Annotated in this window: 53 protein-coding genes, 1 pseudogene and 1 riboswitch (1 of these 55 running past the window's edge); of the genes and pseudogenes, 23 read left to right on the forward strand and 31 right to left on the reverse strand. The window is 36.8% G+C overall.

Annotated features, from left to right (window positions below; translation table 11 throughout):
* Positions 1-155 precede the first annotated feature (155 nt).
* Both cshA and KS419_RS17815 read right to left on the reverse strand, forming a co-directional pair.
* Positions 156-1,661 (reverse strand): degradosome RNA helicase CshA, encoded by a 1,506-nt coding sequence (gene cshA, locus KS419_RS17810; RefSeq protein ID WP_217067740.1) that lies wholly within the window; start codon positions 1,659-1,661, stop codon positions 156-158.
* A gap of 330 nt (positions 1,662-1,991) precedes the next feature.
* A complete protein-coding gene (locus tag KS419_RS17815; protein ID WP_217067741.1) occupies positions 1,992-5,300 on the reverse strand; it encodes a DEAD/DEAH box helicase in 3,309 nt (1,102 codons plus the stop codon).
* A 304-nt stretch (positions 5,301-5,604) separates the two neighbouring features.
* On the opposite strand from KS419_RS17815, the gene KS419_RS17820 reads away from it, so the two are divergent.
* The 4 genes from KS419_RS17820 to KS419_RS17835 all read left to right on the forward strand — a co-directional run bounded on the left by KS419_RS17820 (position 5,605) and on the right by KS419_RS17835 (position 10,431).
* The gene (locus KS419_RS17820; protein WP_217067742.1) at positions 5,605-6,873 is read left to right on the forward strand and encodes a TraB/GumN family protein; all 1,269 of its coding nucleotides are present in this window, start codon (positions 5,605-5,607) and stop codon (positions 6,871-6,873) included.
* Between the two features lie 204 nt (positions 6,874-7,077).
* Positions 7,078-8,034 carry an AAA family ATPase gene (locus tag KS419_RS17825; RefSeq protein WP_217067743.1) on the forward strand — a complete coding sequence of 319 codons (957 nt, stop codon included), beginning with the start codon at positions 7,078-7,080 and terminating at the stop codon, positions 8,032-8,034.
* On the forward strand, positions 8,031-9,248 hold the full coding sequence (locus KS419_RS17830; protein WP_217067744.1) for a DUF58 domain-containing protein: 1,218 nt from the start codon (positions 8,031-8,033) through the stop codon (positions 9,246-9,248). The genes KS419_RS17825 and KS419_RS17830 overlap by 4 nt, the downstream gene beginning before the upstream one ends.
* The gene (locus KS419_RS17835; protein WP_217067745.1) at positions 9,229-10,431 is read left to right on the forward strand and encodes a hypothetical protein; all 1,203 of its coding nucleotides are present in this window, start codon (positions 9,229-9,231) and stop codon (positions 10,429-10,431) included. The genes KS419_RS17830 and KS419_RS17835 overlap by 20 nt, the downstream gene beginning before the upstream one ends.
* A 15-nt stretch (positions 10,432-10,446) precedes the next feature.
* Here the strand turns inward: KS419_RS17835 and KS419_RS17840 are convergent, their stop codons facing one another.
* Positions 10,447-11,274: a hypothetical protein gene (locus tag KS419_RS17840; protein ID WP_217067746.1), complete on the reverse strand. Its 828-nt coding sequence runs from the start codon at positions 11,272-11,274 to the stop codon at positions 10,447-10,449.
* A gap of 34 nt (positions 11,275-11,308) precedes the next feature.
* Positions 11,309-12,439: a DEAD/DEAH box helicase gene (locus KS419_RS17845; protein ID WP_217067747.1), complete on the reverse strand. Its 1,131-nt coding sequence runs from the start codon at positions 12,437-12,439 to the stop codon at positions 11,309-11,311.
* 151 nt (positions 12,440-12,590) lie between these two features.
* Between KS419_RS17845 and KS419_RS17850 the strand changes: the two genes are divergently transcribed.
* Positions 12,591-14,147 carry an ABC-F family ATP-binding cassette domain-containing protein gene (locus tag KS419_RS17850; protein WP_217067748.1) on the forward strand — a complete coding sequence of 519 codons (1,557 nt, stop codon included), beginning with the start codon at positions 12,591-12,593 and terminating at the stop codon, positions 14,145-14,147.
* A gap of 222 nt (positions 14,148-14,369) precedes the next feature.
* On the opposite strand, the gene KS419_RS17855 is transcribed toward KS419_RS17850, so the two are convergent.
* The 3 genes from KS419_RS17855 to KS419_RS17865 form a co-directional block, all read right to left on the reverse strand.
* The gene (locus tag KS419_RS17855; RefSeq protein WP_217067749.1) at positions 14,370-14,978 is read right to left on the reverse strand and encodes a flavin reductase family protein; all 609 of its coding nucleotides are present in this window, start codon (positions 14,976-14,978) and stop codon (positions 14,370-14,372) included.
* Between the two features lie 7 nt (positions 14,979-14,985).
* A complete protein-coding gene (locus KS419_RS17860; RefSeq protein ID WP_217067791.1) occupies positions 14,986-15,594 on the reverse strand; it encodes an alpha/beta hydrolase in 609 nt (202 codons plus the stop codon).
* Positions 15,595-15,858: 264 nt separating this feature from the next.
* Positions 15,859-16,014: an anti-repressor SinI family protein gene (locus KS419_RS17865; RefSeq protein WP_217067750.1), complete on the reverse strand. Its 156-nt coding sequence runs from the start codon at positions 16,012-16,014 to the stop codon at positions 15,859-15,861.
* An 11-nt stretch (positions 16,015-16,025) separates the two neighbouring features.
* Positions 16,026-16,134: riboswitch (cyclic di-GMP riboswitch) on the reverse strand.
* A gap of 293 nt (positions 16,135-16,427) precedes the next feature.
* On the opposite strand from KS419_RS17865, the gene KS419_RS17870 reads away from it, so the two are divergent.
* Positions 16,428-16,823, forward strand: coding sequence for a DUF4870 domain-containing protein (locus KS419_RS17870; RefSeq protein ID WP_217067751.1), 396 nt, complete (start codon positions 16,428-16,430; stop codon positions 16,821-16,823).
* Positions 16,824-16,866: 43 nt separating this feature from the next.
* Here KS419_RS17870 and KS419_RS17875 read toward each other — a convergent pair whose 3' ends face one another.
* The 4 genes from KS419_RS17875 to KS419_RS17890 all read right to left on the reverse strand — a co-directional run bounded on the left by KS419_RS17875 (position 16,867) and on the right by KS419_RS17890 (position 22,147).
* Positions 16,867-17,121, reverse strand: coding sequence for a response regulator transcription factor (locus KS419_RS17875; protein ID WP_217067752.1), 255 nt, complete (start codon positions 17,119-17,121; stop codon positions 16,867-16,869).
* Positions 17,122-17,322: 201 nt separating this feature from the next.
* On the reverse strand, positions 17,323-18,018 hold the full coding sequence (locus KS419_RS17880; RefSeq protein WP_217067753.1) for a response regulator transcription factor: 696 nt from the start codon (positions 18,016-18,018) through the stop codon (positions 17,323-17,325).
* A gap of 23 nt (positions 18,019-18,041) precedes the next feature.
* The gene (locus KS419_RS17885) at positions 18,042-21,398 is read right to left on the reverse strand and encodes an ATP-binding protein (RefSeq protein WP_217067754.1); all 3,357 of its coding nucleotides are present in this window, start codon (positions 21,396-21,398) and stop codon (positions 18,042-18,044) included.
* Positions 21,399-21,586: 188 nt separating this feature from the next.
* Entirely contained in the window at positions 21,587-22,147 is a 561-nt protein-coding gene (locus KS419_RS17890; RefSeq protein WP_217067755.1) for a hypothetical protein, read from the reverse strand.
* A gap of 161 nt (positions 22,148-22,308) precedes the next feature.
* Here KS419_RS17890 and recQ point away from each other — a divergent pair, with 161 nt between their 5' ends.
* Entirely contained in the window at positions 22,309-24,465 is a 2,157-nt protein-coding gene (gene recQ, locus KS419_RS17895; RefSeq protein ID WP_217067756.1) for a DNA helicase RecQ, read from the forward strand.
* Between the two features lie 56 nt (positions 24,466-24,521).
* Here the strand turns inward: recQ and KS419_RS17900 are convergent, their stop codons facing one another.
* A complete protein-coding gene (locus KS419_RS17900) occupies positions 24,522-25,406 on the reverse strand; it encodes an SMP-30/gluconolactonase/LRE family protein (RefSeq protein ID WP_343215086.1) in 885 nt (294 codons plus the stop codon).
* Between the two features lie 146 nt (positions 25,407-25,552).
* On the opposite strand from KS419_RS17900, the gene desB reads away from it, so the two are divergent.
* Positions 25,553-26,668, forward strand: a complete 1,116-nt coding sequence (gene desB, locus KS419_RS17905; protein ID WP_217067757.1) for a Delta(10) desaturase DesB — start codon at positions 25,553-25,555, stop codon at positions 26,666-26,668.
* Between the two features lie 115 nt (positions 26,669-26,783).
* On the opposite strand, the gene KS419_RS17910 is transcribed toward desB, so the two are convergent.
* The 3 genes from KS419_RS17910 to KS419_RS17920 form a co-directional block, all read right to left on the reverse strand.
* A complete protein-coding gene (locus KS419_RS17910) occupies positions 26,784-28,097 on the reverse strand; it encodes an anaerobic C4-dicarboxylate transporter family protein (protein WP_217067758.1) in 1,314 nt (437 codons plus the stop codon).
* A gap of 137 nt (positions 28,098-28,234) precedes the next feature.
* On the reverse strand, positions 28,235-29,311 hold the full coding sequence (locus tag KS419_RS17915) for a nitric oxide synthase oxygenase (protein WP_217067759.1): 1,077 nt from the start codon (positions 29,309-29,311) through the stop codon (positions 28,235-28,237).
* Positions 29,312-29,652: 341 nt separating this feature from the next.
* Positions 29,653-30,597, reverse strand: coding sequence for a lysophospholipid acyltransferase family protein (locus KS419_RS17920; RefSeq protein WP_217067760.1), 945 nt, complete (start codon positions 30,595-30,597; stop codon positions 29,653-29,655).
* 374 nt (positions 30,598-30,971) lie between these two features.
* Between KS419_RS17920 and KS419_RS17925 the strand changes: the two genes are divergently transcribed.
* The 3 genes from KS419_RS17925 (at position 30,972) to KS419_RS17930 (ending at position 33,823) form a co-directional block, all read left to right on the forward strand.
* Complete coding sequence (locus KS419_RS17925; protein ID WP_217067761.1) at positions 30,972-32,249, forward strand: helix-turn-helix transcriptional regulator; 1,278 nt, start codon at positions 30,972-30,974, stop codon at positions 32,247-32,249.
* A complete protein-coding gene (locus tag KS419_RS25330; protein WP_281419843.1) occupies positions 32,246-32,380 on the forward strand; it encodes a hypothetical protein in 135 nt (44 codons plus the stop codon). Before KS419_RS17925 ends, KS419_RS25330 begins: the two co-directional genes overlap by 4 nt.
* Before the next feature lie 156 nt (positions 32,381-32,536).
* On the forward strand, positions 32,537-33,823 hold the full coding sequence (locus KS419_RS17930; protein WP_217067762.1) for a tetratricopeptide repeat protein: 1,287 nt from the start codon (positions 32,537-32,539) through the stop codon (positions 33,821-33,823).
* Positions 33,824-33,896: 73 nt separating this feature from the next.
* On the opposite strand, the gene KS419_RS17935 is transcribed toward KS419_RS17930, so the two are convergent.
* Entirely contained in the window at positions 33,897-34,361 is a 465-nt protein-coding gene (locus tag KS419_RS17935) for a cupredoxin domain-containing protein (protein ID WP_217067763.1), read from the reverse strand.
* A 202-nt stretch (positions 34,362-34,563) separates the two neighbouring features.
* On the opposite strand from KS419_RS17935, the gene KS419_RS17940 reads away from it, so the two are divergent.
* Entirely contained in the window at positions 34,564-35,694 is a 1,131-nt protein-coding gene (locus tag KS419_RS17940; protein ID WP_217067764.1) for a trypsin-like peptidase domain-containing protein, read from the forward strand.
* 245 nt (positions 35,695-35,939) lie between these two features.
* Here KS419_RS17940 and KS419_RS17945 read toward each other — a convergent pair whose 3' ends face one another.
* The 5 genes from KS419_RS17945 to KS419_RS17965 form a co-directional block, all read right to left on the reverse strand.
* A complete protein-coding gene (locus tag KS419_RS17945; RefSeq protein WP_217067765.1) occupies positions 35,940-37,793 on the reverse strand; it encodes an ABC transporter ATP-binding protein in 1,854 nt (617 codons plus the stop codon).
* Positions 37,790-39,514 carry an ABC transporter ATP-binding protein gene (locus KS419_RS17950; protein ID WP_217067766.1) on the reverse strand — a complete coding sequence of 575 codons (1,725 nt, stop codon included), beginning with the start codon at positions 39,512-39,514 and terminating at the stop codon, positions 37,790-37,792. The genes KS419_RS17945 and KS419_RS17950 overlap by 4 nt, the downstream gene beginning before the upstream one ends.
* 411 nt (positions 39,515-39,925) lie before the next feature.
* Positions 39,926-40,081, reverse strand: coding sequence for a hypothetical protein (locus KS419_RS17955; RefSeq protein ID WP_217067767.1), 156 nt, complete (start codon positions 40,079-40,081; stop codon positions 39,926-39,928).
* Positions 40,068-40,541 (reverse strand): YncE family protein, encoded by a 474-nt coding sequence (locus KS419_RS17960; protein ID WP_217067768.1) that lies wholly within the window; start codon positions 40,539-40,541, stop codon positions 40,068-40,070. The genes KS419_RS17955 and KS419_RS17960 overlap by 14 nt, the downstream gene beginning before the upstream one ends.
* Before the next feature lie 23 nt (positions 40,542-40,564).
* Positions 40,565-41,116: a YncE family protein gene (locus KS419_RS17965; protein ID WP_217067769.1), complete on the reverse strand. Its 552-nt coding sequence runs from the start codon at positions 41,114-41,116 to the stop codon at positions 40,565-40,567.
* 398 nt (positions 41,117-41,514) lie between these two features.
* On the opposite strand from KS419_RS17965, the gene KS419_RS17970 reads away from it, so the two are divergent.
* The 3 genes from KS419_RS17970 to KS419_RS17980 are packed head-to-tail and all read left to right on the forward strand — an operon-like array spanning position 41,515 to position 43,547.
* Positions 41,515-42,207 carry a futalosine hydrolase gene (locus KS419_RS17970; RefSeq protein WP_217067770.1) on the forward strand — a complete coding sequence of 231 codons (693 nt, stop codon included), beginning with the start codon at positions 41,515-41,517 and terminating at the stop codon, positions 42,205-42,207.
* Positions 42,204-43,046 carry a 1,4-dihydroxy-6-naphtoate synthase gene (locus tag KS419_RS17975; protein ID WP_217067771.1) on the forward strand — a complete coding sequence of 281 codons (843 nt, stop codon included), beginning with the start codon at positions 42,204-42,206 and terminating at the stop codon, positions 43,044-43,046. Before KS419_RS17970 ends, KS419_RS17975 begins: the two co-directional genes overlap by 4 nt.
* 24 nt (positions 43,047-43,070) lie before the next feature.
* Positions 43,071-43,547: a glutathione peroxidase gene (locus KS419_RS17980; protein WP_217067772.1), complete on the forward strand. Its 477-nt coding sequence runs from the start codon at positions 43,071-43,073 to the stop codon at positions 43,545-43,547.
* Between the two features lie 48 nt (positions 43,548-43,595).
* On the opposite strand, the gene KS419_RS17985 is transcribed toward KS419_RS17980, so the two are convergent.
* The gene (locus KS419_RS17985) at positions 43,596-44,576 is read right to left on the reverse strand and encodes a ring-cleaving dioxygenase (protein WP_217067773.1); all 981 of its coding nucleotides are present in this window, start codon (positions 44,574-44,576) and stop codon (positions 43,596-43,598) included.
* A gap of 175 nt (positions 44,577-44,751) precedes the next feature.
* On the opposite strand from KS419_RS17985, the gene KS419_RS17990 reads away from it, so the two are divergent.
* Complete coding sequence (locus tag KS419_RS17990; protein ID WP_217067774.1) at positions 44,752-45,600, forward strand: hypothetical protein; 849 nt, start codon at positions 44,752-44,754, stop codon at positions 45,598-45,600.
* Between the two features lie 99 nt (positions 45,601-45,699).
* The gene (locus KS419_RS17995; protein WP_217067775.1) at positions 45,700-45,996 is read left to right on the forward strand and encodes a hypothetical protein; all 297 of its coding nucleotides are present in this window, start codon (positions 45,700-45,702) and stop codon (positions 45,994-45,996) included.
* 56 nt (positions 45,997-46,052) lie between these two features.
* Here KS419_RS17995 and KS419_RS18000 read toward each other — a convergent pair.
* From KS419_RS18000 to rlmD, 8 genes and pseudogenes are all read right to left on the reverse strand, one after another.
* A pseudogene (locus KS419_RS18000) lies at positions 46,053-46,418 on the reverse strand (NAD(P)H-dependent oxidoreductase); the annotation flags it as partial.
* A 155-nt stretch (positions 46,419-46,573) separates the two neighbouring features.
* On the reverse strand, positions 46,574-47,863 hold the full coding sequence (locus tag KS419_RS18005; protein WP_217067776.1) for a glycosyltransferase: 1,290 nt from the start codon (positions 47,861-47,863) through the stop codon (positions 46,574-46,576).
* A 287-nt stretch (positions 47,864-48,150) separates the two neighbouring features.
* Entirely contained in the window at positions 48,151-48,555 is a 405-nt protein-coding gene (locus tag KS419_RS18010) for a DUF6069 family protein (protein ID WP_217067777.1), read from the reverse strand.
* Between the two features lie 18 nt (positions 48,556-48,573).
* On the reverse strand, positions 48,574-48,705 hold the full coding sequence (locus KS419_RS25335) for a hypothetical protein (protein ID WP_281419844.1): 132 nt from the start codon (positions 48,703-48,705) through the stop codon (positions 48,574-48,576).
* Positions 48,706-48,739: 34 nt separating this feature from the next.
* The gene (locus KS419_RS18015; protein ID WP_217067778.1) at positions 48,740-49,132 is read right to left on the reverse strand and encodes an NmrA family NAD(P)-binding protein; all 393 of its coding nucleotides are present in this window, start codon (positions 49,130-49,132) and stop codon (positions 48,740-48,742) included.
* 392 nt (positions 49,133-49,524) lie between these two features.
* Positions 49,525-49,845 (reverse strand): type II toxin-antitoxin system RelE/ParE family toxin, encoded by a 321-nt coding sequence (locus tag KS419_RS18020; RefSeq protein WP_217067779.1) that lies wholly within the window; start codon positions 49,843-49,845, stop codon positions 49,525-49,527.
* A 5-nt stretch (positions 49,846-49,850) separates the two neighbouring features.
* Entirely contained in the window at positions 49,851-50,099 is a 249-nt protein-coding gene (locus KS419_RS18025; RefSeq protein ID WP_217067780.1) for a type II toxin-antitoxin system prevent-host-death family antitoxin, read from the reverse strand.
* A 213-nt stretch (positions 50,100-50,312) separates the two neighbouring features.
* Positions 50,313-51,680: a 23S rRNA (uracil(1939)-C(5))-methyltransferase RlmD gene (gene rlmD / locus KS419_RS18030; RefSeq protein ID WP_217067781.1), complete on the reverse strand. Its 1,368-nt coding sequence runs from the start codon at positions 51,678-51,680 to the stop codon at positions 50,313-50,315.
* A 119-nt stretch (positions 51,681-51,799) separates the two neighbouring features.
* Between rlmD and KS419_RS18035 the strand changes: the two genes are divergently transcribed.
* The 4 genes from KS419_RS18035 (at position 51,800) to KS419_RS18050 (ending at position 55,167) form a co-directional block, all read left to right on the forward strand.
* Positions 51,800-52,852, forward strand: coding sequence for a YecA family protein (locus KS419_RS18035; RefSeq protein WP_217067782.1), 1,053 nt, complete (start codon positions 51,800-51,802; stop codon positions 52,850-52,852).
* A gap of 367 nt (positions 52,853-53,219) precedes the next feature.
* Positions 53,220-53,567 carry a DUF5665 domain-containing protein gene (locus KS419_RS25560; protein WP_217067783.1) on the forward strand — a complete coding sequence of 116 codons (348 nt, stop codon included), beginning with the start codon at positions 53,220-53,222 and terminating at the stop codon, positions 53,565-53,567.
* Positions 53,568-53,640: 73 nt separating this feature from the next.
* Positions 53,641-54,078 carry a DUF948 domain-containing protein gene (locus tag KS419_RS18045; RefSeq protein ID WP_217067784.1) on the forward strand — a complete coding sequence of 146 codons (438 nt, stop codon included), beginning with the start codon at positions 53,641-53,643 and terminating at the stop codon, positions 54,076-54,078.
* A gap of 180 nt (positions 54,079-54,258) precedes the next feature.
* Entirely contained in the window at positions 54,259-55,167 is a 909-nt protein-coding gene (locus KS419_RS18050) for a hypothetical protein (RefSeq protein ID WP_217067785.1), read from the forward strand.
* 92 nt (positions 55,168-55,259) lie between these two features.
* Here the strand turns inward: KS419_RS18050 and KS419_RS18055 are convergent, their stop codons facing one another.
* On the reverse strand, positions 55,260-56,198 hold the full coding sequence (locus KS419_RS18055) for a diacylglycerol kinase (protein ID WP_217067786.1): 939 nt from the start codon (positions 56,196-56,198) through the stop codon (positions 55,260-55,262).
* A 207-nt stretch (positions 56,199-56,405) separates the two neighbouring features.
* Here KS419_RS18055 and KS419_RS18060 point away from each other — a divergent pair, with 207 nt between their 5' ends.
* Both KS419_RS18060 and KS419_RS18065 read left to right on the forward strand, forming a co-directional pair.
* Entirely contained in the window at positions 56,406-56,885 is a 480-nt protein-coding gene (locus KS419_RS18060) for a hypothetical protein (RefSeq protein WP_217067787.1), read from the forward strand.
* A 196-nt stretch (positions 56,886-57,081) separates the two neighbouring features.
* Positions 57,082-57,671, forward strand: partial view of a dimethylarginine dimethylaminohydrolase family protein gene (locus KS419_RS18065; protein WP_217067788.1) — the 5' portion only. 271 nt of this gene lie beyond the right edge of the window; only the first 590 of its 861 coding nucleotides appear in the window; its start codon is at positions 57,082-57,084; its stop codon lies off the right edge, out of view.

Consider the following 57,671-nt stretch of genomic DNA (forward strand, 5'->3'; position numbering starts at 1 on the left):
GCTTAGGGACTGTAAAAGTGGAAAAGCACCACTTTTTCAGTTCCCATGCGAGTAGGCGCTGGAGCTAGACAACTTGCCCGAAGGTGCAAAAACTTTCTTACCTTTTAAAAAAAGCTTTTGCAGTATGATTACCACAAAAGCCTTCCAAACGTAAATTAACTTTTTTTCCGTCCATCACGATCTTTTTTCTTAAATCCATCTCTATCGTTCTTTGTACGCTTCTTCGCTTTGATTTTATAGCCGCCGCCTTCTCCAGTACGTTCTTTTCGGCGCCGTTGACCACCGCCACCTCTGCCACCACGGGGTCCTCCACCACCGTCTCGTTTCGGTTTATTCTTGGATCGAACTGGTGCTTCTCCGGTAATTTTCACGGCTTTCTTACTAGGTTCCTTTGTCACCATCTGTAAAGCTGCCGAAACAAGCATAACAGGATCGTACGTTTGTAAAAGCTGCTTCGCTGCTTTTTCCAGTTCTGTATTCTTCTCCCCTTCTACTGCAGTAGTTAAATTCTCCACTGCTTCTTGATGTCTGCCCGTTAAAGCATCATCATACGTAGGCCGGGGTACTTGTTTCATTTTTTGCTTAGTGCTTTGTTCAATATAATTTAAATGATCTTTTTCCTTAGGTGTTGAAAAACTGTAAGAAATTCCCTTTTTCCCGGCTCGCCCAGTTCGACCTATACGATGGACATAACTTTCCGCATCTTGAGGGAGGTCAAAATTAATGACGTGAGTCACATTATTGACATCCAAGCCACGGGCAGCTACATCTGTTGCCACCATAACATCTATCGCTCCACGTTTGAATTTACGTATAACCTGATCACGTCGTTCTTGTTTCAAGTCTCCGTGTAATCCATCTACAGCAAATCCTCTAATACTCAACGATTCCGTTAATTCATCCACCCGTCGTTTCGTACGTCCAAATATAATAGCAAGCTCAGGTGTCTCCATGTCGAGTAAATTACAAAGTGTATCAAACTTCTCTTTTTCCGGGAGGATAATATACCGTTGTTCGATGTTTTCTACTGTCAGTTGCTTCGCCTTTACCGTCACAGAAACTGGACTTCGCATAAAACGATCGGCAATAGTTTTTAATTTAGGAGGCATAGTAGCTGAAAACATCAGCATTCTTCGTTCCTTCGGTACTTCCTGAAGAATCGTTTCAATATCCTCAATAAATCCCATACTTAACATTTCATCCGCTTCGTCCAAAACCACGATATTTAAATATTCAGGACGTATTGTTTTTCTTCTCATGTGATCCATATAACGTCCCGGTGTTGCCACAATGATTTGTGGATGCCTTTTCAAAGCAGAAATTTGCCTAGAAATATCTTGTCCACCATAAATCGGCAGTGCACGGACCCCTTTGAATTTCCCTAGCTTATTCAGTTCCTCCGCTACTTGAATTGCAAGTTCACGGGTAGGGGTTAATACAAGTGCTTGAGGATGCTTTTCATCCAATGTAACCTGTTCTATACATGGAATTCCAAATGCTACGGTCTTCCCCGTTCCAGTTTGTGCCTGACCGATTATGTCCTGCCCATCTTTACTTAATGGGATAACCTGTTCTTGTATCGGGGTTGCTTCCTCAAATCCCATTGAATCAATAGCACGGAGTATCGATTGTTCAATATTTAACTCATTAAATAGTGCCAATGTACTTTCTCCTTTACATAAATAATTATTTATATTGAATTGATTGATTTAAAACTGTCTTTCCTTAGTATTTATCCAATAAAAAGAACCTATTCTCTATAACACGGAATAAGCTCAGCTCTTGATGTCCTATTTCGTAACAGATTATATCTGTCAGGTGAAAAACCTGTTTTAAACCAACTAACATACTGTACCACATTTTTCCTCTTAGTGCGAATCAATTTATATTATATCGGTAACAAACACGAAGTAAAAGGACAACAGAGATAACCTCCATTGTCCTTTTACCAGTTTTAATCAACCACTTATGTTGTTAATAACGTCATTTGTTTATATATCGAGCAATTCCTCAATATCTTCTTTTGTTAATGACGATATCATTTTTTCCCCTGGCTGAATCACGCGATCTAACAGCTCCCGTTTTTGTTCTTGAAGCTTATGAATTTTTTCCTCAATTGTTCCCGTAGTGATTAACTTCGTTACTTGAACAACATTTTTTTGGCCAAAACGATAAACACGGTCTGCTGCCTGTTCTTCTACTGCAGGGTTCCACCAAGAGTCAAATAGGATAACGGTGTCTCCCCCTGTTAAATTCAATCCGGTTCCACCTGCCTTTAATGAGATGAGAAACAATTCCTTCTCCCCATTATTAAAGCGATCGGCCAATTCAATCCGCTCCTTTGAAGGTGTTGAACCATCCAAATAGTGATACTTCCAGCTATAATTTTCCAACTGATTTCGAATTAAGCTGAGCATCTGTGTAAATTGGCTAAAAAGTACCACTCTTCTTCCAGATGCAATAGCCTCCTCCAAATATTCAAACAATCGGTCCATTTTTCCAGAACCACCTTCATAATCTTTCATAAATAAACGTGGGTGACAGCAAATTTGACGAAGTCTTGTCAAGCCTGCAAGTATTTTCATCCGATTCTCCTGGAAAGCGTCTCCATTAATTGCTGCCTTCGCATCATCTTGAATTAATCTTAATTGCGCTAAATAAGTTCGCTTTTGTTGATCCGTTAACTCCGTATATTGGACAGATTCCATTTTCTCAGGAAGTTCTGTTAGAACATCCTTCTTTAGTCGCCTTAATACAAATGGTCTAATCCGTTTAGCTACTTTTTCTTGATCCAACTCCTTAAAAGAAGATTTGTTCTTGAATAACCCCGGTAAAACAAGATCAAAGATGGAGTAGAGCTCATTCAATGAATTCTCAATTGGAGTTCCGCTGAGGGCAAAAGACTGTTTCGCCCTAATACCTTTCACTGCTTTGGATGTCTTCGTCCAATCATTCTTCACATATTGTGCTTCATCAAGGATCAAAGTGGAGAATTCACGTTCCACATACATCTCTAAATCTCGCCGTAATAATGGATAAGATGTGATCCAGATTTCCTTAGATTCTGCCTCCCCAAATGCCAGTTGACGTTCCTGGACAGAACCACTAATTACAACAGAAGAGAGGTCTGGTGCAAAACGTTCGATTTCCTTTTGCCAATTGTATACTAAACTGGATGGACAAATGATTAACGTTTTTCCAAAATCCTTCCCTTCCTTAGACAGTATTGATTTTTTTGCCACTAAATACGTGATCATCTGAAGGGTCTTCCCTAAACCCATATCATCGGCAAGTACTCCCCCAAAACCATAGTGGGATAGTGACATGAGCCACTGAAATCCAATTTTCTGATAATCACGGAGGATTGGATCTAATGTTTGGGGGATTTGTGCCTCTACTTCTTCAGGATGTAAAATTCGCTCCACAAGTTCTCGAAAAGCCTTCCCTTTTTTAATCGACATCCCATTGTCTTCTGCTAAATGAAATGCTTTCAGTAGGGGGATATTGACATGATGTTGTGCTGATGCTTCCATCTCCAGATCTTCGAGTATCCCTTTCATTTCCTGAAATTCGGTGTCCTGTAAGTTAACAAAGGAACCTGTTTCAAGACGATAATATTTTTTATTTTCCAAGAGAGCCTTAAGAACCTCATCAATTTCAGTTTCATCGATCCCTTCCATTTTAAATGCCACATCTAAAAGGTTTAAACGTTCATTGGTATCCACTTGAATCGTTGGTCGTTCCGTTGGTTCGTATAACAACCCTTTTACTTGAGACGTGGCAAAAACATCGATCCATTGGGAAAGTTGAGGAAGGACATCCATTACAAAATCAAGAATGTCATCAAACTCTTCCAAATATAATTCCTTTCCATTGTACTTAAAAGGGACTTTTTCCACATGGGAAAGTAAAAATAATTCTTTTTCCACGTCCCTTACTGTTACCTTTCCGTTATATGGCTGAGAAGTTTCAAAGGGGGAGTATTGTTCCTCACCATATTGAAACAGAAGTTCAGCAGTGAGGCGCTCTCCTTGATAATCTACATAGAGCTTACCTTTTAAAGGGGCAATATGGATTTTTTCCCGGATACTTTCCTTCACATCCACTTCCCCTATATTCTTTAACTGAGGTAAAACAAGGGACGAAAAGTTCTCCAATTGGTCCTGTGTAATCGTAACTTCTGCAGGATGATAATCGGTTAAATGTGTCATTAATAAGTTTATGGATTCCCCTTGATCGCGCTCTAATTCATAAAAAGTTCCCCTGTGAAAAATAACTTGATAATCCGTGCCAAAAAAAGATATTTCCTCTTCGTTGTCCCATTTAAAATGGAATTGCCCCTTATGACGTACAGAATCTTCCATTGTAAATTTTAGCGGCAATTTCCCATGAACAAAATCAAATCCAATATATTCAAACCCATGGACTTCCACTATAACTTTTCGGTCTCGAAGTTCTTCCAGCAGTTCTAAAACTGTAGGAGCGGGTATATCTACTGAGCGACTATCTTCACTATAGTTTTTTCTGGTAAAAAACGGATCTTTCCGATGTTCGTCCTTTAAATGATAGAGACGCCACAGCCAGGATAAAATAGCTTTATCTTCTTCGGAAAACACATAATCAGATGGATCATACGTGAATAGTTTTGCAAACTTCAATGTGCGTTCCTCGTGATAACAGCGGAGAAATTCCTTTAAATCCCGTACCACATAGAGACGTTTCGGGCCTACTTTCAGTTCCAGTTCAATAGACCCTGTAAGATGCCTATAAATCTTAGGAAAAAGTTTGATCCTATATTCAATCTGAAGTACTTCCCTTTCCTGGTAGGTCTCTTGTTTTTTCATATAGATTTGCTGAAAAGAAGAGATCAATTCCGTCGTTTTACGCTCTTCTATAAAGCCCACATTATGAATCTGACGCTCTCTCTTTCCTTCTATTCTAACTTCGGCTTGTTTTTCCTGTAGAGAAAAATGAGATTTGCCACTTTCCTCCCTTTCTTCCTCTTGTTGAATACGCTGCTTTAACTCAAATAATGTAGCAACCACATGCTTACAAATCCCTGGGTATTTGCCAAATGCGGGACATGTACAAGAAAAGCCATCTAATTGTTTATCTTTCCCCACCTGCAACTTCACATTATATGGCTCCGAACCATCCACTCGAGCCTGATAAATGTCCTCTTCTACATTCCAATGAATATCTTTTACATCTCCCCTGTAGAAATAATTTTTTCCACGACGGAGAATCATTTCACTACAAAGATTTTTTATTTCAAATTCGGAAATTTGATTTATTTTCATGCAGATCACCCTACTCCCAAAAGTGCCTTAAATTCATTTCATTATCGATAATCGATATATTTTTGCTTATCCACCAAATATCAGAGAATTCCCTTCCACTAACAGGCAGATTATTAATCCATTCTTCCATTGTAACAAGATTTGTATTCGATATTGAAAGAATTCACCTTCTTTTTTATGTTTTTATTCTGAAACTTATTAATCAATAACACGTATTTATGTTTAATGGCATTTTCAGCATAAAAATGAAACAAACCACTTTTTTAATTTGTCAGTAAATAAGCATTGATGAGAGGAGATTATAATGGCTAAGACCGTTCAGATAGTTATATATTCATTTATTCTATTTAGTATGATCGGTTGTTCTCAAGAAACTAGTAAGGAGTTACTAGAATTTGAAGATCCAAACTTAGAGGCAGTGATTGAAGAAGCGGTTAACAGGGAAGGAGAGGGAGTTTACGAGAAAAATGTGGACTCTATTACAGAACTAAATGCTTCCAACCGTTCCATCAGTAGCCTAGAAGGGATTCACTACCTCCATTCTTTGCAAGAACTTGACCTTGAAGGAAACGATATCATTGACTTAGCTCCATTACTGTCTTTAGAAGAATTATTAAAATTAAATATTAAAAATAATCCTATTTCAACCGCAACGGCAAGTACCTCCGAAATAATCAATGGTCTTATTGAAAAAGGTGTGCAAGTGTCTTATGATGATCCATCTTCTGCTGCCGCAAGATCAATCCCTCCACCCAAAGGGATCTTCTACAAAGTAGAAAATGACTCTAATACGGTTTACCTATTTGGGTCCATTCACGTGGGCTTTAAGGACCTCTATCCACTTCACGATTCCATTGAGACGGCATTTGAGAATGCAGATTTTTTAGCCGTAGAGTTGGATATAACGGATATTGATGAGATGGAAGTAGCTCAACATATGTTGGAATATGGGATGTATCGCGATGGGCAAACTCTTCAAGATGTTATTGGGGAGAATTCTTTCGATACACTGTTGGGTCTAGTCACTAATTTCGGAATTAATGATGAGATTCTGAATATGTTAAGACCTTGGGCCGCAATGGATCTGTTGACTTCCATCGTTGTGGAAGAAGCGGGATATTCAGCAGAATACGGGGTAGATATGTACTTTATTGAAAGGGCCAGTGGAAAAATGGACGTGATCCCACTGGAAACATTGGAAGACCAATTGGCAACTTATCTTATCCTTTCAGATGAAACACAGGCAGAAGAACTTATCTATACCCTTGAACATTTCGATGACCAGATTCAAGAATTACAGAATTTAATGAGCATTTGGCAGGATGGAGATGCGGATGCTATTTTGGAACTTCGTTATTTAGATGAAGATGCCAGTGAGGAATACCAAGAGTATATGAGTGCGTTGGGAGACAACCGGGACGAAAAGATGACGGAGAAAATTGAGGAGTTTCTCCTCAAGGATTCCAATGAAACTTTATTCGTCGTCGTTGGTGCGATGCACCTCGTTGGAGAGAAAAGTATTGTAGGCCTTTTGCTGGACCTTGGATATGAAGTGGAAGCAGGTATCCAATAAGAAAAGCGCAAGCGCCTATGGTCACGGACGTAGGGCAGTGGAGGAATGACAACCTGAAGTCCGCTCTTTGACTTCAGTTGTCACTTCCGAAGTGCCCCGTAGTGTTTTGAAAATTACGAAAATATCCAATTTACAAATATTGAAGCTATCCTTACCGGAAATCTGTATAATTATTCTTATATAAAATTTAAGGGTGTGTTGATTATGGGAAAACCTGAGCAACTATTAAAAGACATGAAAGAATCAATAGCTAAAGTGTTGGTGGGAAAAGAAGAAGTTACAGAATTGGTTATGATCTCCTTACTCAGTCGTGGAAATATCTTATTAGAAGACGTTCCAGGAACAGGAAAAACCATGTTGGCAAAGTCTATTGCAAGGTCAATTGATGCAACATTCCGAAGAATTCAATTCACACCAGATGTTTTACCTAGTGATGTAACTGGAATTCAGTTTTTTAACCCAAAGGAAAAGTCCTTTGAAATGCGGCCAGGACCAGTAATGACAAACATTCTGCTTGCTGATGAAATTAATCGCGCTACCCCAAGAACACAATCGAGTTTATTAGAAGTTATGGAAGAAGGTCAAGTTACCATCGATGGGGAAACCCTCCCATTACCAAAACCGTTTATCGTCATTGCCACACAAAATCCAGTGGAGTCACAGCAGGGGACTTTCTCCCTCCCGGAAGCTCAGATGGACCGTTTCTTAATGCAAATTAAAGTTGGGTATCCAACGTTAGAAGAAGAGCAAATGATGATACACATGTATAAGCAGGAACACCCATTCGAAACGTTAAGTCCTATTGTATCTTTAAAAGAAATAGAAGAGATGCAAGGGGAAATTGGTAGTATTCAGTTATCCAGTGACGTACAGACTTACTTATTATCTCTCATTCGGGAAACAAGGGAATCAAAGCAAATAGAAGTTGGTGTGAGTCCTAGGGGAACTATTGCTTTTATGAGAAGTGTCCAAGCAAGAGCCTATTTACATGGGAGGGACTTTGTTACTCCAGAAGATGTAAAACAATTAGCTCCATATGTACTATGCCACCGACTTGTTTTAAGTATTGATTCTTCCCTTAAATATACTAAGGAAGAAGTGTTACAAACTATTTTGCAAGAACTGGAAGTCCCAGTGGAAGCAGGGGCTGTTGAAAAATGATTCAGTGGAGAAAAGAAGTAAAGTTTACAAAAAGGTACTATGTATTAACATACCTTATTCCTCTTTTTATTTTCCTTTCGCTAATCACCAATGAAGTTCTTTTGTTTAGTTTAACAGTCTTGTTTATCCTTGTAGTTAGCTTAAATACGTTGTATCTATCCTATGTGTCCAAACGGGTAGCAATCCCTGGAGAAATGATTACGAAACGGTTATTCACTAATGATCAGGCAGTTTTAAAAGTGCCATTTGAGAACAGAGGACGAATACCCATATTCCGAATAAAAGCGTCCCTATTTCTTTACGATACAGATCATTCTATCGAGGTAATTGAATCAGAGAACTTCGACCGGTATTATGCCAATTATGAACATCCATTTTCCATTCCTCCATTTACAAAAAGAAATGTGGTAATGAATATGAAAGCTACAAAAAGGGGGACTGCGGAACTCCGGACAATCGAAGTGGATATCTATGACTTGTTTTTATTTGGCCATATAAAATTGACATATGAGGGACCTTATCGGGGAGAGGCAGTAGTATATCCTACACCTCAGCCCATCAAAGGGCTTGAAAAAGTTATTCAACATGAAAAGGGAAATCATTCACAACCCTATTCATTGTATGAAGATGTCATGATGACACGTGGGAACAGGGAGTATGGACCTGGTGATCCTTTTAATAGAATTAATTGGAAAGCGTCCGCCCGGACAGATTATTTACAAACAAAAGTTTATGAAAAAGTAACTGTATCCAAGTGGACGATCGTTCTGAATATAAAAAGCGAGAACCCCATGAATCCAACTATTGAAAATTTAGAATCAGTGTTAAGTCAAGTAGCTTATGCCTGCCATTTTGCAACAACACAGCATATCTCCTATGAATTATATGTCAATCTAAGGATTCCTGGTTCTTCGGTAGGAATACACCTCCCTTTAGGGGAAGGGAAAAATCATCTGGGAAAAACATTAGAACTGCTGGCAAGAATAAGAAAGTCAAATATTACAATTCCTGTAGAGAATATGCTCCATCATGTTACTAAAAATCAGATCCACCAACCATATATCATTCATTTTGGGGCAAACGGCACTACCATTGAACAGGAATATGCCAAAGTAAAAAGTGCTGGAGGGACGGTATATTTTGTTACAAGTGAGGACGACACTGCTTACCTCAGTAAAATAGGGGGGCATACTCATGAAAAAATGGCAAATTGAAGGGATACGCTGGACGCAGTTTAGCATGGAGATGATGTTATTATATATCCTTTTATTTCCTATTTATGTTACAGAAGAACGGTTTCCACCTTCGTACCCTTTTATAACCATCGTCTTACTTGGGGCAATAATATTTAGCGTCATTTTTAAACGAGTACAAAAGAAATGGATTAGTGCTATTGTTATTCCCATTCTTGTATTAATCGGTACTTTTTTAGAATTTCCTATTCTCCTCGCTTCCTTTTTATCGATTATTATTTTTTGGCGTGTAGCGGTAAACTTGGAACAGGGGGATCGGACAAGTGAGATCTCTATCTTCTTTTTCACTTTAGGGTTAGGACTAGTCTATTACTTTTGGTTACATTCCTTTGATGGGAGATATTTACTGATTGTTTTTATTTTCCTCCAGTTTCTATTAACTTTATCTTTAAAAACCATTTCCGTGGCATTGCAGTCCTCTTTAAATGATGAGCAAAAGTACTCTCAACTTAAATGGATGTTGGGCGGGATTGTAACAGTAAGTTTTGCTTCTGTTTTAATCGGTTTCGCATACCCGTTTCTAAAGAGTACCTTTTTATTAGGTTTACAAGGCATAGCGTATGTTCTGAACTTTATCGCGGCTCCAATATTAATCTTTTTCGATAATCTTGACCTATCATTATCCTCCGAGGAGGGAATGGTACTTGAGGTAGATAGTACGTTCTACGACCAGGATTTAGTAGAAGGTTATTCTTTTACAGACTCTACTGTAGCAGGTTATATTTTCGCTGTGATTCTACTCGTTGTCATGGCATATATGATTTATCGGAGAACACACAAGTATAAGAAAACAGAACATACACAAACCATTATCGAAGATTATTCTCTTGAGACAGTTAGGAAATCCACTCCTTTCACCAATTTGAGGAAACGATTTGCATCAAAAAATGAGGTCCGCCATTTATTTTATGATATGGAAATAAAACTGGCCAAAATGGGAATGGGAAGAGGCTACAACGAAACGGTGGATGATTGGTTATTAAGATTACCTGTAGAAGATTCTTTAAAGGATACGATCCAATCTACTTATGAAAAAATAAGATATGGTAATGGGCGTCTAGAAAACAATGAGCTTGCAGTTTATAAAAAAGCCATAAAACAAGTAAAAAAACAACTAAGAGAGCTAAAAGCTAGCGGATCATAGTATCCGCCAGCTTTTTTATTGTTCCCCTATACCCTCATAAAGGTTTCTCACACTTTTACCAATATATAATAGACTAAGGTGCATCGGTATAATACTCATAACCCATGTAATGGAATTCGCCTTAACCAATCTCCAATGATAAAAGAGTACATCCACCAGTAATAAGCATCCAGCTATCAACCAAGATTGCTTCCTCTTATTTGCCATTGCATTCAGACTGTACATTATTGAGACACCAATACTGTAGAGTGGTGCAATAATAAAATGCTCCTGCCAGTTATTTTGCTTCACACCAAAGCGTAGAATTCTAAAGACTGCGAATACAAATAAACTAGTGGAATGAATCGTAATAAAAGTGAAAAATACCGAGAGTGTTCGATGAAATTTTTTCCCTTCTTTCAACCCTCTATACCAATAATCACTAATGAAAAAGTAGATAAAAGTCAATATCCCTGTATATATAGTCTTCCACCAACGATTATGATGAACTCTAAGATGTAAAAATAGCTTTTCAATACTAACAAAATAGGTTGAAAAAAAACTTTTCCAAAAGGTTCCGAGCTTAAATAGAGAGATAAATGTTGCAGTTATGGGAACATAAATGGCCTGAGAGAAAATAGCACCTGCAAGTTTATCAATAAATGGATCCTTAATGAACTTAGGAGAATAAATGTACGCATTAAAAAGATTTAGAACTACATATTCAAAGAGATAAGCTAATCCTATATTTGGAATAAGGGAAGCCATTGTACGATTTAAACCTCTTTTATAAAGAATCACAGTTAACATTAAAGAATGTATGGTTAACAAAATTAAAAATGGAGTTGACTTCCTTTTTCTCATAGCAAACAACCTCAAAAAGTAAAATTATCACTGGTTATCGTATAAGTTGCCCTTTATATAACCGTTTTTTTTCAAATGTGATACTTAATTTTTCCCCAATCTTAAGCAGTCTATCCACTTCAAACTCCGTGACAATTGAAACAACAGTCCCTTCTGCTCCTGCCCTTCCTGTTCTCCCGGCGCGATGAATGTACTGCTCCTCATCCTTCGGCACTTCCAGTTGAACGACATGCGTCAGTCCTTTTACATCTAATCCTCTAGAAGCCACATCCGTCGCTAACAACAATGAAGTTTTACCGTCGCGAAATTGTTGTATTGCTGTTTCTCGCTCTTGTTTTGTCGTATCTCGGTGAAGAACTCCTACGTTAACGCCGTCGTATTCTAGTTTTGCAGCTAACGAAGATAATTCATTAATGTTATTAGAAAACGTTAACAGACGATAAGGACCCGTGTTCATTAACTTTTTTAAGGTGGTGATCTTATCCCTTTCCTCACAAACAATATATACATGGTCGATTGATGCTGGCAGCTTTTCGTCCACTTGTGCTTTAATGACCTCTGGATCATTCATCCTCGCCTTCGCTTTTTCTTCCACTTCTTCGCCAACGGTGGCGGAAAAAACAAGTACCTGCTTGTCCCTCATGGTTGCTTTAAGAATTTGATCGACAGCTTTCACATGCTCATTAGAAAACAATTGATCCCCTTCGTCAAAAACAACCGTTTTCACTTCATGAATCTTCAATTTTTTCATATTAATAAGTTCCACTATTCTTCCTGGAGTCCCTACAATCACTTGTGGCTTCTTCTTCAGTTTGTCTAACTGCCTTTTAACATTTGCTCCCCCTATTAGGGCTGCACGCTCAATTCCACTTCCTTCTGACCAAATACGAACTTCCTCCAAAATTTGCATGACAAGTTCACGAGAAGACGCTAAAATAAGAGTTTGGGCTTCCTTTCGATTAGGATCGATTTTAGTTAAGATAGGCAGCAAATAAGCGAGGGTTTTTCCAGTACCTGTTGGGGACTGGGCAATCACATCTTTACCCTCGAAAATAAGAGGAACAGCCTTTTCTTGTATCTCTGTGGGATTGGAAAAATTTGATTTTTGCCAACCCTCTTGTAAAAAGCCCTGAAAACTTTGTATGATAGACCATGTACTGTTCATTTTATGTATTTCTCCTTTTTTATTTAATTTATGGATTATAAAGGCTTTGCACTCCAAATTGTAGCCTACATGGGCAGGAAGAAGCAAAGGGAAGAAGCATGGGGATGGTTCCGGTGCTTCCTTGTAAATCTAAGTAAAGGATGTTGATCCTATGAGTATATTAACCGTTAAAAACTTAAGTCACGGTTTTGGTGACCGCGCCATCTTCAATAACGTCTCCTTCCGCCTCTTAAAGGGAGAACATATCGGTTTGATTGGTGCTAACGGAGAAGGTAAATCCACCTTCATGAATATTATTACCCGTCAATTAGATCCTGATGACGGGAAAATTGAATGGGCAAAAACTGTTCGTGTAGGTTTCCTTGATCAGCACACCGTATTAGCTAAAGGACAAACCATGCGTGACGTGCTTAAAAGCGCATTTCAATATTTATATGATTTAGAAGCAAATATGAATGAAATGTATGAAAAAATGGGCGATGTCACCCCAGAAGAAATGGAAAAACTTTTAGAAGAAGTAGGCGTTATTCAAGACATGCTTTCCAACAATGATTTTTACACCATCGATGCGAAAGTGGAAGAAGTGGCCCGTGGTCTAGGTTTAGATGAAATTGGTCTCGATAGGGATGTGAACGATCTAAGTGGAGGGCAACGGACGAAAATCCTCCTTGCCAAACTTCTTCTTGAAAAGCCTGATATTCTTTTGTTGGACGAGCCTACGAACTATTTAGACGAGCAACACATCGAATGGTTAAAGCGTTATTTACAAGAATATGAGAATGCCTTTATCCTAATTTCGCACGATATTCCTTTCCTTAACAGCGTGATTAACTTAATTTATCACATGGAAAATCAGGAACTTAACCGTTATGTAGGGGACTATGACCACTTCAAGCATGTTCATGAAGTAAAGAAATCACAGTTAGAAGCAGCATTCAAGAAGCAACAACAGGAAATTTCCGAGTTAAAAGACTTTGTAGCGAGAAACAAAGCCCGTGTTGCAACCCGAAACATGGCTATGTCCCGTCAGAAGAAACTAGACAAAATGGACGTCATTGAGCTAGCCAAAGAAAAACCTAAGCCAGAGTTCCATTTTAAAATGGCGCGTACGCCAAGTAAAACCGTCTTTGAAACACGTGACTTAGTTATTGGGTACAGTGAGCCATTATCACAACCGCTAAATTTACGTATGGAGCGGGGACAAAAAATTGCCCTCGTTGGTGCTAATGGTATTGGTAAGACGACATTACTACGGAGTTTACTTGGAGAAATTCCACCAATTAGTGGGAAGGTGGAGCGGGGAGAGTTCCTTGAAATTGGGTACTTCGAACAAGAAATTAAAGTAGAGAATCAAAATACGTGTATTGAAGAAGTGTGGAGTGAGTTCCCTAGCTACAACCAAGCTGAAGTTCGCGCGGCCTTAGCTAAGTGTGGACTTACGACAAAGCATATTGAAAGTAAAGTAGCCGTCTTGAGTGGTGGAGAAAAGGCAAAGGTACGTCTCTGTAAATTAATGAATAACGAAACGAATATTCTCGTATTGGACGAGCCTACGAACCACTTAGATGTAGATGCGAAAGACGAGCTAAAGCGTGCATTAAAAGCCTACACTGGAAGTATTCTGTTAATCAGCCATGAGCCAGAATTTTATAAAGAAGTAGTAACGGATATATGGAACGGTGAAAACTGGACGACGAAGATATTCTAGTTATATGTATATAGGTCTTTAAAATGGAGGCCACTGAAGAAGTTTTTTTAAACTTTTTCAGTGGCCTCCTTTAATCCAGCAGTCTTTTTCCGACGAGTAACCGCAGGCGCAACGATCGTTTACTTTCTTTATATATTATATATTTCCTTCACTATCGTTGTGTATGGTTCTGATTTTGAATTTCACACTTTAATTATTTCCCAGCCTCTTGATGTTTTATTTTCATTTTGGCCTTTCCAATTCAAAAACTTCCCCTTGCTTGGCATACTCTTTACCACCAAGTCGCGCAATCGGTCTTAACAAGCCCGAGTCTACTTTTCCATCGGTTCCAAACACATAATCATTAACATGATACTTAACCACTCGACCGATAATAAAATCCGTAATCGTGTCCCCTTCTTGGAAAGTTAAATGTTTTTCCAACGTACATTCAAAGCGCACTGGTGATTCCTTTAAACCAGGAACCTTCACCACATCACTTGCTACTTGAGTCATACCTACCTTCTCAATTTCACTTTCGTGAGGAGGTAAGTTTGCTGCCGTTTCGTTCACTGCAGCAACATTATTTTCATCCGTCAAATGTACGACGAATTCCCCTTGCTCAAGAATATTTCTTGCCGTATCCTTGTGCACCCCTGCTTTTCGACCAACGGAGATGGATAGGAGTGGCGGCTCTGCCGACACAATGTTAAAAAAACTAAATGGTGCCCCATTTAAAGTACCATCTTTCCCAAGGGATGTGACAAACGCAATAGGACGAGGCATCACTGTTGATGACAGTAATACGTAATTCTCTTTCTTTGACAATGCTTTAGGATTTATAGATTTCATGAAGTTATTACTCTCCCTTCATGTGTTTTTGATACCAAGCAGATGCATGATCCACTTCGTCTCTCGTTAACTGATGGCCCATATTTGCCCAGAATACTTCTACTTCAGCACCTGCTTTTGTTAAATCGCTCTCTAAATCCTTTGTTTCTTGCGCCGGACAAATAGGATCATTCACACCTGCTCCGATAAATACAGGCAACCCAGTTAAATCAGGGATTTCGATTCCCCTACGTGGCACCATCGGATGTAACAACACGGCCCCTTTCAGGACTTTTCCATCATGATATAAAAGACTTCCAGCGATGTTCGCACCATTGGAGTAACCCACTGCTATCACATGACCTCGATCAAATCCGTAATTTGCAGCAGCCTGGCCTATAAAGTCATTTAATTCTTTTGTGCGAAAAATTAAATCTTCCTCGTCAAATACACCTTCTGCTAGCCTGCGAAAAAATCGATTCATTCCATTTTCATCCACATTTCCTCTGACACTCAACACTGACGCATCTCCATCAATCATGCCCGCAATGGGAAGGAGATCATTTTCGTCTCCTCCAGTCCCATGAAGGAGTAATAATGTATTCCCGTTCTTTCCTTGATTAAAAATATGATTCATTTTCAAGAATAATCACCTCGTGCCTTTCTGGAATTTTTATTCCACTTTCAAAAAGTAAGTATCTATATCTTATCTCTAATTTTTTATTAGTTCAATAAATATGTCTTCTGACATACTAATGACAAGTTTTTCAGCCACCCTACTTTTACCATTTTAGAATTCGTTATCATTCAACAAAATATGTAATTTCCTTACCACAATTCGACAATTCCAAACTAAAAAAATTGCAAAAACCTTATTAGGTTCATGCAATTACCGTTTCCATTAGCTAGATAAATTTAGTTTCTTTTGCTTAAAAAAGTTCCTGATTTCTGTAGGTGTGATGCCAAGCTCCCTTGCTTCCTTTAGCAGTTTCTCCCATTCCTTCTCTTGAACTTGCATATTGGCATGCTGCATCTCTACCCAAGATCCCCCTTCCAACTCTTTACCTTCTAGGGAACCCGGCTATCATAGACAAATATATATTGCTCTTTATGTACGTTTGTCCTTAGACCCGTGGTTTTGCGCCACTATTTTTCAATAGTTTTGCCTTTTTCTAGGAGGAACTTTGTGTACACCCCTTAACACCAACTTACAAAACCTCAAAAAATGACTACATAAACCCAATTTCAACAACATTTATGGGTTATTACCTCAATCTTGAAACTATTATATGTTTCAAAGGTTAAAAATAGGTAAAATAAGTAAGGAATATGAAAAAAATTCAAAATATTTGTTAAACAACCTGAAAAATTTTTATCTTTTCCCTTAGCTATTATACTTTTGTATAATAGGCACTCGCTCTGAAGTCTGATACGATTCTGTTATTAAGTAAAATTCAGGAGGGAAGAAGAATGAGTCCAGAAACAGAAAGCAATGAAAAAGTGACAGATGCAAAAAGTGATGACACAGGTTCTCCGAAAGCAAAATCCTCATTAGGTTTAGAGGAAAATGTAGGTGGGCTATTATGCTATTTAGTAACATTTATTACTGGAATTGTATTTTACATTATGGAAAAAGAAAATGATTTTATCCGGTTCCATGCTCTTCAATCCATTATAACCTTTGGAGCAATTATGGTGTTTTTCCTAGTCCTTTCTATCATACCATTTATCGGAATTATTCTTAGTCTTCTGATATCACCGGTCTCATTAGTATTATGGATTTTCCTGATGTATAAGGCTTATAATGGCGAAAGATACAAACTACCTATCGTTGGGGATATGGTTGAGAACCAATTGAACAAATAAGGAAGATTTGTCCTCAACCATTTTGGGATCATGGGGCTGTTCCCTAGCCCCTCTCCCCTTTTGAGGATAACAGGTTATTTTTATTTGCTAAAATGATGGCTTGGGATCGATTCCTTACACCTAATTTCTCATAAATGTGCTTCAAATGAACCTTAACGGTAATGACACTAATAAAAAGATTGTTTGATATTTCACGATTTGAATTCCCTGTACATAACTCCTCAAGAACTTCTATCTCTCTTTTTGTCAATTCCTTCTTGTTCTTCATATCCCCCTGACTAATTTGGGCATTTTCCATTTTTGATTCCTCCTTGAAAATAAAATAACCGTATTGTTATCCCCAACTAATATAAATGGTTAAGGTTAAAATACGGTTAAAAAGGATATCGAATTTTCTAAATATTTGTTATACCCATATTTCAGGAGTAGTAAAACACTATTTCTAAAAATTTCTCCAGTGATTAAAAAGCATGCTGCATTAACGTTTCAGCTTTTCTTTTTATGCATTAAACTTATATCCGAAACCACGAACAGTTTGTATAAGTACTGGTTTAGATGGATTCACTTCTATCTTTCTACGGAGTTTACTAATATGTACCAATACCGTTTTTAGATCCCCATAACTGTCAATGCCCCAAATTTGATCGTATAATTGGTCTGCACTAAACACTTGGTTCGGATTATTTACAAGAAGTAACAATAATTGAAGTTCTTTTGCATAAAGGGATACTAACTTCCCATCAACAAATACTTCGTAACTATCCAAATCAATAGATAGATGCCCATAGGTCAGGACTCGCTTCTTCTTATGCTCATTAGATGCCATTAATCTGTTTCGTCTTAAATTAGCTCTAACCCTAGCTTCCAGTTCAGCAAAGTCGAAAGGCTTCGTAATATAATCGTCTCCCCCCACTTCTAACCCCTTAATTTTGTCTATGGAATCTCTCTTACTACTTAAGAACAATATTGGTACATCCGTTAATTCACGGATTTTTTCACACAGCTCAAATCCTTTCATTCCTGGTAGGACAATATCCAACAAAATCAAATGTGGCTTTTCTTTATTAACTATTTCTAAAGCCTGTAAACCATTCTCTGCAATAAACACTTCATAACCCTTTTTCCCCAAGTATAAGGAGGTTAGTTCTCGAATATCTGGATCATCCTCGACAATTAAAATTATATTTTGAACCATTGTGTTCCCCCCTATTTGAACTGCTAACAAATATCTTCTAATCTCTCCACCGTATTCATAATAAATGGTAATGTAAAATAAAATGTCGTACCTTTATTCAATTGGCTTTCTACCCAAATTCGCCCTTTATGGTATTGGACAATTTCCTTTGTGATGGCTAATCCTAACCCAGATCCACTGTCCTTAGCATATTTGGATGTAGATCCTTTGTAAAACCTTTCGAAAATATATGGTAATACATCGGGTTCGATCCCTTGACCTGTATCTTTTACTGCAATAATTACTTCCCCTTCAAAATCCCCGTCCATTTCTCTAAATTCAGGATCTAATGATTTGACGTCAATGACAATAGAAATGTTTCCACCTATAGGGGTGTATTTCAATGAATTATATATAATATTACTAAATACCTGGTCCATACGCTTGTAATCAATTAATATATCAATATCCTTAATGTTTTCCATTTTGCTATTTATTTTAGGATAATTTAACTCAATTCCCTTTTCTTCCACGTCTAATTCAAACTTCCGATATACTTGTTCAATCCATTCTGTTAGGTTTTCAGTTTTAATATTAAGTCTCATTTTCCCAGATTCAAATTTTGCTAAATCAAATAAATCTTGAGTTAGACGATCTAACATATGGATTTTATTTTCTACCAATTGTAAGTATCTTGTGTCCGATGCCTCAATTAATCCTTCCTTTATGGACTGTACATAGGAATGAAGAAATGTAATGGGCGTTCCAAGCTCATGGGATATGTTTGAAAGTAAATGTCGCCTAGACTGCTCTGTTTTGGTTAAATTAATGTTCAATTCTTTTAATTTTTCATTTATTTTCTGCAATTCCATTGTTCGTTCCTGGACTTTATCTTCCAGTGAATCGTTCAAATTTTGTAATTCTATATTCATTCGATCAAGTTCTTTTGCATGATCCCGGACACCTGTCATAGCCTTTTTTAAGTCAATTAAAGTCTTCACCCTGGAAGTTAATTCCTTTTTTTCGAATGGTTTGGTTAAATAATCATTAGCCCCTAATTCAAAGGCAGTAATTCTGTCTTCCAGTTGATTTTTGGCAGTCAACATAAGTATTGGAAGATCCGTTAATAAAAACTTTTCCCTGATTTTACGGCATACCTCATACCCCGACATTTTCGGCATCATAATATCTAGAATAAGTAAATCAAATGGGATTAAAGCTTCGATTTGATCTAGTGCATCTGCACCATTATTAACAGTTTCAACCTCATAGCCTTCTAAAGATAAATGATTAATTAATACTTGCAAATTCACGGGTTCATCATCTGCAATCAATATTCGGCCACTCCTAGTAGGCTCTTTTTTTTCCTGTATATTTTCAATAATAGAGTATTGTATTGGCAAGTCCGGATAGACACTCGCCACTTCCACTTTAGTGTTCTGACTATCTTGAAAAATAGGCAATGTAAATGTAAAGGTAGAGCCTTCTCCTTCTCTGGATGTGACGTCAATTGTACCTTCATGCAATTCTATTAATCTTTTAGTAATATTTAATCCAATTCCAGTTCCCCCATATCCTCCTGAAATGGTATGCTCACCTTGCTTAAATGGATGAAAAATGGATTCCAATTGATCTGGTGGAATGCCAATACCCGTATCTGTAACGGTTAATTTTATATAATCCTCTTCTTCCTTTGCTGAAATAGAAACATTACCCTTTTCGGTATACTTAATTCCATTTCCGATTAAATTATAGAGTATTTGCTGCAATCTATTTTCATCGGCCTTCACAGGGGGGAGCGTCGATGGGATTCGATTGTGTAGGCTTACATCCTTACCATTAGCTAAAGATTGTGACATCGTTAATACAACTTCCGCCATTTCATGCAAATAGACCTGCTTTATATTTAATTCTAAGACATCATTTTTTAATTTAGAAAAATCTAATATATCATCAAGTAAATGAGAGAGTCGTTTTCCACTCATAATGATCATGGAAAGGTTTTTCTTCATCGTCTCTGTCAGCTGACCTGCAACCCCGTCATTCATTGTTTCTGCAATTCCAATTATTCCGTTCAGGGGAGTTCTTATTTCATGGGACGTTACAGCTAAAAACTCGTCTTTCAATTTATTCGTTCTCTTTAAACTGTGGAGTGCCATCTCCTTACTTTCAATTGCCTCTTTTTCCGCTTGTGCCTTTTCAATTCGCATCGTATTAATTCTGTCTGCTAAGGCGAAGGAAAATAGTACTATTTCTACCGTTGATGATATTTGCCATGCATATTTGGTGAAAGGGTTAAGGGCAATTAAACCAGCATCACTCAAACTGGTTATAACAATCCCAACCACTAATAAGAACCATCCTAAAAGGAAAAATCGGGCAGGACGATAGCCCTGACGATAACAAAGGAAAGCAGTTATAATTACTAATGCAACAAAAAATAACAAACTTACCATGACAATGTAAAGGGCAAGTGGGTAAGAAAAGTATAATAAAACAATTAACAATAAATTAAATATAATAATTGGTGCCATCAATTTGTCTATTCTGGGAGTAAACCTTTTCATATCTAGAAAAACTTTTGCAAAAACAAGTCCAGAAATATTGGCCAAACACATGAAAAATACAATAGAACGATTATTCCACCAAACAGCGTCCGGCCAGAGGTACTGATAACTTAATCCAAGAAAGGACAACTGTGTAAGCACATTAACTAAAATGAAAATTACATAATAGATATAACTTCTGTGACGAAGGGAGAAATATAAAAATAGATTATAAATGGCCATAACTGCTGCAATCCCAAATAACAATCCCAGTAATGTATATTCCATTTGTGATTTGGCCGTAAAAGCATCTCCGTTCCATAACGTTAGAGGTAGTTGCATTGCCCCTTCTGTTTCGAACCTGAGATAGATAGTTTTTGTCTCAAACGAATCAGTACTTACTTTAAATACAAAGTTACGATGTTCCAATTCCCGTTGATGAAATGGAAAAAGATCTCCTGACTTTTTTTCAGTGAAACTTCCCTCAGTTGGTAAATAAATCGAAACATAATCCATTGTTGGATTGTCCAGTTCTAGAAGCCAGTTTTTTTCTTCAGCTGATAGATTTTTTATTTGTAACCTTCCCCAATAAACTGAAGAGGTATATCCATAGTTCGGTAAGGTTTCTTCATTGCTTATAAATTGATCAGAGAAGTTTTCCGAACTAATTTCATCAATTGTCCATTTTTTTTCTTCATCTTCAAATAAATCCATGTACATGTTTAAATCCACATTTTCAGTTTCATCCGAAACCTCCACTGTTTGTCCATGAAAGGCCGTAACTGAAAACGGACTACAAAATAGTATCAATATAATAAAGAAAGAAATGGGGATAAATATATGTACTATTCTCAAGGTAGAACACCTCTTTTAAGACAATTTCCAACCTTTGAAAATCACCTTATTAATAGTTAGATAATCCCATTATCTCTATTATTAATTTATTTTTCAATAATATCTGAATATTTCAACAAACATTAAGGAATTGGTAACGAAAGGACTACTCTATGAGAAGAAGCCTCCCAAGGAATAGTCCTTTAACACTATTTTTCTTCCCCAACAGTCATCATTACAACCTTCCCATCCTCTGTACCTGATACATACATTGAAAACTTTTTTTGTCCCTTTTCTGCGTCCACTCCGTATTCAAAATCATTCTCGTGTTCTTCGACGATGTCATAATTATTCGAGGATAAAAAGTTCTTATATAAATTGACGATTTCATCTATGCTATCTGCTTCAACAGCATAGGATAGTGTGTATCCAGAGACAGTATCATCTTCGAATTGTGTTACGAGATTTCCCACTGGAGTAAAATCCTCTGGAAGTGGAACTTCTGATGGGAATCCATCTGGGATTTCCTGATAAACTCTAAAGCTTCCTTCATCACCCTCAAAATTGAATGATTCTCCATCACTTGAGAAACTAAATGCCCCATCTTCCCCCTCAAGAGATATACTAAAGCCTCCCTCTTCAGAACCGCCAATCGTTACCGACTCACCGTCCCCCAATGGAATTTTTATTCCTTGACTGAAATTGAAGCACCCTGTTAGAAGGAGCATAGTTACGATTAAACCAAACGATACGCTAATCCATTTTCTCACTCTTTCATCACTACCTTCCCTTTAATCGGTTAATTAGCTATTAAAAATTTTATCGTTTTCAGAAAAAAATAACTATTATCCTTTCGTATAATTTATTATGCTTCTTAATGGTATAATTGAGTTTGCACCTTTCCACTCTCGAATGATCGGAGGTATTAATCATGATTACTAAAGCAAGATCCCTTTTACAACAACACTACGGATATGATTCTTTTCGCCCTGGCCAGGAAGAGATCATAAAATATATATGGGACGGGAAACGTACAATGGGGATTATGCCTACAGGAGGGGGAAAATCATTATGCTATCAAATACCTGCCTTGCTTTTTCCCGGATTAACAATCGTCATTTCCCCATTAATTTCCCTCATGAAAGATCAAGTGGATGAACTGAAATCAGTTGGAATCCCAGCGACATATATTAATAGTTCTTTGTCCATCAAAGAGGTTAATGAAAGCCTTACATCGATGAGATCAGGTAAATATAAGCTCGTTTATGTTGCACCAGAGCGTTTAGAAGCGCCATCTTTTTTAGGAGCATTAACAGGAGTTAATATCTCTTTAATCGCAGTGGATGAAGCCCATTGTCTCTCACAGTGGGGACACGACTTTCGTCCAAGCTATTTACGGATCCCTGACCTTTTGGATCAGTTGTCAAATGACCCAGCTGTGCTAGCTTTAACTGCCACTGCAACACCCTCTGTGACAAGTGACATCTGTAAGGCTTTAAACATCCATGATGAGCAAGTCGTGCAGACGGGATTTGAGAGGGAAAACTTATCATTCCATGTCATAAAAGGAATTGATCGAGATAATTATTTGAAAGATTATATACTTAGGCATCAAGAACAATCGGGAATTATCTATGCTGCAACCAGAAAAGAAGTGGACCGACTTCATTCTTTTTTTTCCACGTTGGGAGTTTCTGCAGGGAAGTACCACGGTGGCATGTCAACAGAGGACAGAAAAACAATTCAGGAACTTTTTGTTTACGATGAAATAAAAGTTATGGTCGCTACTAATGCTTTTGGTATGGGGATTAACAAATCAAATGTGAGGTTCGTCATTCATTATCAAATGCCAAGAAACATAGAAAGTTATTATCAAGAAGCGGGACGGGCAGGTCGAGACGGGGAATCTAGCGAATGTATTCTCCTCTTTTCTCCACAGGATATTCGGATACAACAATTTCTCATTGAGCAAACAGGAATGAATGAAGAGCGGAAAGAGAACGAATTCCGGAAACTACAGGCTATGACTAACTATTGTCATACTGAAAATTGTTTACAGTCATTTATATTAGACTACTTTGGTGATACACACTCAGCAAAGAAAACATGTGGAAAGTGTCATCACTGTGTGGATGAACGGGAGTCTATAGATGTTACTAGGGAAGCGCAAATGGTTTTCTCCTGCATTAAAAGAATGAGGGAAAGCTATGGCAAAACAATGGTAGCCCAAGTCCTTGTTGGGTCATCTAACAAAAAGGTGAAACAATTTTCGTTCGACCAACTAAGCACTTACGGTTTAATGAAAGAACGGACTCAAAAGGAAATTAGCCAATTTATTGATTATTTAGTAGCAAGCCAATTCCTTTCCATGAGTGACAGTGGGTATCCTGTTTTGAAGCTTACAGAAAAAGCAGCTGAGGTACTAAGGGGAGAAACACGTGTCACACGTAAAGTAGAAAAAGTGGTCGTGAAGGTTTCTAATAAACATCCGTTCTTTGGAACATTAAAAGAAGTTCGTACTAAATTAGCCAAGGAGGTTAATCTGCCACCATATATGATCTTTTCTGATAAAACATTAAATGAAATCTGCTTACATCTTCCGGATTCGAAATCTGATTTACTAAAAATAAAAGGAATCGGTGAACAAAAGGTGGAAAAGTTTGGGCAATTACTTTTGGATGCTATTTCGGAGTTTAAGGAGCAACACCCTGAATTTTTAAATACACCGAATTCTGTTTCTACTTCTAATAAAACCATTCCTGATTCCACTGGAAAAAAGGATACAAATAAAACCCCAAGTCATCTTGAATCCTTTAATCTGTTTAAGCAAGGGATGAGCATCCGAGAAATAGCCAATTCAAGAGGTATAGCAGATTCTACTGTTGAAAGTCACCTCCTTAGGGCACTTGAGGATAATTTGTCCATTGAACGTGAACGAATTATTACAGAGGAAGAGATCCAGTTGATTCGCGATACAATAACGAGTATCGGATTGGAGAATGGTTTAAAACCCCTAAAAGAAGCACTTCCTGAGGAAATAAGTTATTTTCAATTACGTTTTCTCTTAAAAACAGTGGAATTCTCCTAATTCCTAGAAAATCAGAAAAAACTCATACTTTATGAAAGGGAATGAAGTAAAAAGTATCACTTCATTCCCTCTTTAAATTTATAAGACGGAACTCCTTTTACTCCAGGTGTTATTCGAAAAAGCCCCCCAGCATATGGCTCATTTTCTAATTCCTCGGCACTTAATCCAACCCTGGCAGTCGTGATATATAATTCTTCAAGTCTACTCCCCCCAAAAGTACAGGAGGTGACATTTGTTACAGGTAAGCTTATCTCTCTTAAAATACTTCCACTGTTCGGGTCACACCTTATTACCTTTCCCCCGCCCCATAAGGCAATCCATAGCATCCCTTCTTCATCTATAGTCATTCCATCTGGAAAACCCAGTTCTTGTGATACATGCATTGCTATTTCTTTATTATCAATATCTCCTGTTTCAAGATTAAAAGTATACTTATAGACGTTTCTTGTGGGGGTATCGATAAAGTACATTACTTCCCTTTTCACATCCCATGCAAGTCCATTGGAAATGGTAACACCTTCTATCTTTTTATTAACTTCATAGTTGTTGTCAACACAATAAAGGGCACCAGATGGATTAGTTCCATCCATATCCATCGTTCCCACCCAAAACCGGCCTTTTGGATCACACTTCCCATCATTAAATCTATTATTGACCTTGGTTTCTTCCGGTTTAGCAATTAGTGTTAATTGCTGCCCCGTATCCATTGAATATATTCCGCTTTGTAATGCCACAAGAAAGCCTCCACTTTCTTTCGGAACAACTGCACCAACATACTCCCTTACCTGGATTGATTCACTACTCCGTTTTTCTGGTGAAAAAATATGTATTTCCTTTTTTACTATATCAACCCAATAAAGAACTCCCTCCTTTTCGTCCCAACATGGACCTTCCCCTAAAAGCCCTTTCCTGTCATCCATTAACACTAGATCATCCAACACAGACACCCCTTTTATAAAAGTTTTTAACAACCTTCCAAAAATTTTATATAAATTATTTTAGCATGTATAATTTACCTTTTTTTTCTCATCCTACTCTATTGTACAACGTTTCCCACTAATTTCACTTTATAAAAGGAGTTTTAACCATGAATGACAAAGACCTTCATACATTTGGCTGGTATGCCAAACGCATATCAAAGTCCTTACCGCCGGAGTCATTTGATCCCGTCCCTTTACGGCTCCTCGGAGGTTTAGCCTATGTTTCTGTAAGTCTCATCTGTTTCTTCCTTATAGGATTAAACTTACATTTCACGATAAACCTCTTTCTTTCTGTCATACTCGGCTTTTCCTTTGCAGGTCTTGGCTTTCTTGGCCATGAAATTCTTCATGGAACAGTAGTAAGAAGGCCTTGGTTAAGGGATTTTCTTGGTGCTCTCGCATTTTGGCCATTGAGTACAGGACCTCAATTATGGCGCAAATGGCACAATATGAATCACCATGTTCATACACAGCATGACGAAAAAGATCCTGATGCTTGGCCTACATTGGAAAAGCTAGCCAAGTCGAAGTACTTCCGATGGGTATACCTATTGCCCTTTCCAATAAGAGCAACTTTCTCTTTTGTCTCCCTTTCGGTACAGTTCACACTACACTCTATCAAATGTTTGTTTCTTTACATAGGAGAATTCAAAGTAAAAAATAAAGTGAAAGTAATAATTCAGGCCATCCTACCATGGACAACATGGATCGTTTTACTTTTCATTATCGGGTTAGAAAAGTGGTTATTCGTTTATCTCATTCCTTTATTAATTGCAAACTTTATTGTGATGGCCTACATTTCAACAAACCATCGATTAAACCCTATCACTCCAGTGAATGATCCATTGGCAAATAGTTTAACGGTAACCGTTCCTAGGTGGTTGGATATCATCCATTTTAACTTTTCATATCATACAGAACACCACCTTTTTCCAACCATGAGTTCCAAGTATTACCCTCTCGTGAAAAAGAAGGTAAAGGAATTTTGGCCAGAACGGTATCACGAAATGCCCATGGGAAAGGCTTTATATGCATTATGGAAAACACCTAGGGTTTACTTTGATCATAATGACCTAGTCGATCCTTATGGTAAAAAAATATTTGGATCACTTGGTCATGGGTTAAACCCAGAAAATGTTACAAAAAAAGATTTAACCCTCCATATCAACGGAAAACCTCAGTCTATTGAAAAAGATAACACTCCCCCTTCACCACCCCTTTAACTAGTGAAAAGCACCTCCAATGTCGTAAACGACTTAGGGGTGCTTTTTTCCTTTGTCTCATTTAGTTATATCTCTCCACCTCTATAGTATAATAAAGAGATGCTTTAGGAGGGGCTTATAGGAATAAGAATACGAATAGGAATCCTAGTCCGATTGAAATGACACTAGTGATTAATCCAGGGATCATAAAGCTGTGATTAAAAACAAATTTCCCTATTTTCGTTGTACCTGTTCTGTCGAAACCTATAGCAGCAATGATAGGACCGTAGTTTGGAATAAAAAAGTATCCATTTACTGCTGGGAACATCGCAATAAGAAACAGAGGTGATATCCCTAAACTTAACCCTAGAGGAACTAATGCCCTGACTGTAGCTGCCTGACTATTTAATAAAATAGACATTACAAACAGGGACAATGCAAAGACCCAAGGGGCTGCCGTTACCATGCCTTGTATTCCCTCTTGAATTACCCCCATGTTAGCCTGAATAAATGTGTCCCCCATCCAGGCGATACCAAAGATTGCCACTACTGCTACAATTCCTGCCCTAAACACACTTCCAGTTGCAAGTTTGTGTACATCTCCTTTACAAAAAACAATAATGATAGCAGCAATGGATAACATAATAATCTGTATTGCATATGCCATTGATAGTTGTGTTGATTCCCCATCAATAATATAAGTGGGGCGCAATTCTGGAAAGCTTCCTAATAAAACAACAAGTACTGCCCCAAAAAGAAAAAATCCAACAGCTATCTTTGATCTGGTTGTGACTTTAGCTAATTTACGCTCGTTCTTAATAGGTTCTAAACCTTTTTCTAAACGAGCTTTGTATTCTGGATCATCCTCTAATTCTAATCCTTTTCTGCGGATCACAAAGGCTGTTACCATTATGGCAATAAATGTTGCGGGTATGGTTATCCCTAATATTTGAAGTAAGGTGATTCCAAAAGGATCTAAGATCGCTAACAATGCTACCGTTGCTGCAGAAATTGGACTTGCTGTGATTGCTTGCTGTGAAGCAATTACGGCAATAGATAGAGGCCTTTCTGGGCGAACTTTAGATTCCTGTGCCACTTCTGATATCACTGGTAAAAGTGTATAAGCCACATGACCTGTACCTGCAAAGAAAGTAAATAAATAAGTAATAGCCGGAGCCATAAACGTAATCCGTTCAGGATTCTTTCGCAGGGCTTTCTCAGCTATTGTGACAAGGTAATCCATCCCCCCTGCAGCCTGTAAGGCACCTGCTGCTGTAATTACGGCAACAATCATTAACATTACATCCATTGGAGGAGAAGTTGGCGGTAATTGAAAGCCAAATGCTAAAATCGCAAGCCCTACTCCACCAAGAACTCCGAGACCGATTCCACCAATCCTTGCACCTATAAATATACAAATTAGAACGATAGCAAATTGTACCCAAAACATCTCTTCACCTTCTCTTATGAGTTTTTCTAATAAAGTTAAAGTATAATTCTTAACAAACTCATTTTAACCTTTACGTATCATTAAAGTAATATGTTTGTTCAATAATTCACAAATTATACAAGGAAAAGAAAACATTTTTAAAAAGGACTCATCTGATAAGTAAAATTAGGGGTTTCCCACTCGTCATTATAATGTTCATGGAAGATATGTGTAGTTGCCGGAGAAACAGGCGGAATCAACCAGTTCCATTTTCCAGTTACTTTTCTTCCGCTGGACTTCTCGTTTTTTTCAAACTTCCTGAATTGTTCTGATGCCGTATGGTGATCTACAATGCTTACTCCTGATTTTTGATAGGAATACAATACTGCCCGATTTAACTCTACTAATGCTCGGTCTTTCCACAAATTTGAATTCTTTGAAGTATCCAAATTCAACAAAGACGCTATCTTAGGTAACATATTGTACCTGTCCTTATCTGCAAAGTTTCTGGCCCCAATTTCGGTACCCATGTACCAACCGTTAAATGGTGCAGCAGTATATTCTATTCCACCAATTTCAAGCTTCATATCAGCAATTGCTGGAACCGCATACCATTTAAGTCCAAGATCTTTGACAGAAGGATAGTCAGGATGTTCAATATCCACTTCCAAAATATATTTTTCTGGTATCGTAAACCAATGGATCCCATATTCTTTTGTTTCAATAACAAGGGGTAAAATATCAAAATTCGTTCTATTCCCTCTCCACCCTAATTTTTCACATTCTTTTGTGAAAGGAATAGACAATGGGTCCCCTATGATCCCCTCACTCGTTTCATATCCTGCATATCGAATGAGTTGATGATTCCATATCCTTATTTGTTCCTCCCCTGATTTCTTTGGTTGAAAGACTGTTAGCGTAGGCTTAATTCTTCCGTTATTTGTTGCGGACTCTAAATGGTAAAAAAGGGAGTTTGCAATGTCACTTGGTTTAGAGTTCGTTCTTGCATCGATAACATGAAGGGTATCCCAAAAAAGGCGTCCTATGCATTTATTACTATTCCTCCAAGCCATTTTGGCTCCGTGAGAAATCTCTTCATATGTATGTTCATAATATCCAAAGGAAGTAATCTGTTGAGTAATTTCTTTCATTCGTTTCTCTATACATTCCCCTTTCCCAAGTTCTTTATAACATTTACTTATAAACAATACTGCTTCTTCTTCCAAAGAGTTCACGTTTGTCCTCCTCCCTCCAGTTCTCCTTATTGTAGTATACACTTGTGGTACTCACAAATTCAGCAGAATGATATCTCGCTTGTAGGGATTTAGAAAAGCGCAATCGCCTAAGCTCACGAGCGTAGGGCAGTGCAGGAATGACAACTTGAAGTCCGCTCTTTGACTTCGGTTGTCACTTCCGAAGTGCCCCGCAGCGAGTAGGCGATGGAGCTAGACAATGCCGAAGGTACAAAAACTTATAAAATCTTACCTTTTAAGAAAGAGAACCTATGCATATTAACAATATGCATAGGTTCTCTCAAAACATAAGAGGTTATTATCTTTTGATTCGAAATGGAATTTTATGAGGAAGCTATATCATACATTTCCCTTGACTGAAAACTAAAACCTCTTGTCCCCCAACGGTTATAAACGTCAATTTGAGAATCCATTTTTTTCTTTCGCAAACTTTTCACTTCATCATCATTTGGCTTATCCCAATTTTTCCAGTGCTCTGGTTTCTCCAATAAAAGTGTTTCAAATTGATGGTAAAGTAACTGAGCATCATCTTCCATCGTATTATCATGCATCCACATGAGATCATGGGCAATTAATTGCGCTTCCCCCTTATCGTTTGTAGTTGCAAGCACGAGGCAAATAGGTTTATGGAACTTAACTGCCAACCTAAATATGGAGGTCGGGATTTTAGTCATAGAAGATAAAAATTCTACGTGTACAGGTTTAAATGCGTCATCATATCCTACCCTTCCATCCAGATAAAAGAATAGGCTCTCCTTCTTAGTTATTAATTGAGGGATTTTCAAATCTGAACCTAACCTATCACTAATCAACTCATCTACTAGATTTAATTGATGAATGTCATCCCACTTGGGATACTTCCTCTCTAAATGAAACGTAGCAGAGTCCATTATACGATTTAAAAACTTCTTCTCTCCTTTCAGCTTATTGGCTATAGTAATTGGAATAAAACGATCATGTCCATATTGAAAAGTTACAAAAAATCCACCTAACGCCAGTGTTTTTTCTATCCTCTCCTGGCCAATAATCCTTTTAAATCCTGCAAATAGATTAGGCTGAGTTCTATAAAGTTTCTGAATTTGTTGTTGAACTCGGTAGTTCACCCAAACATTTATTAAATCTTTTTCCTTCAGGAAACTCAGATGTGAGGACATATTCCATAGCGTTAATAGGTGATCGTCAAAAAGACCGTCACTAAAATCATTCTTCACTTGTTTCAACATGATCCCATATAAATCATCCTGAAGCATCTTTTCATCTATCACCATCTCTATCTCCTCCTATTTTTTCCTCAAGTGTTATACTATTAAAGTTGAAATATTCAAAATTGCATAATATATTATTTTCATAGGTTTAATCACGCATTAGATAGTTTTTTGTGTGTTACAATGACTATTACAAAAGTTTTATTATTTTCTGTATATTAATCATAGCATGTATCACATTGTTTTGAATCTTTTGTAAAGAGACAAAAGAATCATGAAAATGTCCTACTAAAGTACAAATTCAGTACACTGTTTGCATAAACGGAAAAACAATCTATCATTTGGTTCATTATTCACAACTCCATACTCAAGAACCTTTACAAAGTTTAAAACTTTTTTTAAAAGTACTATCTAAATGGAGAAAGTAGGGAGAAGTTTTGCATATTGGCAATAGATTAAAGAAAATCAGAAATTTAAAAGGGGTTTCTCAGTCAAAAGTTTGTAAGGGGATTGTCTCACCCTCCCATTACAGTAATATTGAGAGTGGACGTTATGAGGCATCTGAAGATATACTTGAATTAATCGCAAAGAGACTTCAAATTCCATCAAATTACCTAATACATATACATGAAGAATCTCTTGAGATTGCAGAACTATTAACGGTTTATAACAAATATATTGAAACAGATCTAAGTAAAGCAAATTACTTTCTTGAGCAAAAACAAAAGCAGTTAGAATATATTCAATCTATAAATCAAGAGGTGAAATTTCTACTACTTAATTGCTTGCACCAGTTGAAAAATCTCAAAATACAAGAAGCGAAAAAAATTCACGATGAGGTAAGTTACTACATTCAAGACGAAAACATTGGTGCTCTTTCAAGTAATACTCAATTTAAGTTTTATTATGTATCTGGGTTGCTAATGTTTTATAAAAGGAAATATTTAGAGAGTTATGAATTATATAATAAAGCTCTACAATTCTCTAGCTTTGATATCGAAAAAGCCAAAATTTTGTTTAATCTAGCACTAATATGTTATCAAATAAATGATATTCAAAAGGCTTTAATATTTGCACAAGATGCAAAAACTTGCTTTATGGATCATCATAAATGGGTTGAAACTGTCGAATCTTATAATTTATTAGGAATACTATATTCTGAGATTAAAGAGTTTGAAAAAGGTCTTGAAGTTATGAATAAAGGCCTGAGCTTAGCTTCAGATAATAAAATGTATCTTCAAGAAGCAAAAATTTTACATAATTTTGGATCGTATTACTTAAAAATCAAAGAATTTGATAACAGTATAGATTACTATAAGAAAAGTCTAGATATAAAACATGTATATGATCCAAATAACGTGTTTGTAACTTATTTGGCAATTTTAAACATCCTCTTAGAAAAACAAGATTTTCGACAATTAAAATTAACCCTATCAGAAGCCTATGAATACGTTAATACTACTCGTGAAAAATATCAATTGATAGAAATAGAAGCTGAAATGGAGTTTTTATTATTTAATTATGATAAGTACGAAACACAAATGGAGGAATGTATTGAATATTATTTCTCTAACGACTTATGGAAAGATCTTGAAGGTAATGCTAAACACTTTAGTGATTATCATTTAGAACAAAGAAGATATAAAAAAGCTCACTATTATTTGAACATAGGTTACTTAGCAATGAAAAAAATATATAAGGAGAGATTACAATGAAGAAACTTGTCGTAAAAGTGTTGATCATCTCTGCATTAGGTTTTATATTCCTTGCTCAGTCTCCAACTGACGACTCTGCAGGAAGAATACCTTGGGATGAGCCACGACCTATGAGTACACTTCTCTTTTAGAGATGATTAAGAAAGGTGATGTTTAATACATCATCTTTTTTAATTTATTTCTTCCAGTTATTGTCACCAAAGTATTTTCATATTATTTTTGTTTTGTGTTACTATAGTCACATAAACCACTATATTATTATTTGCAGTTACTGGGAGGATAGAAGTATGCACATAGGAACTAGGCTTAAAAAAATTAGAAAAATAAAGAAATTAGGCCAAAGTAAAATTTGTCATAATATCATTTCCACGTCCCATTATAGTAACGTTGAAAGTGGTAGATACGAGGCATCGGAAGAATTATTAATTGCATTAGCAGTTAGGATGGAAGTACCGGAAAACTATCTACTTAGATCGGATGAATTTTCTGAAGAACTTGAATTATTACTTGAGGATTATCAGAAATCAATTAAAAGTAATTTAAATACAGCAGACCAATTTTTAGAAGATAATAAGAAGAAATTTGAATATATACTTTCTATGGACCAAGAAATTACTTTTTTATTATATAATTGTCTACATTTACTTTTGAAAAAAAATTTAACAGATGCAAGTGAAAAATTTGAAGAACTATCAATTTACATTAATAGTGATACCATACATCATTTTTCTAGAGACCATCTATTCTTTTATTACTACTGTTCAGGGTTAATTAAATATTATGAAAGAAATTTTAAAGAAGGGTTTGACTTGTTAAGAAAGGCCTTGCTTTATTTGGAAAAACATAATATTCATTATGAAGGAAGAATATTTTATAACTTAGCTTTAATTTGCTTCCATTTAAATAAGATGCGAAAAGCCATTGCATATATAGAAAAAACTATCTCACAATTTACAAATTCAGAAGAGTGGAATGTAGTGGTAGAATGCTATGGTTTACGTGGTGTTTTTTATACAGAAATATATGATTATAAAAACGCAATTGAGTCTTACGATTTTGCACTGAATTTATCTACAAAATACAATTATGACTTATCAAAGGGCAAGTTATTACACAATTTAGGAATGGTTTATTTTAAAATAAGTGATTATAAATCTGCTTTAGATTACTTAAATAAAAGTCTTGACCATAAATTAAATCATAAGAGTAACAACCATGACTTGTTTATAACCTATCTTGCAATTATTGATACAAAGCTTGAAATGAATAATAATGAATCAATTAATGATTTATTTGATCGTGCTAAAAAGTTAACAAACACTCAAATTGAGGAGTATAGGTTACAAGAACTTAACGCTAGATTAGCATTCCTATCTAATGACTTTGAAAAATACGAAAAACAGATGATTGAATGTATTGAATATTACTACGAAAATAAACATTGGCACGATATAGAAAATCGAGCAAAAGAATTAAGCGATTATTATTACGAACAACGCAAATACAAAATGGCTTATTATTTTCTGAATATTGAGTTAGAAGCTAGGGATTACTTGTATAAGCAAAGAGCATAGTTTTTAAAATAAGTTAATCCTTGAAAACAGGTGCCGACCTTTAGGACGACACCTGTATTTTCCTTTATACGGGTTAATCAACAATAATATAAGCAATCATTGGCCCGTTATGATCTTTGTCTGCATGTGTTACACAAATAAGGCGGTAGATTCCCTCTTCTTCAAACTGAATTGGAACTATTGTCTCTTCCCCCTTTTTTACATTACCTGAAATGTCTGTCCCTTCAATCTTAAATGGATGTTCCTTCCCATTCACACCGTATAGTACTAAGTTAACCTTTTCTCCCGCTTCTAGAAAAATCGTACCAGGGTCCCATCGGTATGATTCAATTTCCTTTCCATCCTCTGTTTTTGTTTTAAACTCTCCGGTTACCATATGAATTTCCCTGATGTCATTTGTCGCCTCTCCCTCAGCACCGGTACTAAATGCAGGAATATCATTTGAGAACATATTGGAAGAAACCCACACTGACACTAATGCTAATCCAAACACAAGAAAACCTATAACTGTTTTTCTTTTTAGAACTATAAATCTCATTTTTTCCCTCCTAACTGCATGTCTTAATTCATTTATATGCAGTAGGTGGGGGGAAACTTGTCTATTTTCTTGAGAAGTTTAAAAATGATGCAACACTAATGAAGTCCAATCATATAATTGAAAGGGTTATTAAATCTTAAATGAAAAATTCATGTTATGATAGGATTATAGGATTACATAGATAAGAAGGGGGACTAACAACTTGTATTGTCCAAATTGTGGAAAACCACTCGAGGAAAAAACACGCTTTTGTCCCCATTGCGGGAGAAAAAGAAAGCAGTCAAAGTTTCTATTCACCCTCCTTTTTTTAACTGCCTTTTTATCTGGGATATTTATGGCAACTAACTTTTTTTCTGAGAATCCTGATCCTCCAGAAGAACGAATTGCATCCTATTTAGAAGAGAGGAAAATAGAAAAAAAGAACCAAATTACTTCTATTCCTGCATTTGGTTGGCAAGACCGTGAGGAAGCACAAAAAAGGGAACTGACAGAACTTATTGCTGATGCACAGGAAGCCGTTTATACAATTTACACTTCCTATAATCAAGGCTCTGGGTTTCTTTATAATGATAGTGGTGCAGTAGTAACAAACGCTCATGTTGTAGAAGGGGACCCACTAGTTCAAGTTAGGACGAATAATGGCACTGAATATAAAGGAACAGTAATAGGTTACTCCAATGAAACAGACGTGGCAGTGATACTTGTTCCTGATCTAGCTGGAAGAAAGCCATTCCCTAAAAATACGGAAGAACCCGTAATGATCGGGGAAGAGGTTATCGCGTTAGGAAGCCCCCTTGGTTTAGAAAATACTGCAACAATAGGATATATAACTGGTTCTAACCGTGATTTTATCATCGATTCATTTATATATGAAAATCTTTACCAAATATCAGCACCAATTTCACCTGGTAGTAGTGGGGGACCACTATTATCAAAGAGTGCCGAAAAAATTATTGCTATTAACTCCGCACAAAACATTCATGACACATCTATAGGTTTCAGTATTCCACTCTACCAGGTGGAATACTTGATCCAATCTTGGATAGATGAGCCAATGAATGAAGAAGCCATATTATCACAGTATTACAATTCTTATGGGGACTATTTTTTTGGTGAATCATGGGACCATAATGAAGGGTATTTTGAAAATGGGGATTTTTCTGAAGAGGAATACTATGATTATTGGGAGCCCGACGCCTATGATTTTTGGGAAGAGTTTGATTATGAATATTGGGAAAATGTTTATGAACAATGGCTTGAAAAATGGGGTATAGATGAATGGGACAATGATGATTGGGATATGGAGTTTTATTATTATTGGGATGACTTTTAATAACAAGTTTTATCCACAAAGTATTTTTTATTTGGATCTGGGGGAATTACTTGCCCAGATCCCTTTTATTACTTGCATCATTTAATGATAATTTTTGCATTTAGTACAGAATCCTCTGTCGAACAGACAATAATTCCCTCGGAAATATTCAGTTTATCATCAGGAAGCATAAAAATTGCTGTAATAATTTCTGTTCTAAACCTTTATTAGCAATATAATCAATAAAATGTCGGATGAAGTAAATATTAGATTACTTTTTCTTTTAATTGATTTAAATATAGCTCAGCATAGAAACCGTTCTGTTTTATAAGTTCTTCATGTGTCCCACTTTCAATTAGCTGCCCTTCTTTTAAAATTAAAATCTGGTCTGCCTTCTGAATTGTATTAAGGCGGTGGGCGATCACAAAACTCGTTCTTCCTTTCATTAAACGGCCTAAAGCTTCTTGAATTTTAATCTCAGTAATTGTGTCTATACTGCTTGTTGCTTCATCAAGAATTAATATTTTGGGGTTAGCAAGAATCGCCCTTGAAATGGATAATAATTGTTTTTGACCTTGACTGATACCTCCACCATCTTGATCAATCATAGTTTCATAACCATTCGGAAATTTCATAATAAATGAATGGGCGTTCGCTTGTTTTGCCGCTGCTTCCACTTCCTCGTCTGTAGCATTTAATCTACCATAACGAATATTCTCCCGAATCGAGCCATGAAATAAAAATGAGTCTTGAAGTACAAATGCCATGTGTTTCCTTAAACTTTCCCTTTTTACTTCTTTTATTTCGTGTCCGTCAACCAAAATGCTGCCATTGTCTGCATCATAAAAGCGGGAAATCAAGTTGATTAAAGTTGTTTTTCCAGCACCGGTAGGACCAACAAATGCAATTGTCTCACCTGGATAGGCATGAAAATTAATATCGTGAACAGTATCTCCACCGGTATCCTCTTCATAAGAAAAGGTTACCCCTTTAAACTCCACATCTCCGTCTACATGAATTAATTCTTCCGCATTTCCCTCATCTACCCTTTCTTCTTTTTCATCTAATACATTAAACACTCTTTCAGCACCAGCTATGGCAGACAAAAGGGTATTAAATTGATTAGCTAAGTCATTTAATGGCCGAGTGAATTGACGTGCATATTCTGCAAATATAACGATGACACCTATTGTAATAATCCCATTTACTGCTAAAATTCCCCCTACACCAGCGATAATTGCAAAACTAAGATTATTTAATACATTCATGAGCTTTGGAATAAATCCTGAGATAGTTTGAGCCCAAAAGCCAGTTTCCTTGAGTTGTTTATTTCTTACTGTAAATTCCCTTATTACTTTCTCCTCTTGAGAAAAAGTTTTTACAATTCGTTGTCCTGACATCGTTTCTTGAATGTGCCCATTAAGTTCTCCTAAACTCCTTTGTTGCTCTTTAAAGAGTTTACTCGTACGTTTTGTGATCCACTTCATACCAAATACCATTGCTGGAACAATTAATAACGTAATAAAAGTGAGTAATGGGCTCAGCCATAACATTACTGAAATTGTCCCAACGAGTGTTAATAAACTGGCAAAAATCTGAATGACTGAACTATTTAATGTAGCACTGACATTTTCAATATCATTTGTCATACGGCTCATTAATTCACCATGTTGTCGTTTATCAAAAAAAGGAATTGGAAGTTTATGAAGATGATTAAACAACTTTGTTCTTAGTGTAAACACCGTCTTTTGAGCAATGCGTATCATCCAATAATTCTGAAGCCACACTGACATCGAATGAAAAAGATAAACAAAGACTAAAACCGTAAGTAAGTAACCTAGTCCGTCTGTAATTTGGCTTTCCACATAATTATCAATAGCAACTCCAACGAGGAAAGGACCTAATAAAGCTAATACCGAACTCATTACTACCAGGAGTAGAACTAATGATAGACGCCCCTTACTTTGAGAAAGATAACCCCATACTCTTTTTAATGTAGTCCACCAATTTTGAGCTTTAGGCTTATTTGCACCTCCATTTCTTTCATTTTGATCCTCGTTTATTTTATTTATATCGATTTTTTTATGCTGGAAAGGTTCTTTTAACTTTTGTCCAATCATTCTTTCCTCTCCTCCCCTAATTGCGACTCGTATATTTTACGGTAAAGGGATGAGGTGTTCATCAACTCATCATGACTCCCTTTTGCTAATAGCTCTCCTTCATCTAAAAGAATAATTGTATCTGCATTCATTGTTGTACTCATTTTCTGAGTGATCATCAATGTTGTACATTGATAATCATTTAATGCGTCCAGCAGTTTTCTTTCTGTTTTTACATCTAAGGCACTGGTACTATCATCCAAAAGTAAAATCTTCGGTTTTCTAACAAGAGCCCTCGCTATCGAAAGGCGCTGTTTTTGACCACCGGAAAGATTCACACCTTTCTGTCCCAGTAACGTATCATATTTGTTAGGCAATTCTATTATGGTCTCGTGGATTTGGGCATTTCGACATGCTTCCATCATTTCTTCCATTGACGCATCTTCTTTACCCCATAAGATATTATCCTTTAAGGGTCCAGTAAAAAGCATGGCCTCTTGGGGGACAAATCCTATTTGTTTCCTTAAATTTTGCAACTTCATTGTTGTAATATTCCTATTATCAATCAATATCTTACCTTCATCCACATCGTATAGTCTTGGTATTAATTGAAAGAGTGTTGATTTCCCTGAACCAGTTGCTCCTAATATAGCGACCCTCTCCCCTGGGTTAACTTCAAAAGAAAGATTCTTCAAAACAGGGACATGTGTTCCTGGGTATGTAAATGACACATTCTTAAAAGCTATCCTTCCTTCAAGAATCTGAATGTTTTCATCACTGTGATCTAAATCAGTCAAATCTGCATCTGTATTTAAAACATCCGCTATCCTCTCTGCAGATGCTTTAAACCTGGAAAAAATCATAATAATCATGGAAAATACAGACAAGACCGCAGTAATTCTCATTGTATAATTAATAATTGCAACGACTTCCCCAACTGTCGCTCCTCCTGTCTGTACTTCAAAAGTTCCAAACCAAAGGATTGCCATAATTCCTATATTCATGATTAACAAAGTAACGGGCATTGCTATTTCAATAAGTCGAAGGGCAGAAACAGTTCTATCTCTTAAATTAGCACTGGCATTAGTAAATCGTTTAGCCTCATGCTTTCTTCTTAGAAATGCCTTAATTAAACGAATTCCTGCTAAGTTTTCCTGCATAACACTATTTACTATATCTAGTCTTTCCTGAACAGATCGGAATAACTTCCCTGCTTTTCTCATGACAAGAATTAAAAATAAAACTAAAAGTGGAACAGTAACTAGTAAAATGAGGGCTAACTTAAAATTGACAATTAAGGCCATAATGACTGCACCAATAATGAGTAAAGGGGCTCGTAACATGATCCTTAAACTCATAAAAATCGTATTTTGAATTTGAGTAATATCATTCGTCATCCGTGTGATTAAGGATGAGGTAGGAAATTTACTGAAATTCGAGAAGGAAAAAGATTGAACTTTTTCAAATATCCGACTCCTGACATCAAACCCTGTACTTTGGCTGGCATGTGCAGCGTAAAATGAATTTATAATCCCTGACACAAAAGCTAGTAAAGAAAGTCCGACCATTATCCCTCCCCATAGAAGAACAACGGATAGGTCTTCGGCCATGATCCCATCATCAATAATCCTTGCCATTAGAAATGGTTGTATAAGTTCAACCCCTAGTTCCACCAGTGTAAAAAATAATGCCACTCCTACCGCTATACGGTAAGGTCCAAGAAAAGAAAGCACCTTCTTCATGACTGTTCCTCCAAACGATGTATATCCACTTGAAAATAATTACTTTAAGATATCATATACTAATTCCAGTTCGTGTTAAGAAAACCATTTCGTACTCCGAAGTATTCTTACATATTAAAACAATACCATAAACTTGACGATATTTTTCATAAATTTGCTCAATAGAAAGTTAATATGTTGGATAATGGAAATGGGAATCTATTTACATGAAAAAAAAGGTGAAAGTAAACGAGAAGATGTGTCAAAGAGGATGCCTCAAAGTGATTTTATTTATCCCTTTGAGGCAAGGTTTAGTGGAGATTAATTCCCCTATTTATGGGGGAATCCGTCATTCATAAAATTGCTGGATATTCAAATTACGGTTTACAGTGCTCCTAAGGACTTTTCAAACAATCTCATAATTAATTCTCTTTATTCATTTGTTACTAATCTAAGATCTATTCCATGTGGGTCCCCTGTTAATTCGGTTAAATCTATTTTTTCTTTCGATGCCACGTCAATTATTGAAACTCCTGGTGTATCTCCTGCCATATCATGAGTTCCTGTTGCCGGTTCAAATATACACATATTTCCCATCTGGAGAAAACACTAATAAATCGGGAGCATCTCCCACAAAATCGATATAATCTATTACTTCAAACGAATTAGGATCAATAATAGCAGCATCATCTGTTACCCGGTTTACCATCCATAACTGTTGTCCATCAGGTGTGAAAGCAACACCATGGGCGTCAATACCACCCGTTTCACCCGTGAATAGTAATTCATCTGTCTCTGTATCAATCACATAGTATTCTGCCAATTCTGTAGAGCCTGAGTTAGCAAACATATACTTTCCGTCAGGAGATAAAACCGTTCCACATCCATGTGCTCCAATGGTAGACTTTCCAAATTGTTCTACTACTTCAAAGTTTTCCACATCAAACACAAACAAACCACCACCACCAAGAGTGACATAAGCTTTGCTCCCATCTTCAGTATAAGCTAGACATATTGGGCGTTGATTAGGGAATTCCTCTGTATCCAATAATGAATCAACTTCCGTTAACTCTAAATGGCGGCCAACCGAAAATCTCTATTTTCCTTATCAATTACTATCTCTGTTATGGACTGCCCAGGAGTATTAGCCACAAGAACTCTCTCTCCGTCTGGGCTAGGTACTGCTGCATGAGCACCTTCCCCTGTCTCAAGTGTTACGACAACTTCACGATTAACTGCATCAATAACGGATACTGTCCCTGAACCCATATTTGCTACATATGCATATTCACCTGCATCGTCAAACACTAACATATGTGGTTTGTCACCTACATCTTGAAAATCTATTGTCTCAATAACCTCATGTGTCTCTCCGTCAATGATATGAATCTCATTAGTCCCTTGATCTGCAATCCACACTTCATAATAAGCCGTTACCTCTGGCACCAATTCCCCTTTGCTGTTATCTTCCTCTGAGATACTGTTATCTGCTTCTTCCTGAACTGCACTGGTTACCTCCTCAGCGCCATTGTCAGTTGATGATGTGTCAGAACTACATGCCGCAAAAAACAGGAAAGAAAAAGTAATTAACAAAGTACCCATCCATAAATTTCTTAGTTTCATAGTATCCACCCTTCCAAAGCATTTTATTCCTATCCATTTAATAGGTTTTATGCGTTATTGAGATAAAGTATACATTCATAGTGTTAATGTTGTAAATACTTTTTATTAAATTCTTTACATATTTATGTGAAAAAAAGCCCCTGCAGGGCGTAGCCCCTCTTTAGAGATGGGATGAATTTTCACTCAGACAAAGGGTAGCTTTTGCTACCTTAATTGTCTGAAGATATGCTATGATTCCCATATAAGCAGTTCTTTGAAAGCTGAACATATAGGGTTGCAACAGGAAAAACGTCTGTTGTGTAAAATGTTCAGTTTGTATTAGATGATATTTACTAATCACTAGCATGAGTTCCATGACAGATTCTAAGCAATTTTTCCAGTTAAAGAGGAGCAAAAAAATGGCAGATAAACAAATTCTTTCCTCAGTTTCTTATAAAAATAATGAAAAGCAAATTCTCATCGTTACTGCGGTCGAGGCTGAAAAGAATGCTATAGAACGGGGCCTCGGAAGTGATACCATATATGATATTAGTTCTGTGGGAGTTGGACCGGTTGAATCGGCAATCAATACAGTTAAGATTTTAATGAAAAAGAAGTACTCTCTAGTTATTTGCGCGGGTATTGGAGGGGGATTTCCAGAGAGAGCTGAGATTGGGTCCATCGTTCTGGCATCAAAAATCATTGCAGCGGATCTGGGAGCGGAGTCGCCCGAAGGATTTATTCCAGTAGAGGAATTAGGGTTTGGAAAATCCGTACTGACGCCAGATCTATCTCTTATCCCATCATTTGCAGACTGTTTTGAAAAAGCTGGCATAAATGTAGCGACAGCTCCGATCCTAACCCTTGCTACTGTCACAGGTACCTTAGAAAAGGCAGAGGAACTCTCCAATCGAATACAAGGTGCCGGTGCGGAAGCGATGGAGGGATTTGGTGTTGCCTCCGCTTCAAATAGTTTTGACATTCCTTTTATGGAGTTTCGTGCCATCTCTAATCCTGTGGGACCAAGGGATCGACATTCATGGAAAATCAAAGAGGCTATGCAAACGTTAGAAAAGGCCGGTACGGCACTAAAGGAGGTATTCAAACAATGAAACTCATTTATTCACCATGCCCTAATGATACATATATTTTTCACGCCTTAGTCCATCATCTTATTCCTGGAACCCCTGACTTTGATGTCACTTACGCTGATATTGATATTACAAATGGTTTAGCAATGAATTCTGAAAGTGCAGACATCATGAAAATATCATATGCAGCACTTCCATGGGCACATAAAGATTACGTTCTACTGCCATGCGGTGGTGCTTTAGGCAGGGGGTGCGGACCACTAGTTTTAACGAAAGAGGAGACAAACCCACAAAATTTAACTGGGAAACGGATTGCGGTACCAAGTGAACGTTCCACTGCCTATCTCCTTTTCCGGCTTTGGGCCGCTCAAAAGGTATCTGGTGAAATGGGAGAAATGATAGTTATGCCATTCCATGAGATTATGCCTGCCGTTCGTGATGGAAAAGTGGATGCAGGACTGGTTATTCATGAAGCAAGATTTACCTATCATGAATATAACCTCCATATGCTTACAGACTTAGGAGAGTGGTGGGAAGAAGATACAGGTACACCAATTCCCCTTGGTGCAATTATTGCAAAACGGACACTTGATGTAAAATCCATCACAAATTGGATTCGTGCCTCCATCTATTATGCAATGGAGAACCCCAAAGCTTCATTGGACTACATTTTGGAACATGCACAGGAGATGTCACCAGAAGTGGCAAAATCCCATATTGACCTTTACGTTAATGAATTCAGTTTAAATCTCGGAGATACTGGATATGCTGCAATTGAATTTTTGCTTGGAAGGGCAATGGAGGCAGAGCTGATTCCGACAATGGATTTAACAGATTTACGATGGGGTAATGGGAAGTAACATATTTTTAATAGGGGGAAAACCATGGGGAATGTCTATCAATTTGATGTGATAAAACCAAACGGTCATGTGCAGTCATTGAAAGAGTTTGAAGGGAAAGCACTGTTAATTGTGAATACGGCAAGTAAATGTGGGCTTACGCCACAATTTAAAGGGTTACAAGAATTATATCTCAAATACAAAGACCAGGGGTTGGAGATACTTGGATTCCCTTGTGACCAATTTAACAACCAGGAATTTGAAGATATCGAAGAAACTACTTCTTTTTGTCAGGTTAATTACGGTGTGACCTTCCCGATTTTCGCAAAGATTGATGTAAATGGTGAGAACGAGGATCCATTATTTTCTTTCTTGAAAAATGAGAAAAAAGGAGTTCTTTCAAATAAGATAAAGTGGAATTTCACAAAATTTCTGATCAACCGAGAAGGGGAGGTTGTGGAGCGTTATGCCCCTACGACAGAACCTGAAAAGCTGGAAAAAGATTTGTTAAACCTTCTTTAATAGGCAATAAAGCTGTCCCCATAGTATGGGACAGCTTTTTTTATTATATTAATTTTCCTTCTCCATATGTTTCGTACTTCTAACCGTATCAATAGGACGGACCATCTTTTCAATCTGTTCCCGTTTCGATTCTAAAAATGGTGGTAAGGACAACTTTTCACCGAGGGTTTCATATGGTTCATCCCCCATAAATCCTGGTCCATCTGTTGCAAACTCAAATAAAATCTGGGGAGCAACTCTAGCATACAATGACTTAAAGAAAAATCGATCCACATATCCCGATGTTTGGAATCCGAAACTTCTTAGACGCTGATCCCATGAATCTAATTCTTTACGATCTTCTATTCGGAATGCCACATGGTGAACGGTACCGAAACCTTGCTGGCTTAACGGAAGTACGGTATTATGCTCCACGATAACTTGAGCACCATTCCCTCCTTCTCCTACTTCAAATTGATGCAATGAGCCTTCTTTTCCTATTTCTTTAAAAAGAAGTACTTTTTCCAACATCTCTTTGAAATAATCAAAATTCGCCACCCTTATGAAAACTGGTCCCAACCCAGTAATAGCGTATTCTAATGGGATCGGCCCCTTTTTCCAAGGTATCCCTGACTTCACTCCCGTATTATTCTCATCAGAAATTAACTGATATTGTTGGTCATCAAAATCAACGAAAGGTAATACCTTTTTTCCAAATTGTACAGTAATTCCTTTATGTTCCACCTTTAACCGGTCAAAACGTTTCACCCAATACTCTAAAGCACTGTCGCTTGGTACTCGAAATGATGATTTAGCTATTTCATCTGTTCCATGAATCCCTTTAGGAATACCTGGAAAATCAAAAAACGTAATGTCTGTACCTGGATTTCCTTCGTCATCGGCAAAAAACAAATGATATGTTTGGATATCGTCCTGATTAACGGTTTTCTTTACTAATCGCATTCCTAATACATAGGTGAAAAACTCGTAATTCTTTTCGGCACTGCTTGTAATCGCAGTAATATGGTGAACTCCTTTTAAATCATTCATTTATTTTCCTCCTGCTAATCGTTGTTACTACTAAATCTACATAAATTCTAACTACAATTCAAAGAAACTGATTTACATATGTCTTTCATTTAATAATTTACAAAATGAATGATGTGAAAATTTTATGTTTACACTACTGTTAACATAAATATTTGTTTGGGGTAGATGCAAATCCATGGATAATTCATTTTGGTTCATCATTCTTGTCATTTTCTTCTCAAGTTTATTTATCTATACGATCCTAAAGGAAAAAAGTTGGAAGGTACTCATCTTGTATACATTTATGACTGGCCTCACTTATACTGTAGAGGTCTTTATTGAAATTTTTTTTAATGCCTATAATTACTATCCCCATATTTTAAAAAATAGCTACTTTGACAATATGTTGGGTGCTATGGCTTCTAATATGTTTTCCATACCAATGTCATCCGTTTTTATTGCTATTCTATCTCCTTCTTTAGTAACAGTTGTGATTTTCATACTCCTACTTTTGGGAATTGAAATACTTTTTTTAGCATTGGGTATTTATAGCCATAACTGGTGGAATATAATGTTTACTGCAATTGGAGTGTTTGGGGCTTTTATCATTTCGATCTTTTGGTACAAAAAACTAAATCAACACTTGAATCTTTTCTATCGATGGGCAACTATATTTTTTTCAGGTTTTATGATTCATACTACTATCCTCTTTATTCCCGTTGCTTTATTGAATGCATACCTCTACCAGGTGAATTGGTTTAATGATCCTTTTAGGGATCACACAGCCTTTGGTTCCATCTTGATTTGGGTATTAACGTTTTTGTATACATTTGTTGTGATTCACATGCCAAAAAGGTATTCAATTCTAGCAGTAGTTATTGCCGTCACCGTAGATTTCATTTTATATCGTAGTGGTATTTTGCAGATTTATGACCCATTTTCCTTTATATACATAATAATTCTAAGAGTCATCGTTATTCTTATTCTGATAAGAATGAACCATTATTTGATTCAACGGACAACTGAACCGTTTGTTTATCGATAATTACATCTTCAACTTTGGAGGGGGAGTTCTAATTTAAATTTAAATTCATAATATGTAATAGGAATTGATCTTTTGGACAAACACAGATGGAGGTTAAGTATGATAGATCAAGGGAAAAATCAAGACATTAACGATACTGCAAAAAAGTTTTATTTAGTTGGAATACCTGTTGTCCTTTTTCTATTTTCTATAACATTCTTTATGAGTAATATATTCACACCTTTGTTGATACTGCAGATTCGCCTCTCTGTAATAAGTTTAGGTATTCTCTATTCCATTGCTGTTTACTTTTGGTTCCAGCATCAAGTAAATAAAACCAGTCAGAAAGAAATCATAAAAAATGATGTTGTCATCAGTTTTAATGGGAAAGAACTTGAGAAGGATAAATGGAGTTAAATGCCACTCTAATTTGGTGTTGTCATCATCAGTTAACAATATCTTTTAATAAATTTTTATGATGATAAGCTATGTTTATTCAATTCTTGAAAATATTTATATACTTTATTTATTTTTTCTCCATGATTCCCCTTTGAATTTTCCATATTCCCAAACTCAAAAAATTTTACCTTTCTTATGCCTACGTAATGAAATAATGCCTTACGCATTAAAACTTTATGAGCATTATTTAGCCAAAACAGTGGATAAAAGGTTGGGCCATTCATTACAGAGATACATACAACTGATTTACCTTTCAACAAACCTTCTGGAAACAATCCACCATTATCTTTGTAGGCAAACTTTGAAGCAAACATTTTATCAAAATAACCCAATAACATAGCTGGGGGCCTTCCCCACCAAATAGGGTAGATAAAAACCACTCCACATGGTTTGAGTGATAGTTTCACATTTATAATAGTAGTGCGTACCTAAAATAGTAAAATTATATCTTTAGATACTATAATAGCCATAAAATAGCGATAATCACTCCGTGTAATGGTATTTCTAGTTCTATTTGATAAGCGTATCCCACCATTCAATTGTTATAGACAGGAACTCTTTCTATATGCCTATCTATCATTTCCAAGGCATTTTCAAGTCCATTCTCCGTTTTCATACGCATGCCTATGGCAGTGGCTTTCTCTTTGACACGATCATTCTTTAGTTCTAATAGTGCATTTGTAAGATTTTGTTTGGTTAGCTTCGGAAAGGGAATGTGCCGACCGATATTGAGTTCTGTAATCCTCTCTCCCCAAAAAGGCTGGTCCGCATACGTAGAGCAAATAATTGAAGGGACACCAGATTCTAACGTGGTATGAGTCGTCCCTGCCCCACCGTGATGAATGATAATGCTACAATGTGGAAAAAGTAGCTCATGGTTTGCTGATTTAAGCATGAAAATAGAATGTGTCAAGGATGAATCCTTTGGCATCATGTCAGACCAGCCTGAAGCAATAATAGCTCTTGTTTGAAGACTTTGCGTTATTTCTACCACCATATCTATCATCTTTTGTGGATCTAATATGGGCAGGCTACCGAAACCAAAATAAATGGGTTTTTCTCCAGATTCTAGCCATGCTAACAGGTCCTCTGGCAATTGATTTTCCTCATGTTCTAGAGAATTTTTAGGAATCTTCCAATGGCCAGTGATATAGTTGTGATCACCCCAATCATTAGGGAATGGAACCAATTCATTACTATAGGCATGAAGAATAGGAATCTGTTGTTTAACTAATTTAGCAAAAACGGATCCACGTAATGGAGGAAGATCCAATTTTAATCGCCACTCATTCAAATCTTTTCTATTCGATTTTTCATAAACTTTCGCAAAAAGGAGATATGTAAACTCGTTTAAGAAACCAAAAGGTAACTTCTTGCTTCTAACAAGAAAATGAGGGAATTCTTTTGTTTTTGGAGAAGTAGGAAAAGGAGTTGCTATCATTAATGGAATTTGAAAATTCTCTGAAAGAGTTGCTGCTTGAAATAATAACAAAGGGTGAGCAATAACAAGATTACAATCCTGACAAGCAGCTGTTGTATCCCTTTCTAAAACATATCTTCTTTCATGATTAATATTTTGGAGTTCTTCCATGAATTTTTTAACATTACCAGAAGCCATCCACTTTTTCCCTTCATCAGATTCTAAAAGTTGTTTTGTATCAATTTCCAATGAATGATAAGGCACATGATAGGTATCAATATAGGAAGTAAAATTTTCAGGCCCAGCTAAAGTGACTTGATGTCCCATTTTTTGTAAACCAAGAGCAAGAGCAAGGAATGGCCTTACATCTCCTAGGGTACCTATAGTTAATAAGGTTATTTTCATCAGAAGAAATCTCCTTTTTTGGTTGTGACCTAACTACATATTATCTGAAATTTCAAATAATTACTACGGCATGAGGTATAAATAGTTGTGTCGTGCCCCATTCAAGTAACCGTAAAGGAGATAGTCAATAAAGTAAATTGGTGTTTTAAATCATGGGATCCCTCCTTCCTATTAAACTACGGAAGCTTTACTTTTTATCACTGTTTAAAAATACGGGTGTTGTAACACCACAACCTGCCAATACAATTCCGAAGCCCGCAATTAACAAAAATATTCTCTAGAAACCCTTAGTTTTTGGAAAGTTTCGGAACTAAGTAAATGGCCAAACCACTCACGATCACATGAATCAAATGTGCGGTTGCTTTATAGTCTAAGGACAAATCCACTTCGGCTGTAAACGTATTGAAGAGAAACCCTAGAAAGACAATTACTCCAAACCATACTACCGGTTTTTTCGTAAATTTTTGTAAGAAGTAAAATAGTATGGTTCCTATTAATACAGCCATCACCGTTGCAAAGGTAATAAAGACGATATAAAGTGTGTCCCTGTCTTGACCGATAAAGCCTATGTTATGGCCAAAGGTGAATCCCGAAGCGATAAAAATTACGTTAGCGACAGCTGCAATGATGGCAGCTCCTAATAAACCTGTTATTAAATAAGACGAAAACTTATTTTTATACAGTGATTCCACTTCTCATTTATCTAGTGTTTATTGCCAAGTTTCTTGGAAATCCATTGCATATTGTTCAAAGGAAATAGGATCTCTCTTTAAAATGTTTTTTACATCATCCGTCACTTTTTCTGCCGTACCAAGACGGGTGAGAATATAAAGCATCATCATGACATTGGCAAATTCCTTTTTATCCCTCTTTTAATTAAGTTTTTACGAAACGCCAGTGTACGTGGATCTTGTATTCTATTTTTCTACCTAACGTGTTAGACAAAATCTCACCAACTTCTTCATAGTCGATGGCTTTTGCCCCCGTTAGTGTATAGAATTTATTCAAGTATCCCTTCTCTATTAAACAAGTGGCCGCAACAGAAGCAATATCCCGTGTGTCAATAAAGCTAGTTTTGGCTCTCCCAACAGGCATATACAATTCATTCCTTATGGCAATATCTTCCCGGTGTGTCGTATTCAAGTTTTGCATAAAAAAGGATGGTCGTAAAAAAGTATAGCCAATTCCTAAATCTCGGATCATATCTTCAATTTTCCGATGTGGAACGATGGGGGGTTTTTCCACTCCCATGAGAGATACAAATACCATTTGCTCTATTCCTTGTTACTTTACCTTTTCTAGAAACGGCTTTTATTAACCCAGTTTATACCAAATACCAGCTTGAAAACCATTATTATCACTAAATTGTTTTAGTGTCCCAACAATAAACTCTTCTGAATTGCTTCTATCTTTTATGAAAATCAACCCAAAGTAGCCATTCTCTTAGATAGTATCTTGATTTATCCGTTAACCGAAATAGATTTTCCGCATGCCTTCGTTCTAACAATCGTCATTCAGCATCATCATTAAATTTAAAATAAAACATATTTTCTCTCCCTCTATACAAGTTGTCCTTAAACAACATAGTTTCCTACTTCATTGTATGGTACAAAAAAAAACACCCAATTGAGTGTCGTTCAAATTTTTGAGGAATTAATAACCTAATCGTTTTCTTCACCCATTAATAACTTTACATAATCTCTTCTAGAATATAGAATTCTAAAAATCGAAACATACTCATCATCAATTTTGTAAAAAACAATGTAGTTCCCACTTATTAAATACCTATAATTTGTTTTTACATCAATCTTTGATGATAATTTTAAACCAAAAAGAGGGAATTCTTTTAATTTTTCATAGTCCTCAATAATTTTTGAAACGACATTTATAGCCGCAGTTGGATTGTCGAGTTCCTTCGTTATATATTCTTTAATATCATACAAATCATTTTTGGCAACAGGGTTAATTCTTAACTTACGCATAAAAATTAAACTCCTAATTCGCCTTTTACTTGTTCTTCCGTTAGCCATTCATCTCCTGTTTTAATGGCCTTCTCAGCTTCCATCAGTTTTGAAAGTAACTTAATGGTAGCTTGATTTTTCTCATATTCTTCAATATCAACGATGGCATATCTACCTCGACCATTCTTTGTTAAAAATACTGGATCACCTACAGCAATGTCCTTTAATACCTCGTTATAATTTCTTAAATCTGATACAGGTTTAATATTTGGCATAATATCAACTCCTTTGTTGTTAATATTTTATCATTATTTAACTTAAAATAACACACTGAATATTACAGCAAACAACAAAAGATTTATCCTAATCTGTTTCGATAGCATCATTCATGTATTTTTGTATTACAACAAAAATATTGCGTAAAAGTTAGACCCCCTTAAAATAAAAATATCCCCCAAACCATAAGTCTGAGGGAACATATACCTTCTCTAAACCAGCTCTATCAACACCACGCACTCAACGTGACTCGTATGTGGAAACATATCCACTGGCTGTACTTCTTTCGCTAGAAAACCATGTTCTTCTAAATATTTTAAATCTCTCGCTAAGGTTGCTGGATTACAGGAGACATAAACGACTCTTTTCGGCTGCATTTTTACGATCGTTTCCAGTAAAGATTCATCACACCCTTTCCTTGGTGGGTCTACTACGATAACATCAGGGCGAATTCCTTGGGCATACCACCAAGGAAGGACCTTTTCTGCTTCCCCGACTGCAAAATCCACATTCTCTATTCCATTTAGTTTTGCATTCTTTTTCGCATCCGAAATCGCCTCCGGAACAATTTCGACACCATAGACGTGCTTAGCCTTTTGTGCCAGAAATAGACTGATTGTACCAATTCCACAGTAGGCATCAATGACTGTTTCTGCACCGGTTAACTGTGCATATTCTAACGCTTTGTCGTAAAGTACCTTCGTCTGTTCTGGATTTACCTGATAAAAGGAACGGGCAGAAATTGCGAATCGAATGTCTCCTATGTAATCATAAATGACTTCCTCACCCCAAAGCACTTCCGTTTTCTCTCCGAAAATAACGTTCGTCCGTTTTGGGTTGATGTTTTGTACAATGGATTTGACGTTTGACAGCTCCGCCTGAATGTCTTGAATGATATTCTTCTTGTTCGGTAGTTCCTTTCCCTTCGTAACCAGGACGACCATAAGTTCGTCGGTTTTATAGCCATATCGTGTAACCACATGGCGTAATGTGCCTTTATGGGTTTTATCATCGTAGCCCCTAACCCCGTACTTTTTCGCAATATTTTTCACGATCTGGACAAGCTTATCATTCTGTTCATGCTGAATCGCGCATTGGTCCATGTCGATGATTTGGTGAGATCTTTCCGCATAGAACCCTGCTATAAGACCACCCTCCTCTTCCCCAAAAGGAACCTGTGCTTTATTGCGATAACGCCACGGATCCAGCATACCAAGGGTAGGATGAACCGTTAAACTGCTAAATCCACCGATCCGTTCCATAACATCCCGAACTTGTTTTTCTTTATGCTTCAATTGTCCTTCATAACTGAGGTGCTGAAGTTGGCATCCCCCACATTGTTTAAAAATTGGACACGGGGCATCAACCCGATACTCACTTTCCTTGGTTAACTCCAGCAGGCGTCCGAAAGCATAGTTTTTTTTCACCTTAGTTATTTTCACCTTGCCAGTTTCCCCTGGTAAAGCCCGCTGTACAAAAATTGGGAATCCATTTAATTTTCCAACTCCTGCCCCATCATGGGTTAAGTCCTCAAAGTTAACTTCTATCGTTTCATTTTTGCGAACTGGTATTTGTCTCATTCTCTTTTCCTTTCCGAACGTGTTTTTTCTGACCTTGATTGTACCATAATGGTAAGAGTTGAAAAAATCCTAAGGGTTGATATGATGAAGAAGGCATTTTATAGAACGGAGATGAAGGTATGATTAAAATAGGACGAAATGATGCTTGCCCATGCGGTAGTGGTAAAAAATATAAGAAGTGTTGTCTGAACAAGATCCAGGAAAACGTTCTTTTGAATGTTGAGGATCAGCAAGATTTTAATGAATTGCTCCCAAAGCTCTTTGAGTACAGTAAACAGTTTGACGGAGAACTACAGGCAATCTACCAACGTTACTCGAGTACTTATGAAAAATTAAAAACGGGGGATTCTAAGGCATTTTCTAAACTCCTCTTTCATTGGCTACTTTTTAATAAACCTTTAACAGAGGATGATAAATCGATTTTGGAAAAGTTTGTGGAAGAGCACAGTGACAACTATTCTGAAACTGTTTCCACTACCCTTAATAAATGGCTGGAGCTAACTCCTCAGATCCTTTCTGTCTTGAAAGTTGAAAAAGGTGGAGTTGTTCTTATTGATTGGCTGACTGAAAGCATCCACTATCCGGAACACACTGAGTTGACAAGCCAACTGACTGAAGATGACCTTCTTGTGGGTTACCTTTATCCTACTCCAACTGGTGTTGCCCTTGGAAGTGATGCCGTCCTTATTCCCGATTCTCTAAGACATCATGTCGTTGTTGAAGTGGATCGATTATTTGAGGAGTTCCATGAAGGGGTAAAAGATCCTTACTTCTTTGTGGAGCATTTCCACGCGTTTCTAAGTATTCTTGCACACGTATCAATCGTGGACCTTCCATCCGTTGGTTTTGAGAAAATTCCAGAGCAAGCATTTGCTGTCATCGACGAGCTCTATAACAATATTGAATTAGAGGATTACTCGTATGATCTAATCTTATTGGCAATGGAGAAGTGGTATCATTTTGCAAGTGAACAAGCACCGCGAATCCAAAAAGTTGGTACATATGCTGCTGCGATTGAATACTGGATTGCAAATCACCAACATCAATGGACCAAGCAAACCTTTAAGCAGTTAAGTGAAAAATATGGTGTTTCCCCTTCTACCATTTCTGCTCGTTTTAAAGAACTCAACAGCGTTTTTTCTGACGTAACCGAGAGAGTCCCACATGGGTAAGTTGACTTACAAATGGTAAGGTTATTTAGAAAAGCGTAAGCGCCTATGAACACGAGCGTAGGGCAGTGGAGGAATGACAACCTGAAGTCCGCTCTTTGACTTCAGTTGTCACTTCCGAAGTGCCCCATAGCGAGTAGGCGGTGGAGCTAGACAATAAGAAAAGCGCAAGCGCCTTGGTCACGAGCGTAGGGCAGTGGAGGAATGACAACCTGTATCTTATACTTTCAAATTTGGGATGGTTATTATTTCTATGAGCCCTCCCATTTTAAATGTTGACATTCAAGTGATAGGTTTATGATCACGCTGTTACGGGAATTGACTTATGTACGTTAACCAACACTCTCGTTCCTCGAAAGGAGTATTTTAAGTGAGCTCAGGCTTTACTTCCGAACAAAAAAAACGAAAAGTCCCTCCTAAGTATCATCAAGGTAAGAACCAAGAGGATACAAAACGATTTGAAAAACTATTGGACCAATTAGAAGACATGACAACCAAAAGTCGGCTTAAAGATATGGCATACCACTATACGAATAAGAGGGAAGTCATTAAAGTAAACTTCATCGCTGGACTAGCCCGAGGTGTAGGTTTAACAGTCGGCACAGCTTTGTTTATAGGGCTCATCATATTTATTTTAAATCAAATAATATCTATGCCATATATAGGTGAGCATATTGCGAATTTACTTGATATGATTGAGTCTTATCGACAGACTTAATCTTGAGTGTTATGTTTATTATAGACAACCACTGATAGTAACTAGGACTACTAAAATTATCGAGGTGATACATATGGATTGGTTAGGGATTGGCGTATTTATTTTATCCATTGGTTTTGCAATAGGGGTTGTGTTTTTAATCCCCGTTTTAAAGAACTTAGAAAAAACTCTAGGAGAGACTGCCGAGACCATTTCAAAAACACAAAAAAGTATTGAGGAACTGACAGGGGAAACGAAATTGGTTCTATACAATACAAATGAGACCATTTTAGATGTTAATAATAAGCTCGGAAAACTAGATCCTTTATTTCAAATTGTCCATGATACGGGCGAATCAGCTCATCATTTAACATCATCTTTAGCCCGGATTACATCTGGAAAATCCGAAAGTTTTAAAACGGGAATTGACGTATTAGACAGAAATCAATTACATGGTTTCATGCGAGGTGCAGCATTCCTTTATTACTTAAAGCAGGCAAAAAAAGAAATGAATAAACAAACGAAGGAATAATTGCTACGTTTGCAAGTCAAAAGGTACCTTAAGGGACTGCACCGGAAAGATGATAGATCAATCCACTTTTCAGTGCACCTCTGAGGTATCTTTTTCGTTGACAAAATTCTATACAATATCTCAAATTTTTGGGTTTAATATGATAAAATGAAACTATCGTTTTAGGCGAGGAGCGATCCTATGAAGATGCTAAGCAAACCGCAATTTGATCTTGCCAAGAATTACATAATAAATCATGCCCGTCCAATCGATCGGCATCTTTTTAACTATCATTTTTTAAATGGATCAAAATCTCCCATCCTGGCTGAGCTTGAGAAATATCAAAATAGTGATGGTGGTGTGGGTAATGCATTAGAACCGGATATCAGATCTTCCTTTTCAAGCCCAGTGGTAACCTCCTTAGCGATGCAATATGCCAGGGATGTAAATCTCCCTTGGAACCTTCCATTTATTCGTTCTGTCATGGACTACTTCACAAGGATTTATGAGAAATATCATCATTGGCCACTAAGATTGCCCCATATGAATGAATCACCACATGCTGAATGGTGGCACTATAGAGGATTAGATAGACCATTCAGTCACAATCCTGGAGTAGAAATCATTGGTTATTATCACGCTTATCCACAATCTATTCCAGAAAACTTATTGCCCCTTTTCCATGACCATGTATTCCAGTATATTGAGGAGCAACCTGATCATATAGATGTTCATAAAATGCTTTGTTATTTAAGACTAGTGGAGGAAATGCCTGACCCTGGTAAGACAATCATCATTGATTATTTGAGAGACATTAGTCGCCAAGTAGTTACGGAAGATCTATCCCAGTGGAGTGAATATAGCGCTAAACCATTATGGTTGGCACCTTCCCCAAACTCTCCTTTATATAACGTTTTGGAAGATGTTGTACATTGGAACTTGGATTTTGAGATTGATCAACAATTACCAGACGGATCTTGGTCTCCATTATGGGAATGGGGGATAGAGAAGGATTTTTGGAAAAATACCGTCCTCCCAGAATGGAAAGGCTGGCTCACAGTCCAAGTATTGAAGGTACTTAAACGCTATGAAAGAATCTCCTTTGATTAACTTTAACTTGGGTATCGCACGTTAGATGTCGGTACCCATAGGTACCCGGTACTCCAAAAAAAAGAGAGTTAGCAAATCACCTAACTCCCCTACTAGTTATTAAAATTAAAGCTCTCATTTGTAGTTGTTTGAAAACAGGCTAACTTCTTATTTGGTACAATCACATTGATATGATTATGAAGATTGCTGAATTCTCCAGGTAACTTCCCACCGTATTCCCCATCTAAATTTAAGTGAAGGTCCTGTTCTGAGTGAACAATAATATGGCTTGCTTGGATATACAGGACACGGTCATCATGAATATGTTCTCCTCGCAAAGCGTTAGTTACTACTCTAACCGCATCAGCCAAATTCGTCTTTTTCAAAATTAATAGATCAAACAAGCCATCATCCAAATATGCTTTTGGGGCCAATTTTTCAAAGCCACCTACCGAATTTGTATTTGATACAAGAAAAAGCATGATCTCCCCTTCGAATTTTTTTCCATCGTACTCTATGGTGACATGACTGGGCCGTATGCTGGGGAGCTTCTCAAACCCTTTCACATAGTATGCCACTTGTCCAATCATTGTTTTTAGCCTACTTGGAACTTCGTAAGTTAATTCTGTCAATGTCCCAGCGCCAGCAATGTTAATAAAATAATCCTGTCCAACTTTCCCCACATCTACATTTTGAAGTCTTCCATTACACAGGACATCACAAGCTTCCGTAATATCTCTGGGAATATGAAGCGCCCTTGCGAAGTCGTTTGTTGTCCCTGCCGGAATAACTCCAAGAGATGGCCTCTTTTCTTGCTCTGCAATCCCGTTAACAACTTCATTTATCGTCCCATCTCCACCGGCAGCAATTACTAAGTCAAATCCCCGTTCCGTTGCCTGCTTTGCTGCACGTTTTGCACAGTCTTTACCAGTTGTGGCATGTGCTGATGTTTCAAAGCCCACCTTCTCTAGCCGATCTAGAATATAGGGTAAATTTTTTTTCATCTGTTCCCTTCCTGAGGAAGGATTATATATTAATCTAGCACGCTTCATCGCACTCTCTCCCAGGGTAATTAAATTTTTCCACCTTTTTACATGACAGTATAACATTCAATGTATTGAAAGAGAAAGATTATGAATATATTATACAATTTCACATGATATTAGAGAAAATCTAACCAATAATTTTAATAAATGTGAGCAAAATCATTTTTATTATTTTCATTTTTCGTTATTATATAGAAAAGGAGGTTCACAAAAATGTCACAATTTTTCCATAGATTGTTTATTTGCATACTTTCAGTTGTTTTATTCAGTGCAGCTTTAGCTGGTATTCAATACTTCATTACCGGTGGTGAACAGTTTGGATTTGGATTGCTTTTGGGAATATACTCCTTTTACACTGCACCTGTGTTCCTTTTAGGCGGTATCCCTGCATCCTACTTAGTTGATTCCTATATGAAAAAAAATCAAAGTGTATACACTAAACTACAGAATTACTTTCGATCGTTTGGTTTGTACGGTATAGCAGGTATTACGGTTGTGATGATTTATTCTGCCATCACTTCTATTACAAAGGGCCAATATTTTTTTACTGCCTTCGAATCATTACAAAATATTGCAATTGGACTCTCAGCAGCAATAGTTTACTATCATATAACCTTACTTTTACAAATTAATTGGGAGAAGTTAAAGGAACAATATCAACAAGAAGCGGAAAACGTCAATAATACTCATTAATTATCCTAAGGACCAATTTAATTGGTCTTTTTATTTTTAAATAGTCAAAACAAACCTACTAAGATTACTTCCCATTTTCATACTAAAGTAAAACAAAAATTTAATTTATCCTGAAGTAAATTTTTTTATTTCATTCATAGTGTTTTCAACGCTAGGAAATGCTAATACAAATAATTTTATTGGGGGTTTATAGATAATGTATTCTGCAAAACAAATAGAGAAGTCGTATTGTGCCAGTGAATATGACAAGCTAGAGCGTGTCATACTTTGTGAACCTAAATATATGACGATTAGAGAACAAATTAACGAAACCCAAAAACATTTTAAAAACGAAGGTCTTCATATAGAGAAAGCGATGGAACAACACAAGAATTTTGTTAATACCCTTCAGTCGCAAGATATTGATGTCATTTTACTTCCGTCTTTAGAAAAGTTTCCTGAACAAGTGTTTACAAGAGATATTGGTTTTACGTTAGGCCAAACTATTTTTGTGGCAGATATGGCAAATGAAATACGGCAAGGAGAAGAAGAAGAATTAAAGAGATGGTTAAAGCAAGAGCAGATCTCCTATTTTAATCTCGTTGGGGATATGATTGAAGGCGGCGATGTTATTATAGACAGGGAGAACATCTTTATTGGATTAAGTAATCGAACGAATCAATTCGCCATTGATCATGTACAAAGTTTACTTCATCAGTTCAATGTGATCACTGTCCCTTTCACAGAAAAATACTTACATCTGGATTGTGTCTTTAACATTATTTCACCGACAGAAGCTTTATTTTT

The organism is Evansella tamaricis (assembly GCF_019042215.1).
GTDB lineage: Bacteria > Bacillota > Bacilli > Bacillales > Salisediminibacteriaceae > Evansella > Evansella tamaricis.

Excerpts from the sequence above, each read along its gene's own strand:
- KS419_RS17815 (WP_217067741.1), bottom strand. The coding sequence starts at position 5,300 with ATGAAAATAAATCAAATTTCCGAATTTGAAATAAAAAATCTTTGTAGT.
- KS419_RS17820 (WP_217067742.1), top strand. The coding sequence starts at position 5,605 with ATGGCTAAGACCGTTCAGATAGTTATATATTCATTTATTCTATTTAGT.
- KS419_RS17825 (WP_217067743.1), top strand. The coding sequence starts at position 7,078 with ATGGGAAAACCTGAGCAACTATTAAAAGACATGAAAGAATCAATAGCT.
- KS419_RS17830 (WP_217067744.1), top strand. The coding sequence starts at position 8,031 with ATGATTCAGTGGAGAAAAGAAGTAAAGTTTACAAAAAGGTACTATGTA.
- KS419_RS17835 (WP_217067745.1), top strand. The coding sequence starts at position 9,229 with ATGAAAAAATGGCAAATTGAAGGGATACGCTGGACGCAGTTTAGCATG.
- KS419_RS17840 (WP_217067746.1), bottom strand. The coding sequence starts at position 11,274 with ATGAGAAAAAGGAAGTCAACTCCATTTTTAATTTTGTTAACCATACAT.
- KS419_RS17845 (WP_217067747.1), bottom strand. The coding sequence starts at position 12,439 with ATGAACAGTACATGGTCTATCATACAAAGTTTTCAGGGCTTTTTACAA.
- KS419_RS17850 (WP_217067748.1), top strand. The coding sequence starts at position 12,591 with ATGAGTATATTAACCGTTAAAAACTTAAGTCACGGTTTTGGTGACCGC.
- KS419_RS17855 (WP_217067749.1), bottom strand. The coding sequence starts at position 14,978 with ATGAAATCTATAAATCCTAAAGCATTGTCAAAGAAAGAGAATTACGTA.
- KS419_RS17860 (WP_217067791.1), bottom strand. The coding sequence starts at position 15,594 with ATGAATCATATTTTTAATCAAGGAAAGAACGGGAATACATTATTACTC.
- KS419_RS17870 (WP_217067751.1), top strand. The coding sequence starts at position 16,428 with ATGAGTCCAGAAACAGAAAGCAATGAAAAAGTGACAGATGCAAAAAGT.
- KS419_RS17875 (WP_217067752.1), bottom strand. The coding sequence starts at position 17,121 with ATGGAAAATGCCCAAATTAGTCAGGGGGATATGAAGAACAAGAAGGAA.
- KS419_RS17880 (WP_217067753.1), bottom strand. The coding sequence starts at position 18,018 with ATGGTTCAAAATATAATTTTAATTGTCGAGGATGATCCAGATATTCGA.
- recQ (WP_217067756.1), top strand. The coding sequence starts at position 22,309 with ATGATTACTAAAGCAAGATCCCTTTTACAACAACACTACGGATATGAT.
- desB (WP_217067757.1), top strand. The coding sequence starts at position 25,553 with ATGAATGACAAAGACCTTCATACATTTGGCTGGTATGCCAAACGCATA.
- KS419_RS17910 (WP_217067758.1), bottom strand. The coding sequence starts at position 28,097 with ATGTTTTGGGTACAATTTGCTATCGTTCTAATTTGTATATTTATAGGT.
- KS419_RS17920 (WP_217067760.1), bottom strand. The coding sequence starts at position 30,597 with ATGGTGATAGATGAAAAGATGCTTCAGGATGATTTATATGGGATCATG.
- KS419_RS25330 (WP_281419843.1), top strand. The coding sequence starts at position 32,246 with ATGAAGAAACTTGTCGTAAAAGTGTTGATCATCTCTGCATTAGGTTTT.
- KS419_RS17930 (WP_217067762.1), top strand. The coding sequence starts at position 32,537 with ATGCACATAGGAACTAGGCTTAAAAAAATTAGAAAAATAAAGAAATTA.
- KS419_RS17935 (WP_217067763.1), bottom strand. The coding sequence starts at position 34,361 with ATGAGATTTATAGTTCTAAAAAGAAAAACAGTTATAGGTTTTCTTGTG.
- KS419_RS17945 (WP_217067765.1), bottom strand. The coding sequence starts at position 37,793 with ATGATTGGACAAAAGTTAAAAGAACCTTTCCAGCATAAAAAAATCGAT.
- KS419_RS17950 (WP_217067766.1), bottom strand. The coding sequence starts at position 39,514 with ATGAAGAAGGTGCTTTCTTTTCTTGGACCTTACCGTATAGCGGTAGGA.
- KS419_RS17955 (WP_217067767.1), bottom strand. The coding sequence starts at position 40,081 with ATGTGTATATTTGAACCGGCAACAGGAACTCATGATATGGCAGGAGAT.
- KS419_RS17965 (WP_217067769.1), bottom strand. The coding sequence starts at position 41,116 with ATGAAACTAAGAAATTTATGGATGGGTACTTTGTTAATTACTTTTTCT.
- KS419_RS17970 (WP_217067770.1), top strand. The coding sequence starts at position 41,515 with ATGGCAGATAAACAAATTCTTTCCTCAGTTTCTTATAAAAATAATGAA.
- KS419_RS17975 (WP_217067771.1), top strand. The coding sequence starts at position 42,204 with ATGAAACTCATTTATTCACCATGCCCTAATGATACATATATTTTTCAC.
- KS419_RS17980 (WP_217067772.1), top strand. The coding sequence starts at position 43,071 with ATGGGGAATGTCTATCAATTTGATGTGATAAAACCAAACGGTCATGTG.
- KS419_RS17985 (WP_217067773.1), bottom strand. The coding sequence starts at position 44,576 with ATGAATGATTTAAAAGGAGTTCACCATATTACTGCGATTACAAGCAGT.
- KS419_RS17990 (WP_217067774.1), top strand. The coding sequence starts at position 44,752 with ATGGATAATTCATTTTGGTTCATCATTCTTGTCATTTTCTTCTCAAGT.
- KS419_RS17995 (WP_217067775.1), top strand. The coding sequence starts at position 45,700 with ATGATAGATCAAGGGAAAAATCAAGACATTAACGATACTGCAAAAAAG.
- KS419_RS18005 (WP_217067776.1), bottom strand. The coding sequence starts at position 47,863 with ATGAAAATAACCTTATTAACTATAGGTACCCTAGGAGATGTAAGGCCA.
- KS419_RS25335 (WP_281419844.1), bottom strand. The coding sequence starts at position 48,705 with ATGATGATGCTTTATATTCTCACCCGTCTTGGTACGGCAGAAAAAGTG.
- KS419_RS18015 (WP_217067778.1), bottom strand. The coding sequence starts at position 49,132 with ATGGTATTTGTATCTCTCATGGGAGTGGAAAAACCCCCCATCGTTCCA.
- KS419_RS18020 (WP_217067779.1), bottom strand. The coding sequence starts at position 49,845 with ATGCGTAAGTTAAGAATTAACCCTGTTGCCAAAAATGATTTGTATGAT.
- KS419_RS18025 (WP_217067780.1), bottom strand. The coding sequence starts at position 50,099 with ATGCCAAATATTAAACCTGTATCAGATTTAAGAAATTATAACGAGGTA.
- rlmD (WP_217067781.1), bottom strand. The coding sequence starts at position 51,680 with ATGAGACAAATACCAGTTCGCAAAAATGAAACGATAGAAGTTAACTTT.
- KS419_RS18035 (WP_217067782.1), top strand. The coding sequence starts at position 51,800 with ATGATTAAAATAGGACGAAATGATGCTTGCCCATGCGGTAGTGGTAAA.
- KS419_RS18045 (WP_217067784.1), top strand. The coding sequence starts at position 53,641 with ATGGATTGGTTAGGGATTGGCGTATTTATTTTATCCATTGGTTTTGCA.
- KS419_RS18050 (WP_217067785.1), top strand. The coding sequence starts at position 54,259 with ATGAAGATGCTAAGCAAACCGCAATTTGATCTTGCCAAGAATTACATA.
- KS419_RS18055 (WP_217067786.1), bottom strand. The coding sequence starts at position 56,198 with ATGAAGCGTGCTAGATTAATATATAATCCTTCCTCAGGAAGGGAACAG.
- KS419_RS18060 (WP_217067787.1), top strand. The coding sequence starts at position 56,406 with ATGTCACAATTTTTCCATAGATTGTTTATTTGCATACTTTCAGTTGTT.